Annotated in this window: 21 protein-coding genes (1 of these 21 only partly in view); 17 read left to right on the forward strand and 4 right to left on the reverse strand. The window is 70.9% G+C overall.

The window, feature by feature from the left end; translation table 11 throughout:
• From M2157_RS46800 to M2157_RS46860, 13 genes are all read left to right on the forward strand, one after another.
• On the forward strand, nucleotides 1–2,514 hold the 3' portion of the coding sequence (locus tag M2157_RS46800; protein WP_280868520.1) for a non-ribosomal peptide synthase/polyketide synthase. 21,891 nt of this gene lie to the left of the window's left edge; only the last 2,514 of its 24,405 coding nucleotides appear in the window; the start codon falls outside the window, past its left edge; it ends in the stop codon at nucleotides 2,512–2,514.
• A complete protein-coding gene (locus M2157_RS46805) occupies nucleotides 2,511–3,314 on the forward strand; it encodes an FkbM family methyltransferase (RefSeq protein WP_280868521.1) in 804 nt (267 codons plus the stop codon). The genes M2157_RS46800 and M2157_RS46805 overlap by 4 nt, the downstream gene beginning before the upstream one ends.
• Before the next feature lie 258 nt (nucleotides 3,315–3,572).
• Nucleotides 3,573–36,170 carry a non-ribosomal peptide synthase/polyketide synthase gene (locus M2157_RS46810; protein WP_280868522.1) on the forward strand — a complete coding sequence of 10,866 codons (32,598 nt, stop codon included), beginning with the start codon at nucleotides 3,573–3,575 and terminating at the stop codon, nucleotides 36,168–36,170.
• A 145-nt stretch (nucleotides 36,171–36,315) separates the two neighbouring features.
• The gene (locus M2157_RS46815) at nucleotides 36,316–37,269 is read left to right on the forward strand and encodes an ATP-binding cassette domain-containing protein (RefSeq protein ID WP_280868523.1); all 954 of its coding nucleotides are present in this window, start codon (nucleotides 36,316–36,318) and stop codon (nucleotides 37,267–37,269) included.
• The gene (locus M2157_RS46820) at nucleotides 37,266–38,819 is read left to right on the forward strand and encodes an ABC transporter permease subunit (RefSeq protein WP_280859400.1); all 1,554 of its coding nucleotides are present in this window, start codon (nucleotides 37,266–37,268) and stop codon (nucleotides 38,817–38,819) included. Before M2157_RS46815 ends, M2157_RS46820 begins: the two co-directional genes overlap by 4 nt.
• A complete protein-coding gene (locus tag M2157_RS46825; RefSeq protein ID WP_280859399.1) occupies nucleotides 38,816–39,592 on the forward strand; it encodes an ABC transporter permease subunit in 777 nt (258 codons plus the stop codon). Before M2157_RS46820 ends, M2157_RS46825 begins: the two co-directional genes overlap by 4 nt.
• A 209-nt stretch (nucleotides 39,593–39,801) precedes the next feature.
• Nucleotides 39,802–40,125 carry a hypothetical protein gene (locus tag M2157_RS46830; RefSeq protein ID WP_280859398.1) on the forward strand — a complete coding sequence of 108 codons (324 nt, stop codon included), beginning with the start codon at nucleotides 39,802–39,804 and terminating at the stop codon, nucleotides 40,123–40,125.
• Between the two features lie 17 nt (nucleotides 40,126–40,142).
• The gene (locus tag M2157_RS46835) at nucleotides 40,143–40,481 is read left to right on the forward strand and encodes a hypothetical protein (protein ID WP_280859397.1); all 339 of its coding nucleotides are present in this window, start codon (nucleotides 40,143–40,145) and stop codon (nucleotides 40,479–40,481) included.
• Nucleotides 40,482–40,493: 12 nt separating this feature from the next.
• A complete protein-coding gene (locus tag M2157_RS46840; protein WP_280868524.1) occupies nucleotides 40,494–41,507 on the forward strand; it encodes a pyridoxal-phosphate dependent enzyme in 1,014 nt (337 codons plus the stop codon).
• Nucleotides 41,508–41,529: 22 nt separating this feature from the next.
• Nucleotides 41,530–42,471 (forward strand): ornithine carbamoyltransferase, encoded by a 942-nt coding sequence (locus M2157_RS46845; protein ID WP_280859395.1) that lies wholly within the window; start codon nucleotides 41,530–41,532, stop codon nucleotides 42,469–42,471.
• A gap of 145 nt (nucleotides 42,472–42,616) precedes the next feature.
• Nucleotides 42,617–44,200: an MBL fold metallo-hydrolase gene (locus tag M2157_RS46850; RefSeq protein ID WP_280868525.1), complete on the forward strand. Its 1,584-nt coding sequence runs from the start codon at nucleotides 42,617–42,619 to the stop codon at nucleotides 44,198–44,200.
• A gap of 43 nt (nucleotides 44,201–44,243) precedes the next feature.
• The gene (gene hppD / locus M2157_RS46855; protein WP_280859393.1) at nucleotides 44,244–45,269 is read left to right on the forward strand and encodes a 4-hydroxyphenylpyruvate dioxygenase; all 1,026 of its coding nucleotides are present in this window, start codon (nucleotides 44,244–44,246) and stop codon (nucleotides 45,267–45,269) included.
• Nucleotides 45,266–47,680 (forward strand): aminotransferase class I/II-fold pyridoxal phosphate-dependent enzyme, encoded by a 2,415-nt coding sequence (locus M2157_RS46860; RefSeq protein ID WP_280868526.1) that lies wholly within the window; start codon nucleotides 45,266–45,268, stop codon nucleotides 47,678–47,680. The genes hppD and M2157_RS46860 overlap by 4 nt, the downstream gene beginning before the upstream one ends.
• A gap of 20 nt (nucleotides 47,681–47,700) precedes the next feature.
• On the opposite strand, the gene M2157_RS46865 is transcribed toward M2157_RS46860, so the two are convergent.
• Nucleotides 47,701–48,258 carry a GNAT family N-acetyltransferase gene (locus tag M2157_RS46865; RefSeq protein WP_280868527.1) on the reverse strand — a complete coding sequence of 186 codons (558 nt, stop codon included), beginning with the start codon at nucleotides 48,256–48,258 and terminating at the stop codon, nucleotides 47,701–47,703.
• Nucleotides 48,259–48,472: 214 nt separating this feature from the next.
• Between M2157_RS46865 and dpgA the strand changes: the two genes are divergently transcribed.
• From dpgA to dpgC, 3 genes are read left to right on the forward strand one after another with little or no spacing between them, the layout of a single operon-like run.
• Complete coding sequence (gene dpgA, locus M2157_RS46870; protein WP_280868528.1) at nucleotides 48,473–49,624, forward strand: 3,5-dihydroxyphenylacetyl-CoA synthase DpgA; 1,152 nt, start codon at nucleotides 48,473–48,475, stop codon at nucleotides 49,622–49,624.
• An 11-nt stretch (nucleotides 49,625–49,635) separates the two neighbouring features.
• Nucleotides 49,636–50,337 carry an enoyl-CoA-hydratase DpgB gene (gene dpgB, locus M2157_RS46875; RefSeq protein WP_280868529.1) on the forward strand — a complete coding sequence of 234 codons (702 nt, stop codon included), beginning with the start codon at nucleotides 49,636–49,638 and terminating at the stop codon, nucleotides 50,335–50,337.
• On the forward strand, nucleotides 50,334–51,680 hold the full coding sequence (gene dpgC, locus M2157_RS46880) for a (3,5-dihydroxyphenyl)acetyl-CoA 1,2-dioxygenase DpgC (RefSeq protein WP_280868530.1): 1,347 nt from the start codon (nucleotides 50,334–50,336) through the stop codon (nucleotides 51,678–51,680). The genes dpgB and dpgC overlap by 4 nt, the downstream gene beginning before the upstream one ends.
• 34 nt (nucleotides 51,681–51,714) lie before the next feature.
• Here the strand turns inward: dpgC and M2157_RS46885 are convergent, their stop codons facing one another.
• Nucleotides 51,715–52,887 carry a prephenate dehydrogenase gene (locus M2157_RS46885; protein WP_280868531.1) on the reverse strand — a complete coding sequence of 391 codons (1,173 nt, stop codon included), beginning with the start codon at nucleotides 52,885–52,887 and terminating at the stop codon, nucleotides 51,715–51,717.
• 866 nt (nucleotides 52,888–53,753) lie between these two features.
• Between M2157_RS46885 and M2157_RS46890 the strand changes: the two genes are divergently transcribed.
• Nucleotides 53,754–54,647, forward strand: a complete 894-nt coding sequence (locus M2157_RS46890; protein WP_280868532.1) for a helix-turn-helix domain-containing protein — start codon at nucleotides 53,754–53,756, stop codon at nucleotides 54,645–54,647.
• A gap of 67 nt (nucleotides 54,648–54,714) precedes the next feature.
• On the opposite strand, the gene M2157_RS46895 is transcribed toward M2157_RS46890, so the two are convergent.
• Complete coding sequence (locus M2157_RS46895; protein ID WP_280868533.1) at nucleotides 54,715–56,814, reverse strand: glycosyltransferase family 39 protein; 2,100 nt, start codon at nucleotides 56,812–56,814, stop codon at nucleotides 54,715–54,717.
• 206 nt (nucleotides 56,815–57,020) lie between these two features.
• Complete coding sequence (locus M2157_RS46900; RefSeq protein ID WP_280868534.1) at nucleotides 57,021–57,338, reverse strand: protealysin inhibitor emfourin; 318 nt, start codon at nucleotides 57,336–57,338, stop codon at nucleotides 57,021–57,023.
• Nucleotides 57,339–57,671: the final 333 nt, after the last annotated feature.

Consider the following 57,671-nt stretch of genomic DNA (forward strand, 5'->3'; position numbering starts at 1 on the left):
CGGGCGGCCCGATTGGCGCACTACCTGCGCGGGGCGGGTGTCCGTGCGGAGTCGGTGGTGGGGCTGTGCTTGCCGCGCGGGGTGGACATGGTGGTGGCGCTGTTGGCCGTATGGCAGGCCGGTGGCGTGTATCTGCCGCTCGATCCCGAATACCCGGCCGAGCGACTGGAGTTCATGCTCACCGACAGCGGTGCGTCGCTGCTGGTGGGCACCGAGGATCTGGTCGACGACCTGCCGGTGGGGCGGCTGCGCACGGTCGTCCTGGACGACCCGGCCGTACGGGCGGCGGTGGCCGGTGAGCCTGGCCGGGAGCCCGAAGTGACCGTGGTCCCCGACCAGTTGGCGTACGTGATTTACACATCGGGCTCGACCGGGCGTCCGAAGGGCGTCCAGGTCACCCACGGCGGTGCCGTCAGCCTGGCGGTGGCGCAGCGGGACGTACTGGGCCCGGATGCGGGCGCGCGGGTGCTGCAGTTCGCGCCGTTCGGGTTCGACGCTTCCGTCTGGGATGTGCTGATGGCGCTGACCGGAGGCGGCAGCCTCGTGCTCGCCGGAGCCCGGGAGCGGGCGGAGCCGGGCCGGCTGGCGGCGCTGCTGGGACGAGCTGGGGTGGAGGTGGCGACCGTCCCGCCGTCGCTGCTGGACGTGCTGCGGCCTGGGGACCTGGGCGGAGTGGGGACGCTGTTCACGGCCGGGGAACGGCTGGAGGGGCATGTCGCGCGGCGCTGGGCCGAGGGGCGGCGGCTGGTGAACGCCTACGGCCCGACCGAGACGACCGTGTGCGCGACGGCGGCCGTGTGTGCGGTGGCGGACGAGGATGCCCCGCCGATCGGCGGGCCGATCGCCAACACGCGGGTGTACGTGCTGGACGCGTCCCTGCGGCCGGTTCCGGTGGGTGCTTCGGGCGAGCTGTTCATCGCGGGTGCGCAGGTGGCGCGGGGCTATCTCGGGCGGCCGGTGCTGACGGGCGAGCGTTTCCTGCCCGATCCGTTCACGGAGGACGGCGGGCGCATGTACCGGTCCGGGGACCGGGCGTGCTGGCGGGCGGACGGTCGGCTGGAGTTCCTGGGCCGCGTCGATGACCAGGTGAAGGTGCGCGGTTTCCGTATCGAGCCGGGGGAGATCGAGACCGCACTCGTCGGCCACCCGGCGATCCGCACGGCCGTGGTCACCGCCCATGGAGACGGCCCGGATCGCGCTCTCGCGGCCTACCTCGTGCCGACCGACCACAGCGAGGGCGTCCCCGAAGCGGCCGAACTGCGCGAACTGCTGCTGCGCAGCCTCCCGGACTACATGGTGCCCGCCGCTTACATGGAGCTGTCCCGGCTGCCGCTGACCACCAACGGCAAGGTCGACAAGGCGGCGCTGCCGGTGCCGGAGGCGGACCGCTCCCGCAGCGGCTCGTACGTCGCCCCTTCCGGCGAGGCGGAGGAACTCCTCGCGGAGGTGTGGGCCGAGGTTCTGGGCCTGGACCAGGTCGGCACCCAGGACAACTTCTTCGAGCTGGGCGGCAACTCCCTGCTGGTCACGCAGATCGTCGGCCGCATCCGCGGCGCCGGGCACGACATCAGCGTCGGTGACCTCTTCGACCATCCGACCATCGCGTCCGCCGCGCCGCTGATCCAGCTGCACACCGAGGACCCCGAAATCCGCTCGGCGGTGACCGTCCGTGCCGGTACCGTCCGGCCCGCCGTGTTCGCCGTCCACACCTTCACCGGTGAGGTCGCCGCCTTCGCGGAGGTCGCCGGGTACCTGTCCGAGGGGCAGCAGCTCTACGGACTGCAGCAGCGTGGCCTGACCGGCGAGGACGCCCCGCCGTCCTCGGTCGAGGAAATGGCGACGACGTACATCGGGGAGATGCTGCGGCTGCAGACGGACGGCCCCTACCTGCTCACGGCCCAGTCCGGCAGTTCCTACGTCGCCCTGGAGATGGCACGGCAACTGCGGGCGATGGGCAAGGAGGTGGGCGGCGTTCTGCTCATGGCGCCGGCCCGTCAGCCCTTCGCCCGGCGCCTGCCCAACCAGCCCTTCGACCGCGTGGCCCGCAGGCTCCTGGCCGGCGTCGAGCACGCCCTTGCCGCCGCCCCGGGCACGACACTGCCGCGGAAGGACGAGAAGCGGCTGCTGAAGAAGTACGGCGCACCGGACGACGAGATCGGACAGGGCGTCCGCGAAGGCGACAAGCACGCCCTGCGGATCATGCGCGCCCTGATCATCAACCGGCACGCCTACGCGTACTACGGCGAGCTGATGCACCGCGGTATGCGGACCTACGACGGCCGTGTCGTGCTCCTGATGCCGCAGGACGATCCCAAGAAGGCGTACCAGTGGACCCTGGAGCAGTGGCGGCTCCCGCTGTCCAGCGAGCCGGAGGTCGTGGACGTGCCCGGCAAGCACTCGGACATCTTCCACGAGGGCGGCGCCCGGGCCGTCGGCGCCTACCTGAGTGCCGAGATCGACCGCTGGCAGCGCCGCGCGGGAACCACCCGGCGCGGGGGAGGGGCGACCGCATGACGGGCCGGTCCCGGGCTGTCACGGCCGGCGCCTACGAACTGCCCAACGGGCGCCGGATCACCTGCGTCAGCCCCGCCGAGGCCAAGGTCCTCTGGGCGGAAGCCACGGCGGACGGCCTCTATGCCAAGGCTGCGAGCGAGCTGCGCCCCGGCGACACCGTCCTGGACATCGGGGCGAACATCGGGATCGTCTCCCTGATGTTCGGCTGGGCCGTGCCCGATCTGCGCATCGTCGCCGTGGAGCCCGCCCCGGCCACGTTCGCGTGCCTGGAATCCAATCTGCGCGAGCATCTGCCGCGGGCCGTGTGCATGTGCAGTGCGGTGTCCGACCGTGCCGGACACCGCACTTTCACCTACTATCCGAAGTCCACCGGGAATTCCGGGCTGTTCGCCGACCAGCGGGCCGACGACGAGAACACGCGGATATTCCTCCGCAACTCCGGAATCCCGGAGGAGTACATCGGGGAAATGATCAGCGGCCTGCACCGCGGAATCGACATGACCGTCCCCACTCTGACCGTCTCCGATCTCGTCCGGCAGCACGCGCTGCACCGGATCGACCTGCTCAAGATCGACGTCGAGCGGGCCGAACACCTCGTTCTCGCCGGCGTAGAACCGGCCCACTGGCCGCTGATCGGCCATGTCGTCGCCGAAGTCCACGACGAACAAGGCCGGTTGGCGGCCATGCACCGCCTCCTCGAAGCCCGGGGATTCACCGTCGGGATCAGCCAGGACCCCAGGCTGGCCGGCACGGACCTGTACGAACTCGTCGCCAGGCGCACGCCCGACGGCACCCTTTGACGTGTTCGAATGACGCCACGCCGCAGTTGAACGCGTTGAACACGACACCGCTGGATGAATGATCCAGCGGTGTGCCATCGTGAAGCGGACTTTCTCCCAGGGCAGCGCAGCGCACCGTCATCGCACCGATTCAGCTTTCTCATTTGCAGGGGACAACTGATGCTTTCTGATGCCAAGCGGGAATTGCTGAAGCGACGCCTCAGGGGAGAGCAGGTATCGCGCCAGGCATGGGAACCGCGTCCCGAAGGGCCGCTCCCCTTGTCCTTCGCGCAGCAGCGGCTGTGGTTCCTGGACCAACTGGAGCCCGGCTCCACCGAGTACAACCTGTCGATGCGGGTGCGGTGGGACGGCGCCCTGGACGTCGCCGCGCTCCAGGCCGCCCTGGGCGGCGTCGTGGCCCGCCACGAGGTCCTGCGCACCCGCCTGGTGGCCGGCGCGGACGGTGTGGCGTGCCAGGTGATCGACCCGCCGGCGGAGTTCCCGTTGACGGTGGTGGACGTCTCCGGAGACGGCTCCGACGCGGCACTGCGCACCCTGGCCGCAGCGGACGCCGGAGTGCCCTTCGACCTCGCGTCCGGGCCGCTCATTCGCGGCACCCTGCTGCGAGCCGCCGAGGCGGAGCACGTTCTCGTGGTGGCCCTGCACCACGTGGTGTTCGACGAGTGGTCGGACCAGGTCTTCCACCGTGAGTTGATGGCGCTGTACGAGGCGTTCCGTGCGGGGGAGTCCGATCCGCTGCCGGCGCTGGAGGTGCAGTACGCGGACTTCGCGGTGTGGCAGCGGCAGTGGCTGGACGGTGACGTGCTGGAGCGGCAGCTGTCGTACTGGCGGGAGCGTCTGTCCGGCACCCCCGACACCGAACTGCCCATCGACCGTCCGCGCCCCCCGGTCCGCTCCTCGGCCGGCGCGTCCCTGAAGTTCGCCGTACCCGACGACATCGCGGAAGCCCTGCGGGGGTTGTCGCGTGAGTGTGGTGTGTCGATGTTCATGACGCTGCTGGCGGCGTATGCGGTGTTGTTGGGTCGGTATGCGGGGTCGGAGGACGTGGTGGTGGGCACGCCGGTGGCGAACCGGAACCGTGCCGAGACGGAGGATCTGATCGGGTTCTTCGTGAACACGTTGGTGATGCGGGCGGATCTGTCGGGGGATCCGTCGTTCCGTGAGGTGTTGGGGAGGGTGCGGGAGACGGCGCTGGGTGCGTATGCGCATCAGGATGTGCCGTTCGAGCAGGTGGTGGACGCGTTGGTGGCCGAGCGGGACCGGTCGCGCACGCCGCTGTTCCAGGCCCTGCTCAACTACGACTTCGCGGAGACCCCGGACGGTGGCGGCGACCTCACCGCCGCCGACGCGGTCGACGGCGGCGTCGTCGCCAAGTTCGACCTGCGACTGGTGCTCAGCGACAGCAGCCGTGGACTGGCCGCAGAGTTCGAGTACAGCACCGCGCTCTTCGACGCCGCGACGATCGAACGGATGTCGGGCCACCTCGTCACCCTGCTGAGCGCCGTGGCCCGGGACGCCGAGGAGCCGCTGTCCCGGCTGCCGGTCCTCACCCCCGACGAGCAGCGCCAGGTGGCGCGGGACTGGAACGATACCGACGCGCCCGTGCCGTCGGTGAGTGGGTTGCACGAGATGATCGCCGCGCGAGCGGTGGACGCCCCGGACACCGTGGCGGTCGTCGCGGGCGCCGATGCCCTCACCTACGGCGGCCTCATGGCCAGGGTCAACCGGCTCGCGCACTACCTGCGCGGGATAGGCGTGGGCACCGAGTCGGTGGTCGCCGTCTGCCTGCCTCGCGGCGCCGACACCGTCGTTGCCCTCCTTGCCGTGTGGCAGGCCGGCGGCGCCTATCTGCCGCTGGACCCCGAATACCCCGTCGAGCGCCTGGGGTTCATGCTCGCCGACAGCGGCGCCTCGGTGCTCGTGGGCACCGAGGACCTCGTCGACGAACTGCCCGTCGGGCGGCTGCGGACCATCGTGCTGGACGACCCGGCCGTACGGGTCGAAATGGCCGCCATGCCTGCCGAGTCACCCGGGTCCACCGTGCTCCCGGACCAGTTGGCGTACGTCATCTACACCTCCGGATCGACGGGGCGGCCGAAGGGTGTGCAGGTCACTCACGCGGGCGTCGTGAACTATGTCGCCTCGGTCGTGGAGCGTGCCGGGTGGACCGGCGGAGGCCGGTTCGGCCTGCTCCAGCCCGTGGTCACCGACCTCGGCAACACCGTCGTCTTCGGCTGCCTGGTGTCCGGCGGGACCCTGCACGTCCTGGACGCCGCCGCGGCGGTCGACGGACGCGCGGTCGCGGCCTACCTCGCCACCTGGGCCGTCGACTGGATCAAGGTCGTGCCCTCGCATCTCGCGGCGCTGGCCGCCGACGCCGGCCTGGACCGGGTACTGCCCGGCCGAGGAGTCATGCTCGGCGGGGAAGGCGCCTCACCGGACTGGCTGGCCACGCTCGTCGAGACCGCCGGGGACCGCGCCGTCGTCAACCACTACGGTCCGACCGAGTCCACCATCGGCGTGCTCACCGAGCCACTGACGGCCCAGGTCCTCGAGGCGGGAGTGGTGCCGCTGGGCAGGCCCCTGGCCAACACCCGGGTCCACGTCCTGGACACAGCCCTGCGGCCCGTGCCCGTGGGCGTACCGGGCGAGTTGTTCGTCTCCGGCGTACAGGTCGCACGCGGCTACCGCGGCCGTCCGGCCCTGACCGCCGAACGGTTCCTGCCCGACCCGTTCAGCCCGGACGGGTCGCGGATGTACCGTACCGGCGACCGCGTGCGCCGACTGCCCGACGGACGCGTGGAGTTCCTCGGCCGCACCGACCAGCAGCTCAAGGTACGCGGCTTCCGTATCGAAGCCGGCGAGGTCGAGGCTGTTCTCGCCGCCCACCCGCGCGTCCGGTCCGCGGTGGTCGCGGCCGACGGCGCAGGCAGCGAACGCCGCCTGGTGGCCTACCTCGTACCGGCGGACCGGGACGAGGGCACTCCGGCGGCGGCCGAGCTGCGCCCGTACGTCACCGCGCGGCTGCCCGAGTACATGATGCCGTCGGTCGTCGTCGAACTGACCGAGTTCCCCCTCACGGCGAACGGCAAGCTCGACCGCACCGCCCTCCCCGCGCCCGACAGCGTGCGCCGGGACGTGACCGGACTGGTGACACCGCGCACGGAGACCGAGCGGGTCCTCACCGAGGTGTGGGCGCAGGTCCTCGGCATGGAACGGGTGGGCGCCGAGGACAACTTCTTCGACCTGGGCGGACACTCGCTGCTCGCCACCCAGGTGATCTCCCGGATACGCGAGGTGTTCGGGGCCGAGATCCCCCTGTCCGCGCTGTTCGACCGGCCGACCGTCCGGGAACTCGCCTCCGCGGTGGACGGCTCGGCCACCGACACGCTCGTTCCGCCGGTCGCCGCCGTCGACCGGGGCCAGGCGCTGCCGCTGTCGTTCGCCCAGCAGCGCCTGTGGTTCCTCGACCAGTTGGAGCCGGGTTCCACCGAGTACAACCTGTCCACCTCCCTGCGCTGGCCCGGCGACCTGGACCTCCCGGCCCTGCACAAGGCCCTGACCGCGGTGGTGGCCCGGCACGAGGTGCTGCGCACCAGGCTGGTGGCCGGCCCGGACGGCGTCGCGCACCAGGTGATCGACGAGCCGGCGCCCTTCTCCTTGCCCCTGGTCGACGTGTCCGCCGAACCGGACCCGCGGGCAGCCGCCCGGGCGGTCCTCGAAGCGGACGCGCGTCTGCCGTTCGACCTGTCGGCAGGACCGCTGATCCGTGGCACCCTCGTCAAGGTTGCCGCCGACGACCATCTGCTGACGCTCTCGCTCCACCACGTCGTGTCCGACGACTGGTCCGGCCGCATTCTGCGGGACGAGATCTCCACCCTGTACAACGCGTTCCGCGCCGGCGAGCCCGACCCGTTGCCGCCATTGGAGGTGCAGTACGCCGACTTCGCCCTCTGGCAGCGCCAGTGGCTGGAAGGGGAGGTGCTGGAGGAACAACTCGCCTATTGGCGCGCCAAGTTGGCGGGGGCGCCCGCGCTGGAGCTGCCCACGGACCGCCCCCGCCCGCTCGTACGCTCCAGCGACGGCGGCGCCGTCGACTTCCGGATACCCGCGGAGACGGCGCGACGGCTGCGCCACCTGACCCGCGAAAGTGGCACCACCCTGTCGATGACCCTGCTCGCCGCCGTGAACGTCCTGCTCGGCCGGTACGCCGGAACGGACGACGTCGTCCTCGGCACCCCCGTGGCCAACCGCAACCGCGCCGAGACCGAGGACCTGATCGGGTTCTTCGTCAACACCCTGGTGATGCGGACGGACCTGTCCGGCGACCCGTCGTTCCGGGAGCTGTTGGGACGCGTACGCGAGACGACCCTGGGCGCGTACGCCCACCAGGACCTGCCCTTCGAGCAGGTGGTCGACGAGCTGTCCGTCGAGCGCGACCGCTCCCGCAGCCCCCTCTTCCAGGTCCTCTTCGACTACGACAACGGACAGTCCCGCGCAGCCGACACACCCGAGCAGACCGACCGACCGGACCGCCCCGACCAGCAGGCCGCCGCACTGCCGGTCCGGTTCGACCTCGTGGTCACCCTCGGGGAGACCGACGGCACCCTCGCGGGAGAACTCCAGTACAGCACCGCCCTGTTCGACCCCGAGACGATCGAGCGGATGGCGGGCCACCTGGCCGTCCTGCTGGACGCCGTCGCCACGGACGCGGACCAGCACATCGGCGACCTGCCGGTCCTGACCGCCGTCGAACGCGAGGACGCGCTGCACGCCTGGAACGACACGGTCCGGACGTTGCCCGAGGTGGGTGGGGTGCACGAGTTGATCGCTGCCCGGGCGGCCGAGTCTCCGGAGGCGACGGCCGTCGTGTGCGGTGAGGACTCGCTGACCTATGGGCAGTTGATGGCACGGGCCAACCAACTGGCCCACCACCTGCGCGCACTCGGCGTCGGCCCCGAGTCGATCGTCGGTCTGTGCCTGCCGCGTGGTGTCGACATGGTGGTCGCGGTGCTGGCGGTGTGGCAGGCCGGTGGCGCGTATCTGCCTCTCGACCCCGAGTACCCGGCCGACCGGCTGCGGTTCATGCTCACCGACAGCGGCGCCTCCGTCCTCGTCGGAGAGCGGTCCGTGGCCGGTGATCTGACGGTCGACACCGCCGTATGGCTCGACGACCCCGACGTCCGGCGCGCCCTGGACAGCCGACCCTCCACCGCCCCCCAAGTCACCGTGTGTGGGGATCAGTTGGCGTATGTGATTTATACGTCGGGTTCGACGGGGCGGCCGAAGGGTGTGTTGGTTGGGCATGGTGGTGTGGTGAATCTGGCGGTGGGGCAGGGCCGGGTTTTTGGTGTGGGTGTGGGGGATGGGGTGTTGCAGTTTGCGCCGTTTGGTTTTGATGCGGCGGTGTCGGAGCTGGCGGTGACGTTGGCTGCGGGTGGGGTGTTGGTGGTGGCGTCTGCCCGGGAGCGGGTGGAGCCGGGGTTGTTGGCGGGGGTGGTGCGGGAGCGGGGGGTGCGGGTGGCGACGGTGCCGCCGTCGTTGTTGTCGGTGTGGGAGCCGGCGGCTTTGGTGGGGTTGCGGACGTTGGTGGTGGCGGGGGAGCGGTTGGGTGGTGGGTTGGCTGGGGTGTGGGGTGAGCGGTTTCGGTTGGTGAATGCGTATGGGCCGACGGAGGCGACGGTGTGCGCGAGCATGGCCGTGGTGGGGGGTGGTGTGGGGGGTGTGCCGCCGATCGGGTGGCCGTTGGACAATGTGCGGTTGTATGTGCTGGATGAGCGGTTGTGTCCTGTGCCGGTGGGTGTGGTGGGGGAGTTGTTCATCGGTGGTGTGGGGGTGGCGCGGGGGTATGGGCGTCGTGGGGCGTTGACGGGTGAGCGGTTTGTGGCTGATCCGTTTGCTGGAGCTGGTGGGCGGATGTATCGGTCGGGGGACCGGGTGCGTCGGCTGGCGGATGGTGGGCTGGAGTTCGTGGGGCGTGCCGATCAGCAGGTGAAGGTGCGTGGTTTCCGTATCGAGCTGGGTGAGATCGAGTCGGTGCTGGGGGCCTGTCCGGGGGTGCGGGCGGTGGTGGTGTCGGTGTTCGGTGAGGATGCCGAGCGTCGGCTGGTGGCGTATGTGGTGGCGGAGGACCCGGCCGAGGGCATCCCGCCGGTCGCGGACCTGCGCGCCTACGCCACCGAGCACCTACCCGACCACATGGTGCCGGCGGTGTTCATGGAAGTGGCCGGTTTGCCGCTCACGGTGAACGGCAAGGTGGACCGGGCCGCGTTGCCGGAGCCCGACGGCGGGCGCGCGGTGTCGACAGAGAGGTACGTGGCGCCGCGCACGGAGGCCGAGCGGGTCCTGGCCGGGGTGTGGGCGCAGGTCCTCGGAGTGCAACGGATCGGCGTCGACGACAACTTCTTCGAGCTGGGCGGGGACTCGATCAGCAGCATCCGCGTCGTGGCCCGCGCCCGGGAGCTGGGCGTTCATGTCACCGTGGCCCAGCTTTTCGATCACCAGACGGTGGCGGGCCTCGCGTCGGTGGCGGCCGGACAGAGCGGTGCCGATGCGGAACAGGGCCTTGTGGTCGGTGAGTTCCCGCTGACGCCCATCCAGCGATGGTTCCTGGAGCGGAACCTGCCCGAGGCGTCACACTTCAATCAGTCGACGGTCCTGGAGGTCGCCGGCGAACCGGACCCGGAGGCGCTCCGGACGGCGCTGCGGGCCGTGGTCGAGCAGCATGACGTTCTGCGGTCCCGTTTCGTGCGCGAGGGGGGCCGGTGGGCCGGGCGTGTGGTGGCGGCAGAGCCCGCGGATCTGCTGACGGTGATCGATGCGGTCGGGTTGGAAGAGGCGTTCCTCGAGGCCCGGGCCACGCAGGTGCAGGCGAGTCTCGATCTGGGTGAAGGGCCGTTGTTGCGTGCGGTGCTCTTCGAGCGTGGTGGACAGGGCGGTCTGCTGCTCCTCGCTGTCCATCACCTGGTCGTGGACGCGGTTTCCTGGCCGGTGCTGCTGGAGGACCTGACGTCGGCGTACGAGCAGGCGGCCGGTGGGGACACGGTCGTCCTGCCGGTGAAGACGACGTCCTTCGTGCGGTGGGCCCAGCGGCTGGCAGAGCTCGCCGCCACCCCGGAGCTTGCGGAGGAGGCCGCGTACTGGGGGGAGACGGAAGCAGCTGCCACCGCCGTGCCGCGTGAGCTGGGCGGGCCGAACGCGGTCGACCTTGCGCGGCGGGTGAGCGTGGCCCTTGGAGAGGAGTGGACAGAGCGGTTGTTGCGTGAGGTGCCGCAGGCGTTTCGGACGCAGATCAACGATGTGCTGCTCAGTGCGCTGGGGGCGGTGCTCACCGAGTGGTGCGGGACGCCCTCGGTGGTCGTGGACGTGGAGGGCCACGGTCGTGAGGACGTGGGGTCCGACGTCGACGTGTCACGCACCGTCGGCTGGTTCACGAGTGTGCATCCGGTGGTCCTGTCGGGCCCCGGTGATGGTGACCTGGGCGATCTGCTGCGGCGCACCAAGGAGTATCTGCGGGCGGTGCCGCGCAAGGGCCTCGGCTACGGCCTGCTGCGGTACCTGACCGACTGGACCCCTGCGCCCGGCCCGGGGGCGGAGGTCAGCTTCAACTACCTCGGCCAGTCCGGCGGCCCCGGCTCCGACGGGGAGGCGGCCGGAGACACCCGGTGCTTCCGTCCCTCCGGCCGCTCGCTCGGTGCGGCACAGTCGTCCCGAGGGGAACGCCCCCACCTCATCGAGGTCAACTGCCAGGTCGCCGACGGCCGCCTGGACATGGTGTGGACGTACGGCGGCGAGGTGCACGAGGAGGCCACGGTACGGCGACTGGCACAGCGCTACATCGAGGTGCTGACCGACCTGATCGCGTACTGCTGCCGCCCCGAGGTCGGCGGCCACACCCCGTCGGACTTCCCTCTGGCCCACCTCGACCAGGCCGCCGTGGACGTCGTCACGCGGCACGTAACGACGGTGATCGACGACATCTACCCGTTGACGGCGTTGCAGCAGGGCATGCTCTTCCACTCCCACCTGTCCGACGACCCCGGCATGTACTGGGTGCAGAACGGACTCGTCCTCGACGGTGCCCTCGACCTCGACGCGCTGAAGCGGGCCTGGGAACTCGTCATCTCGCGGCACGAGGTGCTGCGCAGCACGGTCGTGTGGGACGGCGTCCCCGAGCCGCTGGCCGTGGTCTCGCGATCCGTTCCGCTTCCCCTGACCGTCCTGGACTTCTCCGGCCTGCGGGCTGATGCCCAGGAACGGGCCCTCGAGGAGCACCTCGCCGAGGACTGGCAGAAGGGCGCGGACTTCGCGGCCCCCACGCTGGTGCGGCTGACGCTGATCCGGCTGGCCGACGACCGGCACCAACTGGTCTGGAGCTACCACCACCTCCTCCTCGACGGGTGGAGTGTGCCCATCGTCCTGGGCGAGATGTTGGAGGCCTACAACGCCTTCCGCGCGGGCGAACGACCGCACCTGCCGGCCCGCGCTCCGTTCCGGGACTTCGTGGATTGGGTGGCTGCACAGGATCTCGACGAGGCCCGGGCGTACTGGAGCGAACGGCTGGCAGGTTTCACCGAGCCCACGTCACCCGGAGCGGAACGGAACACGGGCGAACAGGGCCAGGAGGACGTCCACCTGGAATTGCCTGCTTCGGTGGCGGGGGCCGGTCTGGCGGAGTTCGCCCGTCGCCACCGTCTCACCCTGAACACCGTGGTACAGGGCGCCTGGGCCCTGGTTCTGGCGCTGCACGCGGGCTCCGACGACGTGGTCTTCGGCGCGACGTCGTCCGGCCGTGGCGGTCAGATCGACGGCATGGACGACATGGTCGGACTGCTGCTCAACACCACGCCCGTACGGATCCGCGTCGACCGTGATCAACCGGTGGCCGACTGGCTGACCGGACTACAGGACGAGCAGGTCCGGGCCCGGCGATACGAGCACACACCGCTCGCGACGATCACCGCCTGGAGTGAGGTCCCGTCCGGACAGTCCCTGTTCGACACCCTCTTCGTCTTCGAGAACTACCCGGACGAGGCCCTGACGCAGGGCAGGGAGCTGTCCGCCGCGAACGGCCTGGCGACCGGACTCAACCACGTACGGCAGCAGGCGAGTTACCCGCTCAGCGTTACCGCCGGCTCCGGCCGACACCTCATGATCAAGCTTTCGTACGACCGGTCACGGTACGACGCCGGGACGGTGGAGAGGCTGGGAAGGCACCTCGTCACCGTGCTGGAGGCGGTGACGGAGGATTCCGGGCAGCGCCCGGTGGGTGAGCTGCCCGTGCTCTCCGCCGACGAGCGTGAGCAGTTGGTGCGCGGTTGGAACGGTGCCCCTGCCGCTCTGCCGTCGGTGGGCGGAGTGCACGAGCTGATCGCCGCGTGGTCCGTGGTGTGCCCGGACGCGGTGGCGGTCGTGTCCGGCGGTCAGGCGCTGACGTACGGCCGACTGGTGGGGAAGGCCAACCGGCTCGCCCATGAGTTGCGTGCTCGGGGTGTTGGTGCGGAGTCGGTGGTGGGGCTGTGCCTGCCTCGCGGTGTCGACATGGTCGTCGCGGTGTTGGGGGTGTGGCTGGCGGGCGGCACGTATCTGCCGTTGGATCCTGAGTATCCGGTGGAGCGGCTGGAGTTCATGATTGCCGACAGCGGGGCGCAGGTGGTTCTCCGTGAAGGTGATCTGGTGCTTTCGGAGGATCTGCCGTCGGCGGCTCCCGACAATGCCGTAACGCCGGGCCAGTTGGCGTATGTGATCTATACGTCGGGGTCGACGGGCCGCCCCAAGGGTGTGCAGGTGTCTCACGGCAGCGTGGTCGGCATGGTGACCGCGCTGGGCCCCGAGCTCGGTGTGGACCCCGGGGTCCGCGTGCTGCAGTTCGCCTCCTTCAGCTTCGACGCGGCGGTGCTGGACATCGCGGTGACGCTCGCTCACGGCGGCACGCTGGTGGTGGCGAGCGCGGGGGAGCGGGCGGAGCCCGAGGTGCTGACGTCCATGATCTGCGCGGAGGGTATTGGTGCGGCCAGTGTCGTGCCGTCGCTGCTGGGCGTGCTGGACCCGCGGCAGGTGCCCGGGATTGAGACGCTGTTGCTGGGGGCGGAGCGGCTGACGGAGCAGGTGGCGCGGGCGTGGGCTCCGGGTCGTCGTCTGGTGAACACCTACGGCCCCACCGAGGCGACGGTGATGGTCACCGCAGGTGCGGTCGACGGGTCGGAGGGTGTGCCGCCGATCGGCTCTCCGGTCGCCAACGCGCGTCTGTATGTGCTCGACGACCGGCTGGAGCCGGTTCCGGTGGGTGTGGTGGGCGAGGTGTTCATCGCCGGGCCGCAGGTGGCCCGCGGCTATGCCGGCCGCCCCGGCCTGACTGGTGAGCGTTTCCTGCCCGACCTGTTCGCAGCCGACGGCTCTCGTATGTACCGTTCGGGCGACCGGGCCCGCTGGCTTCCCGATGGCCGGCTGGACTTTGTGGGCCGGGCCGACCAGCAGGTCAAGGTCCGCGGGTTCCGGATCGAACCGGGCGAGATCGAAGCCGTACTGGCGGACCATCCGCGCGTGCGATCGGCCGTCGTGGTCCCGTTCGGCCCCGAAGAGGACCGTCGGCTGGTGGCCTACCTCGTTCCCGAGGACGTGGCGGAGGGCATTCCGTCGGTTGCGGAAATTCGCACGTACGCAGGCGCTCACCTGCCCGCCTTCATGATCCCGTCCGTCTTCACCGAGCTGGCAGCCCTGCCCCTGACCCCCAACGGCAAGCTCGACCGAACCGCCCTCCCCGCCCCTGACGGTGAGCGTGCGGCATCGGCGGGCGCGTATGTGGCTCCGCGTACGGACACGGAGCGGGTCCTGGCCGAGGTGTGGGCTCAGGTGCTGGGGCTGGAGCGGGTCGGTGTCGAGGACAACTTCTTCGACGTCGGCGGCGATTCCATCATCAGCATCCGTGTCGTGGCCCGTGCCCGCGAACTCGGGGTGCACGTCACCGTGGCCCAGCTCTTCGACCACCAGACAGTGGCCGCGCTGGCGGCCGTCGCAGCCGCCGAGAATCCCACCGATGCCGAACAGGGCCTGATCGTGGGCGACTTCCCGCTCACGCCGGTGCAAAGGGCGTTCCTGGACGGTGCGCAGTCAGAGCCCTGGCACTTCAACCAGTCGATGGTCCTCGACGTCTCCGAGGAGATCGATCCGGAGGCGCTCCGGACGGCGCTGCGGGCCGTGGTCGAGCAGCATGACGTTCTGCGGTCCCGTTTCGTGCGCGAGGGGGGCCGTTGGGTCGGGCGTGTGGTGGCGGCCGAGCCCGCGGATCTGCTGACGGTGATCGATGCGGTCGGGTGGGACGAGGCGTTCCTCGAGGCCCGGGCCACGCAGGTGCAGGCGAGTCTCGATCTGGGTGAAGGGCCGTTGCTGCGTGCGGCGCTCTTCGAGCGTGGTGAGCAGGGCGGTCTGCTGCTTCTCGTGGTTCATCACCTGGTCGTGGACGCGGTTTCCTGGCCGGTGCTGCTGGAGGACCTGACATCGGCGTACGAGCAGGCGGCCGGTGGGAACACGCTCGTCTTGGCGGCGAAGACGACGTCCTTCATGCGCTGGGCGGAGCGGCTGGCAGAGCTCGCCGCCACCCCGGAGCTGGCCGAGGAGGCCGCGTACTGGCGGCGCACCGAGGCAGCCGGTACCGCCCTGCCGCGTGACCACGACGGGCCGAACCGGAACGCCTCTGTGCGCAACGTGCGCGCGACGCTGAGCTCCGAACTGACGGAGCGGTTGTTGCGTGAGGTGCCGCAGGCGTTTCGGACGCAGATCAACGATGTGCTGCTCAGTGCGCTGGGGGCGGTGCTCACCGAGTGGTGCGGGACGCCCTCGGTGGTCGTGGATGTCGAGGGTCACGGCCGTGAGGACGTGGGCTCCGACGTCGACGTGTCACGCACCGTCGGCTGGTTCACGAGTGTGCATCCGGTGGTCCTGTCGGGCCCCGGTGACGGTGACCTGGGCGATCTGCTGCGGCGCACCAAGGAGTACCTGCGGGCGGTTCCGCGCAAGGGCCTCGGCTACGGCCTGCTGCGGTACCTGACCGACTGGACCCCTGCGCCCGGCCCGGGGGCGGAGGTCAGCTTCAACTACCTTGGCCAGTCCGGTCCGCGCACCGAACCGGCTGGATCGGATCACCCTCGCGACTTCCGTCCGTCGGGCCGGTCGCTCGGCGAGTCCCGGTCGACCGACGGCACCCGCACCCACCTCGTCGAGGTCAACGGGCAGATCGTCGACGGCCGCCTCGCGCTGGAGTGGACGTACAGCCGGAACGTGCACGAGGAGGAGACAGTACGGCGGCTGGCACAGCGCTACATCGAGGTGCTGACCGACCTGATCGCGTACTGCTGCCGTCCGGATGTCGGCGGCCACACGCCGTCGGACTTCCCGCTGGCCCGTCTCGACCAGGCCACCCTGGCCCGTATCGAGGAGCAGCTGTCGACTGCGCTCGAGGACGTTCACCCACTGACCGCCGTGCAGCAGGGCATGCTCTTCCACACCCACCTGGCCACCGAACCCGGCATGTACTGGGCGCAGAACGGGCTCCTCCTCGAGGGAGAGCTGGACCTCGGCGCGCTGAGGGAAGCCTGGGAGCTGGTGTTCTCGCGGCACGAGGTGCTGCGTACGAAGGTCGTGTGGGAGGGGCTGCCCGAGCCGCTGGCCGTGGTCTCGCCGTCCGTCCCGCTGCCGTTGAGCCTGGTGGATCTCTCGCATCTGGACGAGGAGGCCCAGAGGCACGCCGTCGCCGAGCATCTGGAGACCGACTGGGAGCGGGGAGCGGACTTCTCGGGGCCCACGCTGGTGCGGATCGCGGTGATCCGGTTGGCCGACGACCGGCACCAGATGGTGTGGAGCCACCACCACCTGCTGCTCGACGGGTGGAGTGTGCCCATCGTGTTGTCCGAGGTGCTGGACGCCTACCGCGCCCTGCGCGCGGGACACCGGCCGCGGCTTCCGGCGCGCGCGCCGTTCCGGGACTTCGTGGCGTGGGTGAACGGGCAGGACGGGGAGCAGGCCCGGGAGTACTGGCGCGAGCGGCTGGCCGGCGTCACCGAGGCGACCGCGCTCGGCGTGGAGCGCGCCACCGGCCTCCAAGGGCGTGACGAGTACCGGGTTCCGCTGTCGGCGCCGGTCGCCGAGTCCCGCCTGGCGGAATTCGCGCGCCGTCACCGGATGACGCTCAACACCGTGGTGCAGGGCGCGTGGTCGCTCGTCATGGCGCTGTACGCGGGCTCCGACGACGTGGTGTTCGGTGCGACGTCCTCCGGCAGGGGCGGCCAGGTCGACGGCATGGACGACATGGTCGGGCTGCTGATCAACACCACCCCGGTCCGCGTCCGCGTCGACCGGGGCATGCCGGTGGCCGAGTGGCTGGCCGGACTGCAGGACGAGCAGGTGCGTGCCCGGCAGTACGAGCACACGCCGCTGGTGACGATCAGCGAGGCGAGTCAACTGCCGCCTGGTGAGACGCTGTTCACCACGGTCTTCGCCTTCGAGAACTACCCCGACCAGGCCCTGGTCGAGGGTGGCGGGCAGGCGCGGTACGCCGAGGACGATGCGCTGCGGGCGGGCGCCAACTACGGACGCGACCAGTCCAACTACCCCCTGGGCGTGATCGCCTCCTCCGCGCGTGAACTGGTCGTGCGGCTGTCCTACGACCGTGCCCACTTCGACGAAGGGACCATCTCCCGCATGGCGGGCCACCTCGGCACCGTCCTCGAGGCGATCGCCACCGACGTGGACGGCACGGTCGGCGACCTGCCGGTGCTGACGGCGGCCGAGCGTGACCTGCTCGTGCATGAGTGGAACGACACCGCCGCGCCGCTGCCCGACGTCGCCGGTGCGCACGAACTGGTCGCCGGGCGGGCCGTGTCGACCCCGGACGCCGTCGCCGTCGTAGCGGGGGAGGCGTCCCTCACGTACGACGGCCTGGCGCGGCGTGCGGCCCGACTGGCGCACCGGCTGCGGGCGATGGGCGTGGGCGCCGAGTCCGTGGTCGCCCTGTGCCTGGAGCGCGGCGCCGATCTCGCGGTGGCCGTACTGGCGGTATGGCAGGCGGGGGCGGCCTACCTGCCGCTGGACCCGGACTACCCGGCCGAGCGGCTGCGGTTCATGCTCACGGACAGCGGAGCCTCGGTGCTGGTCGGGCACGAGACGGTGGCCGCCGGCCTCGCCGCGCAGGCGGCACCCGAGGCCGTGCTGTGGCTGGACGATGTGGACACCCGGGTCGAGCTCGCCACGCTCCCCGACACCGCACCGCAGGTGACCGTCCTGCCCGACCAGCTCGCCTACGTCATCTACACCTCCGGCTCCACCGGCCGTCCCAAGGGCGCCCACCTGTCCCACCGCGGGCTCGTCAGCCTGGCCACGGCGCAGCGGGCGGCCCTGGGGACCGGCCCCGACGACACCGTGCTCGCCTTCGCGCCGTTCAGCTTCGACGCCTCGGTGTGGGAACTGGTCATGGCGCTGGCGGCGGGCGCGACCCTGGTCGTGGCCCGCACACCGGAGCGCGTCGACCCCGAGCGGCTGTCGGCGCTGGTCGCCCGGACCGCGGTGAGCGTGGCGACCGTGCCGCCATCCCTCCTGGACGCTCTGCGCCCGGGCGACCTGGCGGGCATCCGCACCCTCGTGACGGCCGGTGAACGCCTGGACGGGCGGCTCGCCGCCGCCTGGCGGGAACACCACCGGCTGTTCAACGCGTACGGGCCGACCGAGACGACGGTGTGCGCGACCGTCGCCGACACCGACGGCACCGGACCGGACGGCACTCCGCCCATCGGCGGCCCGATCGCCAACACCCGGGTCCACGTGCTGGACGCGTCCCTGCGGCCGGTGCCGGTGGGCGTCGCCGGTGAGCTGTTCATCGGCGGCCCGCAGGTCGCGCGCGGCTACGGCGGACGGCCGGCGCTGAGCGCCGAGCGGTTCGTGGCCGACCCCTTCGCACGGGACGGCTCCCGGCTGTACCGGTCGGGCGACCGGGTCCGATGGCTCCAGGACGGGCGGCTGGAGTTCCTCGGCCGCGCGGACGACCAGCTGAAGGTCCGCGGCCACCGCATCGAACCGGCAGAGGCCGAGACCGCGCTCGCCGCCCACCCGGGGGTTCGTACAGCGGTCGTCTCGGCGTTCGGTGACGGCACCGAACGGCGCCTGGTCGCCCACCTCGTGCCGGCCGACCCCGCCGAGGGCATCCCGTCCGCCGCGGACCTGCGTGCCTTCGCGGGCGAGCGGCTCCCGGAGTACATGGTCCCGTCGCTGTTCGTGGAACTGGCCTCCCTGCCGCTGACGCCGAGCGGCAAGACCGACCGCGGCGCCCTGCCCGAGCCGGAGGGGATCCGGGCCGGGCGGGCAAGCGCGTTCGTCGCCCCCGCCACCGAGACCGAGGAACTGCTCGCCGGTATCTGGGCGCAGGTCCTCGGCGTGGACCGGGTCGGCGCGCAGGACGGCTTCTTCGCCCTGGGCGGCCACTCCCTGCTGGCCATCCAGGTCGCCTCCCGCGTCAGGGAGATCTTCTCCGTGGAGGTCCCGCTCTCCGCCCTGTTCGACCGACCGACCGTGCGCGGTCTGGCCGCGGTGATCGACGGCTCCGGTCTGTCCGCCGCGCCCGCGGTCCGGCCCGTCGACCGCGACGAGGACCTGCCCCTGTCCTTCGGGCAGCAGCGCCTGTGGTTCCTGGACCAACTGGAGCCCGGCTCGCCCGAGTACAACATGTCCGCCCGTGTGCACCTCACCGGCGACCTCGACCTCCACGCACTCGGCGCGGCCCTCGACGCGGTCGTCGCACGCCACGAGGTGCTGCGCACCCGTCTGGTCGCCGGCACCGACGGGGTGGCACACCAGGTCGTCGACCCGCCCGCCCCCGTGCCCCTTCCGGTGGTGGACGTCTCAGGCAGCATCGACCCGCGCGGCGAGGCCGACCGCACGGTGGGCAAGGACGGCCTCACGCCCTTCGACCTGGCCCACGGCCCGTTGGTCCGCGCCACCCTCGTCCGCCTCGCACCGGACGACCACGTGCTCGCCCTGGCCCTGCACCACGTCGTCTTCGACGAGTGGTCGGACCGGATCCTGCGCCGCGACCTGTCCGCCCTGTACGAGGCGTTCCGCAGGGGCGGGCCCGACCCGCTGCCCCCGCTGTCCGTGCAGTACGCCGACGTCGCGGTCTGGCAGCGCCAGTGGCTGACCGGTGACGTCCTCGACCGCCACCTCGACTACTGGACCGCCCAGTTGGACAGGGCCCCGGTGCTGGAACTGCCCACCGACCGGCCCCGTCCTCCCGTACGCTCGACGGAGGGCGCGGTCACCCGTTTCACCGTGGACCACCGCACCACGCGGGCCCTGCGGACGCTGTCCCGCGACCACGGCACCACCATGTTCATGACTCTCCTGGCCGCCTTCGACGTCCTGCTGGCCCGCTACGGCGACACCGACGACGTCGCCGTCGGCACCCCCGTCGCCAACCGGTCCCTCGCCGAGGCCGAGGACCTGATCGGCTTCTTCGTCAACACGCTCGTGCTGCGCACCGACCTGTCAGGTGACCCGTCCTTCGCCGAACTCCTCGGCCGGGTACGGCAGACGGCGCTGGACGCCTACGGGCACCAGGACCTGCCGTTCGACCGCCTCGTCGACGCCCTGGTCCCGGAGCGGGACCGCTCCCGCACCCCCCTCTACGACGTCATGTTCAGCTACGTGCCCGGCGAGCCCGGCGACAGCGCGCCGGCACTCCAGGAGCCGGACACCGCGCCGGCGGACCCGGAGCGCATCCCGGTCAAGGCCGACCTGGTCCTCACCCTGGCGGACGCCGACGGCACCCTCACCGGTGAACTGCAGTTCAGCACCGCGCTGTTCGACGCGACGACGGCCGAGCGGATGACCGGGCACCTCACGGCCCTCCTCGACGCCGTCGCCGCCGACGCGGACCAGCCCGTCGGCGAGCTCCGGCTGCTGCCGCCGGCCGAGCGCGACCTGCTCGTGCACGAGTGGAACGACACCGCCGTCGACCTGCCCGCCACCGGCGGCCTGCACGAACTCATAGCCGCCCAGGCGGCCGCGACCCCCGACGCGGTGGCCGTCGTGACCGGCGGGCGGTCCCTCACCTACCGCGCATTGATGCGGCGGGCGAACCGCCTCGCCCATCGGTTGCGGACCCTGGGAGTCGGCCACGAATCGGTCGTGGCGCTGTGCCTGGACCGCGACGCGGACATGGCCGTCGCCGCGCTGGCCGCCTGGCAGGCCGGCGCCGGATACCTGCCCCTGGACCCGGCCTACCCGCTCGAACGCCTCCAGTTCATGATGACCGACAGCGGAGCCTCGGTGCTGGTCGGGCACGAGGCCGTGGCCGCCGGCCTCGCCGCACAGGCGGCACCCGAGGCCGTGCTGTGGCTGGACGACCCGGACACCCTGGCCGACCTCGCCACGCTCCCCGACATGGCACCGCAGGTGACCGTCCTGCCCGACCAGCTCGCCTACGTCATCTACACCTCCGGCTCCACCGGCCGCCCCAAGGGCGTCCATGTGCCCCACCGGGGCGTGACGACCCTCGCCGAGGCGATGCGGCCACTGCTGCACGCCGGCCCCGGCGACCGGGTCCTCGCCTTCGCCTCCTTCAGCTTCGACGCCTCCGTGTGGGAGGTGGTGATGGCGCTGCCCGCCGGTGCGACCCTGGTCGTCGCCGAACGCCAGGACCGCACCCCGCCGGAACGGCTCGCCACTCTGATGCGGCGCACCGCGGTGACCCTGTCGTTCATGACCCCCTCACTGCTGGAGGTACTGCCACCCGACGAACTCCCCGACCTCGCGACGGTGTTGGTGGGCGGCGAACGGGTCGAGGCACGGCTCACCGCCGTCTGGCGCGAACGCCTGCGGCTGCTCAACGTCTACGGCCCCACCGAGACCACCATCGCCAGCACCGCCGGCGACGTCGTGGCCGACGGCACCCCGCCGATCGGGACCGCCCTGTTCAACGAACGCGTCCACATCCTCGACGCGTGCCTCAACCCCGCCCCGATCGGTGTGGCCGGCGAGCTCTACATCGCCGGTGCCGGAGTGACCCGTGGCTACGGCGGCCGCGGCGCGCTGACCGCGGAGCGCTTCGTCGCCGACCCGTTCGCCGCCGACGGCTCGCGCATGTACCGCTCCGGCGACCGGGCCCGCCGACTGCCCGACGGGCAACTGGAGTTCGTGGGCCGCGCCGACAACCAGGTCAAGGTGCGCGGCTTCCGCATCGAACCCGGCGAGATCGAAACCGTCCTCGCCGGCCACCCGGGCGTCAGGACGGCGGTCGTCACCGCGCACGGCAGCGGAACGGACCGCAAACTCGTCGCCTACCTGGTCCCCGCCGACATGGCCGAAGGCATGCCACCCGTGGGCGAGCTGCGCGCCCATGTCGCCGACCACCTGCCCAAGTTCATGGTCCCGGCGGTCTTCACCGAGATGGCCGGGATGCCGATGACCCGCAGCGGCAAGATCGACCGCGCGGCCCTCCCCGCACCGGACGCGGCCCGTGCCGACTCCGCTCACACCTACGTCGCGCCCCGCACCGACGTCGAACGCGTCATCGCCGAGGCGTGGGCGGAGGTGCTCGGTGTCGACCGCGTCGGCGTCGACGACAACTTCTTCGACCTCGGTGGCGACTCCATCAGCAGCATCCGCGTCGTCGCCCGCGTCCGCGAGCACGACGTCCACGTCACAGCGGCGCAGTTGTTCGACCACCAGACGGTGGCCGGCCTGGCATCCGTGGCGACCCGGGAGAGCGGCGCCGACGCCGACCAGGGGATCGTGGCCGGCGAGTACCCACTCACTCCGATCCAGCGGTGGTTCCTGGAACGAGAGTTGCCGAAGGCCCGGCACTTCAACCAGTCGGCCGTGTGGGAGGTCGCCGGCGAGGTGGACGCCGAAGTGCTGCGAAGCGCGGCACGCGCGGTGCTTGAACAGCACGACGTCCTGCGGTCGCGGTTCGAGCGCCGGGACGGAACCTGGATCGGCCGTGTCGTGGCCGAGGAACCGGCCGACGTGGTGTCGGTGATCGACACCGACGCCGAGTCCTTGGAGTCGCTGGCCACCCAGGTCCAGGCGAGCCTGGACCTGAACCGTGGCCCGCTGATCCGGGTGGCGCTGTTCGACTGCGGCGAGGCGGGCCGGCTGGTCCTGGTGGTGGCGCACCACCTGGTGGTCGACGCGGTGTCGTGGCCGGTGCTCCTGGAGGACCTGACCTCGGCGTACGAGCAGGCGGCGGAAGGCACGCCGACGGTCCTGCCGCCGAAGACGACGTCCTTCGTGCGGTGGGCCCAGCGCCTGGAGGAGTTGGCCGGAACACCGGAGATCGCGGCGGAGGCGGAGTACTGGCACGAGACCGAAGCACAGGCAATAGGCCTGCCCCGCGACACCACCGGACCCAACAGCGTGGCTGCCGCCCAGGACATCGTGACCACCCTGGGCACGGAACACACGGAGCGGTTGCTGCGTGAGGTGCCGCAGGCGTTTCGGACGCAGATCAACGATGTGCTGCTCAGTGCGCTGGGGGCGGTGCTCACCGAGTGGTGCGGGACGCCCTCGGTGGTCGTGGACGTCGAGGGTCACGGCCGTGAGGACGTGGGCGCCGATGTCGACGTGTCACGCACGGTCGGCTGGTTCACGAGTGTGTATCCGGTGGTCCTGTCGGGCCCCGGTGATGGTGACCTGGGCGATCTGCTGCGGCGCACCAAGGAGTACCTGCGGGCGGTTCCGCGCAAGGGCCTCGGCTACGGCCTGCTGCGGTACCTGACTGACTGGACGCCCGCGCCCGGCCCGGGGGCGGAGGTCAGCTTCAACTACCTCGGTCAGTCCGGCGGCCCCGGCTCCGACGGGGAGGCGGCCGCGGGCACACGGCGCTTCCGCCCCGGGCGCGGATCACTGGGCCGCCCCTGGTCGATCGAGGGCGACCGCACTCACCTCATCGATGTCAACTGCCGTGTCGCAGACGGCGTTCTGGAGATGACGTGGGCGTACGGCGGTGAGGTGCACCAGGAGGAGACGGTACGGCGGCTGGCGCAGCGCTACATCGAGGTCCTGACCGACCTGATCGCGTACTGCTGCCGTCCCGAGGTCGGCGGGCACACCCCGTCCGACTTCCCTTTGGCCACCCTCGATCAGATCGCCCTCGACCACATCGAGCGACACCTGCCGAGCGCGGTGGAGGACATCTATCCGCTGACCGCCCTGCAGCAGGGCATGCTCTTCCACACCCGGCTGTCCGACGACCCCGGCATGTACTGGGTGCAGAACGGACTGCTGCTGGAGGGCGACCTCGACCTCGACGCGCTGAAGCGGGCTTGCGGGCTGGTCTTCTCGCGGCACGAGGTGCTGCGCAGCACGGTCGTGTGGGACGGCGTCCCGGAGCCGCTGGCCGTGGTCTCGCGATCCGTTCCGCTTCCCCTGACCGTCCTGGACTTCTCCGACCTGCGGGCGGATGCCCAGGAACGGGCCCTCGAGGAGCACCTCGCCGAGGACTGGCAGAAGGGCGCGGACTTCGCGGCCCCCACGCTGGTGCGGCTGACGCTGATCCGGCTGGCCGACGACCGGCACCAACTGGTCTGGAGCTACCACCACCTCCTCCTCGACGGGTGGAGTATGCCCATCGTCCTGGGCGAGATGTTGGAGGCCTACAACGCCTTCCGCGCGGGTGCCGAACCGCGCCTCGCCGCACGGGCACCCTTCCGGAACTTCGCCGCGTGGGTGGCCGGACAGGACCTGGACGAGGCTCGGGAGTACTGGCGCGAGCGCCTGGCGGGCATCACCGAGACCACAACGCTGGGTGTCGAACGAGCCACCGGCGATCGCGGACGCGACGACCATGAGGTCTCCGTTCCGTCCGCGTCCGCGGCGAACGGTCTGGCGGAGTTCGCCCGTCGTCACCGGCTCACGGTCAACACCGTGGTGCAGGGCGCCTGGGCGCTGGTGCTGTCCGTGTACGCCGGCTCCGACGACGTGGTTTTCGGAGTGACCTCGTCCGGCAGGGGTGGCCAGATCGACGGCATGGACGACATGGTCGGACTGCTGATCAACACCACCCCGGTCCGCATCCATGTCGACCGGGAACGATCGGTGACCGACTGGTTGACCGGTCTGCAGGACGAGCAGGTGCGCGGCCGTGCCTACGAGCACTCGCCCCTGGTGACGATCAACGAGAGCAGCGAACTACCGCCCGGACAGGCCCTGTTCGACACCCTCTTCGTCTTCGAGAACTACCCGGACCACACCCTCGCGGAGGGCCGGGAGACATCAGCGGCGAGCGGCCTCCAAGCAGGCTTCAACTACGGTCGAGAGCAGGTCAACTACCCCCTCCACATCACCGCCGGTTACGGCCGAGACCTTCGGATCAAGCTGTCGTACGATCGCGCCCGCCTGGACGCGGTGACGGTGGAGCGGTTGGCCGGGCATCTGGTGACGGTGTTGGAGGCGGTGGCGGAGGATGCGGGGCGGCGTGTGGGTGAGCTGCCGGTGCTGTCGTCGGTTGAGCGGGATCAGCTTGTGCGTGTCTGGAACGACACGTCGGCGCCCTTGCCGTCGGTGGGCGGGGTGCATGAGCTGATCGCTGCCCGGGCGGTTGTGACTGCGGATGCGGTGGCGGTCGTTTCGGGTGATGTGGTGCTGTCGTATGGCGGGTTGATGGCGCGGGCGAATCGGCTGGCTCATTATCTGCGTGGTGTGGGTGTGGGTCCGGAGTCGGTGGTCGGGCTGTGTGTGGAGCGCGGTCTGGACTTGGTGGTGGGGGTGCTGGCGGTGTGGCAGGCCGGTGGCGCGTATCTGCCGTTGGATCCGGAGTTTCCGGCGGAGCGGCTGGAGTTCATGCTGGCCGACAGTGGTTGCTCGGTCCTGGTGGGGCACCGGTCGGTGGCTGAGGGTCTGCCGGTGGAGAGCGCGGTGTGGCTGGATGATCCGGTTACGGGTGAGGCTGTTGCCGCGTTGCCGTCGTCGGCTCCGGATGTTGCGGTGGATCCGGTCGGGTTGGCGTATGTGCTGTACACCTCGGGGTCCACGGGTCGGCCGAAGGGTGTGCTGGTCGGGCAGCGGAACCTGGTCGGTTTCTTGTCGGCGATGGGGCAGCGGCCGGGTCTGGACGCGGATGATGTCCTGCTGGCGGTGACGACGCTGGGCTTTGACATTGCGGGTCTGGAGTTGTGGTTGCCGTTGGTGTCCGGTGCCCGGGTGGTCGTGGCCCCGCGTGAGACGGTGGCGGATCCGGGGTTGCTGGCGGGTGAGCTGGTCCGGGTGGGTGCGTCGGTGGTGCAGGCGACTCCGTCGTTGTGGCAGATGCTGCTGGCCGATGGCTGGTCGGGTGTTGCGGGCCTGCGGGTGCTGGCCGGTGGTGAGGCGCTGCCGGTGCCGTTGGCTGAGGCGCTGGTGCGTGGCGGGGCCGAGGTGTGGAACATGTACGGCCCGACGGAGACGACGATCTGGTCGACCTGCGAGCGAGTCTCCGAGACCCCGCTGTCGATCGGTTCGCCGATCGCCAACACCCGGGTCTATGTCCTGGACGAGCGGTTGCAGCCGGTCCCGGTGGGTGTGGCAGGTGAACTGTTCATCGGTGGTACGGGTGTTGCCCGTGGTTATCTGGATCGGCCGGCGCTGACCGGTGAGCGGTTCATCGCGGACCCGTTCGCCCAGGACGGATCCCGCCTCTACCGCACCGGTGACCGGGTGCGGTGGCTGGCGGACGGGCGTGTGGAGTTTTTGGGCCGGGCGGACGACCAGCTCAAGGTGCGCGGTTTCCGTATCGAACCCGGCGAGGTCGAAGCCGTCCTTGCCGCACACCCCGGAGTCGGCACAGCGGTGGTCGTCGGGCGCGGAGAGGGCGCTGAGCGTCGTTTGGTGGCCTACGTGGTGCCGTCACGGCCGGGCGAGAGCGTTCCGTCGTCGGCCGAGTTGCGTGACCGGGTGCGCGGGGTCCTGCCGGAGTACATGGTTCCGTCCCTGTTCGTGGAATTGGCGGCCCTGCCGCTGACCCCCAACGGCAAGATCGACCGCTCCGCGCTCCCCGAGCCGGAAGGCTTGCGAACCGGTCGCGAGGGCACGTACGTCGTCCCGGCGACCGCAACTGAGGAACTGCTCGCCGGTATCTGGGCGCAGGTGCTGCGCGTGGACCGGGTCGGGGCGCTCGACGGATTCTTCGACCTGGGCGGTCACTCCCTGCTGGCCACACAGATCGTCTCCCGCATCCGTGAGGTGTTCGCGACGGAGATCCCGCTGGCCGCGCTCTTCGACCAGCCCACCGTGCGCGGTCTGGCCGCGCTGATAGACGGCGCGGGCCGGGGGAATGTCCTGCCGCCGATCACTCCGGCGGACCGCACGCAGCCGCTGCCGCTGTCCTTCGCGCAGCAACGGCTGTGGTTCCTGGACCAGTTGGAGCCCGGCTCGATCGAGTACAACCTCCCCACGCCCATGCGGTGGCGGCACGCTGTGAACGTCTCCGCGCTGGGCGCGGCCCTCGGGGCGCTCGTAGCCCGGCACGAGGTGCTGCGCACTCGGCTGGTGGCTGACGCCGACGGCGTTCCGCACCAGGTGATCGACCCGCCGTCCGAGTTCCCACTGGTGGTGGCGGACGTGTCCGGTGCCCCCGATCCCGTGTCGGTCGCCCGACACTTGACGGCGTCGGATGCCATCACCCCCTTCGACCTGGCCGGCGGTCCCCTGATCCGCGCCACCCTCGTCCGAGCGGCACCGGACGACCATGTACTGGCGCTGGTGACACACCACGTGGTCTCCGACGACCTGTCGGACCGGGTCCTCCAGCGCGAACTGCGCGCTCTGTACGAGGCGTTCCGTACGGGAACGCCGGACCCGTTGCCGCCGCTGCCGGTGCAGTACGCCGACTTCGCCGTATGGCAGCGGCAGTGGCTGGCTGGTGACGTGATGGAGAGCCAACGGGACTACTGGCGGGCTCAGTTGGCCGACGTCCCGGTCGTCGACCTGCCCACGGACCGGCCGCGTCCGCCGGTGAGGTCCACCGACGGTGCTGTGCGCAGGTTCGCCGTGCCGGCCCCCACGACCGAAGCGTTGCGCACGCTCTCGCAGGCGAACGGCACGACGATGTCCATGACGCTGCTGGCCGCGTTCAGCGCGCTGCTCGGTCGCCACGGCGGAGCGGAGGACGTGGCGGTCGGCACGCCGGTGGCGAACCGCAGCCGGGCCGAGACGGAGGGCCTGATCGGGTTCTTCGTGAACACGCTGGTGATGCGGACGGACCTGTCCGGCGATCCCACGTTCACCGAACTCCTTGCTCGGGTACGGCAGATGGCCCTGGGTGCCTATGCCCATCAGGATCTGCCGTTCGAGCAGGTGGTGGACGAGCTGGTCGCCGAGCGAGACCGCTCCCGCACCCCCCTCTTCCAGATCCTGTTCACCTACGCCGCGGCGGACCCGGGCGAGGCCGCTCCTACCGTCAGTACGAGCCGGGACCACGAAGCCGACGAACCGGTACCGGTGAAGTACGACCTGGTCCTGGCCCTGGCGGAGTCCGACGGCGGTCTTATGGCGGAGTTGCAGTACAGCACTGCGTTGTTCGATGCGGTGACGGTGGAGCGGTTGGCCGGGCATCTGGTGACGGTGTTGGAGGCGGTGGCGGAGGATGCGGGTCGGCGTGTGGGTGAGCTGCCGGTGCTGTCGTCGGTTGAGCGGGATCAGCTTGTGCGTGTCTGGAATGACACGTCCGTGCCGCTGCCGTCGGTGGGCGGGGTGCATGAGCTGATCGCTGCCCGGGCGGTTGTGACTGCGGATGCGGTGGCGGTGGTTTCGGGTGATGTGGTGGTGTCGTATGGCGGGTTGATGGCGCGGGCGAATCGGCTGGCTCATTATCTGCGTGGTGTGGGTGTGGGTCCGGAGTCGGTGGTCGGGCTGTGTGTGGAGCGCGGTCTGGACATGGTGGTGGCGGTGCTGGCGGTGTGGCAGGCCGGTGGCGCGTATCTGCCGTTGGATCCGGAGTTCCCGGTGGAGCGGCTGGAGTTCATGCTGGCTGACAGTGGCTGCTCGGTCCTGGTGGGGCACCGGTCCGTCGCCGGTCAGCTCTCGGCGCAGACGGCGGTGTGGTTGGACGATGCGGCCGTTGAGGCGGCTGTGGCGGTTCAGCCCTCCACCGCGCCGCGGGTGGCTGTCCCTGGCGACGGGTTGGCGTATGTGCTGTACACCTCGGGGTCCACGGGTCGGCCGAAGGGTGTGCTGGTCGGGCAGCGGAACCTGGTCGGTTTCTTGTCGGCGATGGGGCAGCGGCCGGGTCTGGACGCGGATGATGTGCTGCTGGCGGTGACGACGCTGGGCTTTGACATCGCGGGTCTGGAGTTGTGGTTGCCGCTGGTGTCCGGTGCCCGGGTGGTCGTGGCCCCGCGCGAGACAGTGACCGACCCTGGCCTACTGGCGGATGAGATCGCCCGGGTCGGTGCCTCGGTGGTGCAGGCGACTCCGTCGCTGTGGCAGATGCTCCTGGCCGATGGCTGGCCGGGCGTTGCGGGCCTGCGGGCGCTGGCCGGTGGTGAGGCGCTGCCGGTGCCGTTGGCTGAGGCGCTGGTGCGTGGCGGGGCCGAGGTGTGGAACATGTACGGCCCGACGGAGACGACGATCTGGTCCACCTGCGAGCGAGTCTCCGAGACCCCGCTGTCGATCGGTCCGCCGATCGCCAACACCCGGGTCTATGTCCTGGACGAGCGGTTGCAGCCGGCCCCGGTCGGTGTGGCGGGTGAACTGTTCATCGGTGGTACGGGTGTTGCCCGTGGTTATCTGGGTCGGCCGGCGCTGACCGCGGGGCGGTTCATCGCGGACCCGTTCGCCGAGGACGGATCCCGCCTGTATCGCACCGGTGACCGGGTGCGGTGGCTGGCGGACGGGCGTGTGGAGTTTTTGGGCCGGGCGGACGACCAGCTCAAGGTGCGCGGTTTCCGTATCGAACCCGGCGAGATCGAAGCCGTCCTGACCAGCCACTCGGCGATCCACACCGCTGTGGTCACGGCCCGCGGCACGGGCAGTGACCGGCGTCTGGTCGCCTATGTGGTCCCGGCCGATCTGTCCGCCGGCATTCCGTCGGTGGCCGAGTTGCGCGAGCATGTGCGCGAGCTGGTGCCGGAGTACATGGTCCCGTCCCTGTTCATGGAGCTGGCGGCCCTGCCGCTGACCCCCAACGGCAAGATCGACCGCTCCGCACTCCCCGAGCCGGAAGGCTTGCGAACCGGTCGCGAGGGCACGTACGTCGTCCCGGCGACCACGACCGAGGAACTGCTCGCCGGTATCTGGGCGCAGGTACTGGACATCGACCGCATCGGCGTCCGGGACAGCTTCTTCGAGCTCGGCGGTCACTCCCTGCTGGCCACCCAGGTCATCTCCCGCGTCCGTGAGGTGTTCGCGACGGAGATCCCGCTCGCCGCGCTCTTCGACCGGCCCACTGTCCGCGGTCTGGCCGCGCTGATCGACGGCGCGGGCCGGGGGGCTGTCCTGCCGCCGATCACTCGGGCCGACCGCACGCAGCCGCTGCCGCTGTCCTTCTCGCAGCAACGGCTGTGGTTCCTGGACCAGTTGGAGCCCGGCTCGGTCGAGTACAACATGTCGACCCGTCTGCACCTGCCCGGCGAGCTGGACCTACGGGCCCTCGGCGCGGCCCTGGACGCGATCATCGCCCGCCACGAGGTGCTGCGTACCCGGCTGGTCGCCGACGCCGACGGCGTACCGCATCAGATCATCGACCCGCCCGCCCCCCTCCCCCTCCCCGTCGTCGACCTGTCCGGATCGACGCATCCGGTGGGCGACGCGGACGGAGTGATCGCTGGACTGGGGCTGGCTCCGTTCGACCTTGCGACCGGCCCCCTCGTGCGGGCCGCCCTGCTCAGGGTCGCCGGTGATGACCACATGCTCGCCCTGGCGTTCCACCACGTCGTCTTCGACGAGTGGTCCGACCGTGCTTTCCAACGGGAACTGCTCGCGCTCTACGAGGCGTTCCGCGCGGGCCTGCCGGATCCGCTCGCGCCCTTGGCGATCCAGTACGCCGACTTCGCGGTGTGGCAGCGGCAGTGGCTGAGCGGTGAGGTCGTCGACGCCCAGCTCGGTTACTGGCGGGAGCGGCTGACCGGTGTTCCGGTCCTTGAGCTGCCCGCCGATAGGCCGCGTCCGCCGGTGCGTTCGACCGAGGGTGCGGTGCGCCGGTTCGCCGTCCCGGCACGGACGGCCGACGCCCTGCGCGCCTTGTCGCGTGAGCACGGCACGACGATGTTCATGACGCTGCTGGCGGCCTTCGATGTGCTGATGAGCCGTTACGGCGGCTCGGACGACATCGCGGTCGGCACCCCGGTGGCGAGCCGGAACCGGGCCGAGACTGAGGAACTCATCGGGTTCTTCGTGAACACGCTCGTGCTGCGGACGGACCTCTCCGGTGACCCGACCTTCACCGAACTGCTGGCACGGGTGCGGGAGACGGCCCTGGGCGCGTACGCCCATCAGGACCTGCCGTTCGAGCAGGTGGTGGACGAGCTGGTCGCCGAGCGAGACCGCTCCCGCACCCCCCTCTTCCAGGTCCTGTTCAGCTACGACTCCGAGGAACGCGGGGGCGGCTCCGCCTCCGGGGAACGCGGCGGCGAGCCAGGCCCCGATGCCCTCCCGGCGAGCCTTCCCGTCAAGTTCGACCTGATGGTGAGCCTGGGCGAGGACGACGGTGCCCTGAACGGGGAGATCCAGTTCAGCACCGCGCTCTTCGACGCCGCGACGATCGAGCGGATGACCGGGCACCTGACCGCACTCCTGGAGGCCGTCGCCGCCGATCCCGGCCGCCCCGTCGGCGCACTGCCGTTGCTGACCGAGCCGGAGAGCGACCACCTCCTGCAGACCTGGACCGACACCACCGCCGCCCTGCCGGCGGTGAACGGCATCCACGAGCTGATCGCCGAGCGGGCGACCGCCCGGCCGGACTCGGTGGCCGTGGTCTCGGGCGATCAGACGCTGACGTACGGGGAGTTGCTCGCGCGGGCGAACCGTCTCGCGCACCTCCTGCGCGAAGCGGGTGTGGGCACGGAGTCCGTGGTGGGACTGTGCCTGGAGCGCGGACCGGACATGGTGGCCGCCGTGCTGGCGGTGTGGCAGGCCGGTGCCGCCTACCTGCCGTTGGACCCCTCGTACCCGGCGGACCGGCTGGCGTACATGCTCGCCGACAGTGGCACGTCGGTGCTGGTCGGACACCGGGGGGTGGCCGTGGGTCTGGTCGGCGCCGACGGGCCGCGGACCGTCGTATGGCTGGACGACCCGGCCACGCGCACCGCCCTCGCGGCCCTGCCGGACACTGCGCCGCGGGTGCCCGTCCTGCCGTTGCAGCTCGCCTACGTCATCTACACCTCTGGTTCGACGGGCCGTCCCAAAGGCGTCCAGATCACCCATCGGGGTGTGCTGAACCGTGTGTCGTGGATGCAGGACCGCCATCGGCTGGCCGACTCCGAGCGCGTGCTGCAGAAGACGCCGTTGACCTTCGACGCCTCGGTGTGGGAACTGCTCTGGCCGCTGTCCACCGGAGCGGAGCTCGTCCTCGTGGAGCCGGGTCGGCACGGTGACCTGGACCACGTCGTGGAGCTGCTGGAGTCCCGGCGGATCACGGTGGTGCAGTTCGTGCCCTCGTTGTTCAAGCTGTTCGTGGCCCACCCGTGGCCGTCCGCCCTGGCGTCGCTGCGCGCGGTGTTCTGCGGGGGTGAGGCGTTGCCGGTGGACGACGTGGCGCGCTTCTACGCCCGCAATGCCACTGCCGTCGTGGCCAACCTCTACGGCCCCACCGAGAACACCATCGACGCCGCCAGTACCGAGTGCCCGCGTCCGCACGGCACGTCGGACTGGTCACCGGGCGGGCTGGTCCCCATCGGGCGGCCGCTCACCAATGTGCGGCTGATGGTGCTGGACGAGCGGTTGCAGCCGGTACCGGTGGGTGTCGCGGGCGAGCTGTACATCGCGGGCGAGTCGTTGGCCCGGGCGTACGGGGACCGGCCGGCGCTGACCGCGGAGCGGTTCGTGGCCGACCCGTACGCGGGGGACGGCTCCCGCGCCTATCGGTCCGGCGACCGGGTGCGGTGGCGTGCCGACGGGCGGCTGGAGTTCCTGGGCCGCATGGACCAGCAGGTGAAGGCGCGCGGCTTCCGGGTCGAGCCCGGCGAGATCGAGTCGGTCCTCACCGCACATCCCGGCGTGGGGTCGGCCGTGGTGACGACCTGGGGCGAGGCCGCGGACCGTGCCCTGGTGGCCTACCTGGTCCCGGCCGGGCCCGCCGACGGCATCCCTGCCGTTGCCGAGCTGCGGGAGCATCTGCGGCGCAGGGTCCCGGAGTTCATGGTCCCGACCGTCTTCACCGAGCTGGCCGTGCTGCCGCTGACCCCGAACGGGAAGCTGGACCGGGCCGCCCTCCCGGCCCCCGAGGCGTCCCGGCCGGACGCGGTCGCCTTCGTGGCTCCGTCCGGCACCGTCGAGGAGTTGCTGGCGGGGATCTGGGGCCGGGTCCTGGGCGTGGACCGGGTCGGCGCGCGGGACGACTTCTTCGAGCTGGGCGGGCATTCACTCCTGGCCACGCAGGTCGTCTCCCGGATCCGGGACGTCCTGGGCGCCGAGGTGCCGCTGGCCGCGCTCTTCGACCGGCCGACCGTCCGCTCTCTGGCCGCGCTGGTGGAGGGCTCGGCGCGGACCACGGTGCGGCCGGTGTCCCCGGTCGGCCGGGACCGGCCGCTGCCGCTGTCCTTCGCGCAGCAACGGCTGTGGTTCCTGGACCAGTTGGAGCCCGGCTCGACCGAGTACAACCTGCCGATGCGGGTGCGGATGGGCCGGGACCTCGACATCGCGGCGCTGCGGTCCGCGCTCGGGGCGCTCGTCGCACGGCACGAGGTCCTGCGGACCCGGCTGGTGACCGGCGAGGACGGGGTGGCGTACCAGGTGATCGACCCGCCGAGGGAGTTCCCGCTGCCGTTGGTCGACGTCTGCACCGAGAGTGACCCGCTCGGGGCCGCCGGGCGCCTGGTCGCGGCGGACGAGGCGACGCCGTTCGATCTGGCGAACGGGCCGCTGATCCGCGCGACCCTTCTCCGGGTCGCCGCCGACGACCACGTGCTGGCGCTGTCGCTGCACCACGTGGTCTCCGATGAGTGGTCGACGAGGATCTTCCAAAGTGAACTCACGCATCTCTACGACGCCTTCCGTGCGGGCCGGGCGCCCGACCTGCCTCCGTTGACCGTGCAGTACGCCGACTTCGCGGTGTGGCAGCGGCAGTGGCTGACCGGCGACGTCCTCGACGCGCAACTCGCCCACTGGCGCGGTCGGCTGCGCGGGGCGCCGGTGCTGGAGCTGCCCACGGACCGGCCCCGTCCGGCGGTGTGGTCCCCGGCCGGCGCCCGGGCCCGCTTCACCGTCCCGGAGCAGACGGTGGCCGCGCTGCGGACACTGTCCCGCGAGCACGGCGCGACGATGTTCATGACGCTCTTGGCCGCCTTCGACGTCCTGCTGGGCCGGTACGCAGGCACGGACGACGTGGTGGTCGGCACGCCGGTCGCCAACCGCAACCGGGCCGAGACCGAGGACCTGATCGGGTTCTTCGTCAACACGCTGGTGCTGCGCGCCGACCTGTCGGGTGATCCTGCCTTCACCGAGCTGCTGGCCCGCGTCCGCGCGACGGCCCTCGATGCCTACGCCCACCAGGACCTGCCGTTCGAGCAGTTGGTCGACGACCTGGCCGTCGAGCGTGACCGGTCGCGCAGCCCGCTGTTCCAGGTGCTGTTCAACTACTTCTCGCAGGGCGAGGGCGGCGAGGTGGTGGACGACGCCGAGGCGTTCCTCGGTGACAGTGGTGACGCGCTGACCACCCGCTTCGACCTGCGGCTGGTGCTGGTGGAGGACGGTGGCACGCTGGCCGGGGAATTCGAGTACAGCACCGCCCTGTTCGACGCGGGCACGGTCGAGCGGATGGCCCGGCACCTCGTCACCCTGCTCGCGGGTGTGGCCGTGGACGCCGGCCGGTCCGTGGGCGAACTGCCGTTGCTGACCGAGGACGAGGGCGAACCACTGGTGCGGGACGGGAACGCCGCCTTCGCGTCGCCGCCCGCGGGCGGTGTGCACGAGCTGATCGTCGGGGCGGGGGCGGCGACGCCCGACGCGGTCGCGCTCGTCTCGGGTGGACGGGCGCTGACGTACGCGGGACTGCTGGAGCGGGCCGGGCGGCTGGCGCACTACCTTCGGGACAGCGGGGTGGGCCCGGAGTCGGTGGTCGCGGTGTGTCTGCCCCGGGGGTCCGAGATGGTGGTGACGCTGCTGGCGGTGTGGCTGGCCGGTGGCGTGTACCTGCCGCTGGACCCGGAGTACCCGGCCGAACGGCTCGGGTTCGTCCTGGCCGACAGCGGAGCCTCGGTGCTGGTGGGCACCGAGGACCTGGTCGACGACCTGCCGGTGGGGCGGCTGCGGACGGTCGTCCTGGACGACCCGGCCGTGGTGGCGGCCCTCGCCGGGCGGCCCGGACGTGCACCCGAAGGGGCTGTGCACGGCGACCAGCTGGCGTACGTCATCTACACGTCGGGTTCGACCGGGCGTCCGAAGGGCGTGCAGCTCACCCACGGCGGTGCCGTGAGCCTGGTGGCGGCACAGCGGGACGTACTGGGCCCGGACGCCGGTACGCGCGTGCTGCAGTTCGCGCCGTTCGGGTTCGACGCCTCTGTCTGGGAGGTGCTGATGGCCCTGGCAGGCGGTGGCACGCTGATCATGGCCGGTGCGGTGGAACGGGCCGAGCCGGACCGGCTGGCCGCGCTGGTCGTCGGCGGCGGGGTGGAGGTGGCGACCGTGCCGCCGTCGGTACTGGACGTGCTGCGGCCGCGGGAGTGGGCCACGGTGGGCACACTGTTCACGGCCGGGGAACGGCTGGAGGGGCATCTCGCGCGGCGCTGGGCCGCAGGGCGGCGGCTGTTCAACGCCTACGGGCCCACCGAGACCACGGTGTGTGCCACGGTCGGCGCGTGCGACACGGCCGACCCGCAGGCACCGTCCATCGGCGGTGCGATTCTCCGCACCCGGGTGTACGTCCTGGACGCTTCGCTGCGGCCGGTGCCCCCCGGGGTGGCCGGCGAACTGTTCATCGCGGGCGCGCAGGTGGCCCGCGGGTACCTCGGGCGGCCGGCGCTGACGGGCGAGCGTTTCCTGCCCGACCCCTACACGGGCGACGGGCGGCGCATGTACCGGTCCGGGGACCGGGTGCGCCGGCTGGCGGACGGGCGGCTCGAGTTCCTGGGCCGCGTCGACGATCAGGTCAAGGTGCGCGGTTTCCGGATCGAACCGGGGGAGATCGAAGCCGTCCTCACCGCCCACCCGGCGATCCGCACGGCCGTGGTCACCGCCCACGGGGACGACGCCGAACGGAGGCTGATCGCCTACTCGGTCCCCGCCGACCGGGGCGAGGGCCTGCCTCCCACCGCCGAGCTGCGGGCCTTCGCGGGCGACCGGCTCCCGGCGTTCATGGTCCCCGCGGTCTTCGTCGAGCTCGCCGAACTGCCCCTGACCACCAACGGCAAGGTCGACCGGGCCGCCCTGCCCGACCCGGCCGGTGAGGCACGTATGGGCACGGCGCAGGCGTACGTGGCACCCCGCACCGGGGCCGAGGACGTGATCGCCGGTATCTGGGCGGAGCTGCTGGGGGTCGAACGGGTCGGCGTGCAGGACAACTTCTTCGACCTGGGCGGGCACTCCCTGCTGGCCACCCAGCTGGTGTCCCGCATCCGGGAGGCGTTCGACGTCGACCTGACCCTCGCCGAGGTCTTCGAGGAGCCCACGATCGAGGCGCTCGCCGCTGTGGTCGCCGCGGACGGCGGGACCGAGGACGGGGCAGAGTACGAGGAGTTCGAACTGTAGGCGTCCTCCTCAGGGAGGACACTCCGGACACCGCCCGTCCCTCACGTGGGGGACGGGCGGTGTCGTCCCTCCCTCACACGGGCGCCGTGAAAGCTGGCTCTGTGCCGTGACGACCGCCGACCCCGTTCTCTCTAGGGTTTTCACCATGGAGAAGACGATCGATGAGTCGGAAGCGACGATCGAGGTCAGTGACGTACGCAAGCGCTTCGGGAGCACCCAGGCGCTCGACGGGATGACGTTCACCGTCAGGCCCGGTCAGGTCACCGGCTTCGTCGGTCCGAACGGCGCCGGGAAGTCCACCACGATGCGGGTGATCCTCGGCCTCGACAGGCCGGACACGGGAACCGCCCTGGTCGGCGGACGCCCCTACCGGGACCTGCGCACACCGCTGAAGCACATCGGGGCGCTGCTGGACGCCGCCGCTGTGCAGCCCAGCCGCTCCGCCCGCCACCACCTGCTGTGGCTGGCCCACTCGCAGGGGCTCAACGCCGCCCGGGTCGACGCGGTGCTTCGCCAGGCCGGTCTGCAGGACGTCGCCCAGCGCAAGGCCGGTGGGTTCTCCCTCGGCATGCGGCAGCGGCTCGGCATTGCCGCGGCCCTCCTCGGCGACCCGCCGGTCGTCATGCTGGACGAGCCGTTCAACGGGCTCGACCCCGAGGGCTTCATGTGGATGCGGGGCTTCCTCGCCGCCCTCGCGGCTCAGGGCCGGGCGGTGCTCGTCTCCAGCCACCTGATGAGCGAACTCCAGGACACCGCGGACCACGTGGTGGTCGTCGGCCGGGGCAAGGTCCTCGCCGACATGAGCGTGCGTCAGCTGCTGGAGTCCATGTCCGAGGGGCGGGTCACGCTGCGCACGTCCGCCCGCGACGACGCCATGACGGTGCTGGCACGCGCCGGCGCCACCGTCAGCTCCACCGGCACGGACACCCTCAGCGTCACCGGCATGGCGGCCGAGAACGTCGTCTCCCTGCTCGGCGCCCACGGGGTGCCGTTCTCGGAGGTCTCCTCGCACCGCGCGTCACTGGAGGAGGCCTACATGGAACTCACCCGGGATGCCGTGCAGTACCACGGGATGATGCCCGAGGAGGCCGGTCGATGACCTCCACCCTCACCCCGCCCCGCGCGGCCGCCCGCTCGGACCGCGGCGGCTTCGTACGGCTGCTGCACGCGGAATGGACCAAGTTCCGCACCGTGCGCGGCTGGGTGGCGAGCAGCGCCGGCGCCGTCCTGGTCATCTGCCTGGTCGGGTTGCTGGCCACCGCCGCAGGCAACCAGTCGGGCCCGGACGGCAGTTCCGCGCTGCCGGTCGGTCCTGGCGGCCAGGCGGTCAACGACAGCTTCTACTTCGTGCACCAGCCGCTCCAGGGCGACGGCACCGTCACGGTGTCCGTGTCCTCGCTGACCGGCGTGGTCGCCACCGACCCGAAGAGCAGCCGGGCCGGTCTCGCCCCCTGGGCCAAGGCCGGGATCATCGTCAAGGACGGCCTGGACCAGGGCTCGGCGTACGCGGCGATGATGCTGACGGGCGCGCACGGCGTGCGCATGCAGTACGACTACACGCACGACATCGCGGGGACGGCCGGCCAGGCCACCCGGGAGCAGCCGGTCTGGCTGCGCCTGCAGCGCTCCGGCGACACCGTCACCGGCTATCAGTCGACGGACGGCGCCAAGTGGACCGAGGTCGGCAGCGCTCGGCTGTCCGGACTGTCGGCGACCGCACAGGTCGGGCTGTTCGTGACTTCTCCGTCGGTGGAGGAGAAGACCGGCACCGGCACCGGCTTCGCCCCCGCCGTGGCCACCGGAGCCTTCGACCGGGTGGACCTCGGCGGGCAGTGGAGCGCGGGCAACTGGCAGCAGCGCCAGGTCGGTGACGGCGCCGGCACCTCCGGGAGCTACAGCCAGACGACCAAGGGCCAGGCCGTCGCGTCGGGCAGCGGCTTCACCGTCACCGGCGCCGGAGACATCGCGCCGGTCGTGGGCGGGCCCGCCACCAGCGGCGTGCGGACCATCGAGAACTTCCTCGTCGGGGCCTTCGCCGGGCTGATCATCATGGTTGTCGTCGGCGCGGGCTACATCACCGTCGAGTACCGGCGGGGCCTGATCGGCGTCACCCTGGCGGCCAGCCCGCGCCGCGGCCGCGTCCTGGTGGCCAAGGCACTCGTGGTGGGCAGCGTCGGGTTCGTCGTGGGGCTGGTCTCCGCGGCCGTCATGGTGCCCTTCGGTGGACAGCGGTCGGAGTCGAACGGCTTCCCGGTGCTGACCGTGCCGAGCGGCACCGAGCTGCGGGTCGTCGTCGGCACGGGCCTGCTGCTCGCCGTCGCGAGTGTTCTCGCTCTCGCCGTCGGCACCATCCTGCGGCGCAGCGCCGTCGCCATCACCGTGGTCGTCGTCGGGATGGTGCTGCCCTACCTCCTCGCCACCGCCTCGATCCTGCCGGACGGCGCCTCCGAATGGCTGCTGCGGGTCACCCCCGCCGCCGGCTTCGCCATCCAGCAGAGCGTCGCGCGCTACGAGCAGGTCGTCACCGTCTACGCGCCCGGCTCCGGCTACTTCCCGCTGGCGCCCTGGTCCGGCTTCGCCGTGCTGTGCGCCTACGCGGCCGTGGCGTTCGCCGCCGCCGTGGTCCTGCTGCGCCGGAGGGACGTATGAGAAGGGCCGGACACGCCGAGTGGACCAAGCTGCGCACCGACGCCGGCAACGGCTGGCTGGTGCTGGGTGTGGTCGCCCTGACCGTGGCGGTCGGCGCCGCGGTGGCCATGACCTCCCGCTGCGATGCTGTGGGCTGCGGTGAGGACCCGGCCCGGCTGAGCCTGACCGGGGTGATGGTCGGGCAGGTCGTCGTCGCCATCGTGGCGGTGCTCATGGTGGGCAACGAGTACAGCAGCGGCATGATGAAGACGACCCTGGCGGCCATGCCACGCCGCCTCACCGTGCTGGGCGCCAAGGCCTCCGTCCTCACCGCGGTGATGCTGGCGGCGGGCACGGTCGCCGTCCTGGCGTCCCTGCTGACCGGGCGCATCGTCCAGCCGGACCGCGGGTTCACCGAGGCACATGGTTACAGCGCCCTGTCGCTGGCCGACGGGCCCACCCTGCGGGCCGCCGTGGGCTCGGTGCTCTACCTCGCCCTGATCGGTCTCCTCAGCCTGGGCATCGCGATGGTCGTACGGAACTCCGCGACCGCCATCGGCATCGTCCTGGCGCTGCTGTTCGTCTTCCCGATTCTCGCCCAGGTGGTCGCCGACCCGGACTGGCAGCGCCACCTGCAGCAGATCTCCCCGATGACCGCGGGCCTCGCCGTCCAGAGCACCATCGACCTGGGCAAGCTGCCCATCGGCCCCTGGAAGGGCCTGGGCGTGCTGGCCCTGTGGGCCGCCGGCGCCCTGGCCGCGGGCGCCTGGCTGCTGCGCGCCCGGGACGCGTGACGGGCAACCGGCCAAGGACGCCGAACCCCGAGCACCGCACCACCGGTTCGCGTGTTCAACCGACGCACAGGATGCGGTTGAACACGCGAACCGGCCGTCCCGCACCGGGATTTGTGGATGAGCAGGCACCGTTGCCGTACGCTGAGAGCGCCTAATCACGCGACAACACGTTTCGCGGCATTCCGACGAACCTCATTTCCGGTTCCCCGATGCTGCGCGTGCCCGTGTTCGCCGTCGGCTCGCTTTCGGAGGTTCCGGTGAGGAAGTACTGCAAGTCCTACCTGCTGGGTGAATTGCGTCGCTTTCCGGGCTGGGCGGCCGGAGCACAGCCGGAAGAGCGCGAGATGACTGACGACACCACGGTGTTCCTCTGCGACGAATTGACCGTTCTGATCAGCCCGGTCGGCGTCGACAAGGACAAGAGGCTGTTCACCGAGGACACTCCTGAGTGGCGCGAATTCTGCGAGACCACGCTGAAGTTCCGCATTCCGGAGGACCTCGCCTTCGCCTACGCCGAGTCCGAGCAGAACTGAGCCCACGAGAGGCTGCCATGGATGAGCTGACGCAACGCCTGAGCGACGCACAGCCGGTGGAGGTGGGCGGCCCCAAGCCCACCCTGGAGGAGCTGCACACCCGGCTCACCGACATCGGCACCGTGTTTGTGAAGTTCACCGACACCCGAGGTGGCACCGACCTCGGCATCCGCCTGGACCAGGAGGCGACCGACCTGGGCGCGGCCGACTTCGAGCAGGGCGCCGGCACCGTCCACGTCGAGGGCACCCTGATCCTCAACGACGACCCGGTGCGCTGCATCGCCGACATCGACCTGGCCACGCTCAAGGGAACCGGTCGCCTCGTCGTCGTGGAAATGTCCGAGGCCGTCGGCTGACAGGTTTGCGACATGAGGGCGGTGAGCTCTCCGCACCCGGCACTTCCCCCGGTCGGGACCACTCCGGTCGTGGATGTCGCCGTGACCGTGCACGGAGTCGAGCGCAGGCTCCGACTGAAACTCGAATCGCACAATCCCCAGGGCTCGTTGAAGGACCGCATCGCCGTCTTTCTCATCGAGGACGTGGCCGACCGCATCGACAAGGACATCGGCATCATCGAATCGACGTCGGGGAACCTCGGTGTCGCGATGGCAGCCGAATGCCAGGAGCGTGGAATTCCCTTCAACGCCGTCGTCGATCCCCGCACCAGTTCCTTCTTCGTGGACCGCATTCGTGAACTGGGCGCGCGGGTCACGGTCGTCGACGAACCGGATTCCTCAGGTGGTTATCTTCTCAATCGCATCCGGCACGTCCGGGAACAACTGCGCACCCGTCCCGGACTCGTGTGGACCAACCAGTACCGCAGCGAAGCCAACCCCCGCGCCCACTTCGCCACCACGGCGCCCGAACTCAGACAGCAGGTTCCCGGCCCCGCGACTCTCTTGGTGCCCGTCTCCACGGGTGGCACCCTCGCCGGGCTTGCCCGGTACGTCGCCGAGACCGACGTCCCCTGGACGCTCGTCGGGGTCGACGTGCACGGCTCCGCCGCCCTCGGTGGGGCACCGCCCGGCCGGCGCCTGCTGTCCGGGATCGGGGCCAGCTGCCCGTCGTACTTCCTGCCCGCGGACAGGGCGCAGGCCCAGTACGTCGATGTCGGCGACGCGATCGCGGCCTGCCTGTGGCTGTCCGAGCACGCCGGGATCGGCGTCGGCGGCAGTTCCGGAGCCACCGTCGCCGCCGCACTGCGGCTGTTCGGCGAGGACCCCGACACGCACGAGCTGGTCTGTCTGTGCCCCGACGGCGCGGACCGGTACCTGAGCACTGTCTACCACCCCGGCTGGCGGGCGGCCCACGGCATCACAGCGGCCCGGATCGGCGGCGTCACAGCCCCCGGCGGGGCGGACCCTGCCGAAGCGTGGGGGTGAGGCCCCTCAAGAACGGAGAATCATGGGCGCAAGGGAACGCGGACTGCTGACGCTGTCCGACCTGACCGGGCAGGACCTGGAACGCCTCGCGTCCCGGTCCCGGGAGCTGTTCCACGACGAGTCGGCGCACGACCGTCCGCTGCGCGACAAGGTTGTCGGGGTGCTGTTCACCAAGACGTCGACGCGCACCAGAACCGCATTCAGCGCCGGCACCGTCAAACTAGGAGGATTTCCGCTGCTGTACGGTCCCGGAGACCTCCAGACTGCCACCGGGGAAACGCTTCAGGACACCGGGCGCGTCTTCGGATCCATGCTCGACGGACTCGTCGCACGCACGGCCGGACCCCTGAGGGAATTGCGGGAGATATCCCGCGCCGGCGACCTTCCTGTCATCAACGCGATGGCCACGGAGGAGCATCCGACACAGGGAATCTGCGACCTGGCCACCATGCTCATGGAATTCGGAGCACTGGACGGCCTGACGGTGCTGTACGTGGGGGAGGGAAACAACACGGCGTCGGCACTCGCGCACGGGCTCTCCCGCCTGCCGCACTGCGACGTCACGTTTGCCACACCACCCGGCTACGGACTCGACCAGCAGATCCTCGACGACGCCGCCAAGCAGGCGGCCGCAGTCGGCGGAAGCGTCCGACAGGTCCATGACCTCGACGAACTCCCGCACCAGGTACACGTCGTCTACACCACCCGCTGGCAGACCACCGGCACTGTCAAGCCGGACCCCGACTGGCGCCGCGTCTTCCAGCCGTTCCACGTCGACGAGCGTCTCATGGACCGCTGGCCCGACGCGAAATTCATGCACGACCTGCCGGCACACCGCGGCGAGGAGGTCTCGGCAGCCGTCCTCGAAGGGCCCCGCTCGATCGCCTGGAAACAGGCCCGCATGAAACTCACCAGCGCCATGGCCGTCCTCGAGGAAGTCATCGCCGGGACGGCCCGCTCCTAGCCCCCTTTCCACCGGGCCCGAGTGCCGCAATTGAACAGAGCCAATCACGGTTGTCTTTCCGGGGAGTCTGCTGATTCTCTGCAGTGGTCGTTCCACCTCACGTATTCCTCGATGTCGTTCGGTTTCTCCTGGAGGCGGCAAGCACATGGCTGAAGAGCAGCTGTATCTGCGGTCCAAGGTCATCGTCGAGCCGCTCGTGGACAGGTTCTACGTCTGGCCGCACACCCTGGCTCCCATACAGGCCGCGATGAACCTGGCCTTCCTCCAGGTTCCGCTGCTGGAGTCATACCTGCAGTCCCCGAAGGTCCACGTCGCGGCCAGCCACAACCCCGAACTACGCGGCGGATACTTCATCAACATCCCCGAGGAGCGCGCCGGCGAGGTGCGCGACCTGCTCGCCACCATCAAGCGCGAGCGGGCGGAGATGCTCCGCTTCGCGGAGGCGATCGCCGAGGGGCAGGAACTGCTGCGGGCGAACGCCACCGGCTTCGATCTCACGCCGCTCTACCCCAAGCTGCCCCAGGAACTGGGCGGCCTGGTGGAACTGGCCTACGACACCGACAACCAGGCACAGATGCGGTTCCTGGAGCCGCTGGCCTACCGCAGCAGCATCTATCAGGAGTCGCGCCAGTCGGTGCAGTTGTCCTTCGAGACAGGCATCGAGCGCCCGTTCATCCTCAGCACCCCGCGGCTGCCGTCCCCGGACGTCCTGGAGCTGCCGATTCCGTTCCGGCACGCCGGCCTGGAGGAGTTGTTCAGGACCCGCGTGCACCCCACCACCCTGGGGCACCTGCGGGAGGCGCTGGAGCTGGACGAGGAGCAGACGAAGCAGCTGTCCGGGATGCTCAGCGAGCAGCCCGCCCTCTCCGCGGACCGCCACATCGACAGCGGTGGCCGGATCCGCTACTTCGGACACGCCTGTCTGGTCCTGCAGACCCCCGAAGCGGCGATCGTCACCGACCCGTTCATCAGCGCCGACAACACCGCCGGCGACCGCTACACCCTCGACGACCTGCCCGACTTCATCGACCTGGTGCTGATCACCCACGGCCACCAGGACCACATCGTCCTGGAGACGCTGCTCCAGCTGCGCGGCCGGGTCGGCGCGGTCGTCCTGCCGCGCTCCTCGCGCGGCAACCTGGCCGACCCGTCGATGGCGCTGATGCTGAAGTACCAGGGCTTCCCGGTCATCGAGGTCGACGACTTCGACGAGGTCGCCTTCCCGGGCGGCAAGGTCACGGCCACCCCCTTCCTCGGCGAGCACTGCGACCTCGACATCCGCGGCAAGTCCACATACTGGGCCGAGTTCGCCGGCAAGAAGGTCTTCGTCGGCGCGGACTCCTCGGGCATCGACCCGCTGCTGTACCGGTACGTGAAGGCGCACCTCGGCACCGCCGACATCGCCTTCCTCGGTATGGAGTGCGACGGCGCCCCGCTGACCTGGCTCTACCAGGCGCTGCTGACCAAGCCCGTGACCAAGAAGATGAGCAACTCCCGCAAGCTGTCGGGCTCCAACGCCGCGCAGGCCGCCGACATCATGGTCGAACTCGGGGCCAAGGAGGCGTACGTCTACGCCATGGGCGAGGAGTCCTGGCTGGGCCACGTCATGGCGACGACTTACAACGAGGACACGTACCAGATCAAGCAGATCGACGAGTTCATGACCTGGTGCAAGGACCGCGGCATCAAGGCAGGACACCTCTACGGCCAGCAGGAATGGCGCTGGTAGCCGATCGACAGCCCGGATCCCCAGTCCCTCAGGAGGTACGTCCATGACGGCGCACGACATCGCGCACGTCGAGCTGTACACCAAAGACGCACTGTCCTGCGTCGACTACTTCGTCGATGGCATGGACTTCACGCGCGTCGCGGATTGCGTGCAGGCCGACCGCAGCTCCATCCTGCTGCGCCAGGGTGAGACCGACCTCGTCGTCACATCGGGCCGGGGAACGTGGAAGTTCCTCGACCAGCACGGGGACGGCATCGCCGACATCGCCCTGGCCTGCGACGACGTGGACGCCACCTTCGCCGGGGCCGTCGCCGCCGGGTCGGAACCGCTCGGCCCGGCCTACGGCAGCCCGGTGGTGCGGGGCTTCGGCGATGTCACGCACACCCTGGTGGCCCATGATCCGGACGCCGCGGCGCGCGGCTGGCCCGCCGGGCGCCGCTGGGTCCCCGCGCCGCCGGCCCCGGCAGGACCCGCTGGACGGATCCGCCGGCTCGACCATGTCGCGGTGTGCGTCGAGGGCGGCAGTCTCACCGAGTACGCCGACTACTACGGTGCCGCGTTCGGTATGGAGCGCTACTCCTCGGAGTACGTCGCCGTCGGCGGGCAGGCGATGGACTCCGTGGTCGTCCGTAGCGGCACCGGACACGTCACGTTCACCCTCGTCGCGCCGGACCCCGGCAAGGACCCCGGACAGCTCGACGCCTTCCTGGAACGCAACAGCGGTCCCGGTGTCCAGCACCTGGCCTTCCTGGTCGGCGAGATCATCCCTGCGGTCGGCGAGTTCCGCGACCGCGGTGTGGAGTTCCTCAGCACCCCCGGCACGTACTACGACCTGTTGGGCGAGCGGTTCGCGGACATGCGGGAGGAGATCGCCGAGCTGCGCGCCGGGCAGATCCTGGCCGACCGCGACGAATGGGGTTACCTGCTGCAGCTGTTCAGCCGTTCTCCCTACGAACGCAACACGCTGTTCTATGAGTTGATCCAGCGTCAGGGTTCACGCGGGTTCGGCAGCGCAAACATCCGCGCGCTGTACGAGGCCGTGGAACGTGACCGGCTGGCCGCCGGGTGAACGCCGAGAGCGCCCCGGGCACCGTCCGGGGCCCGCACACGCTGGCCGAGTACGCCGAGCTGGCCCGAGCCGCGCTGAACCCCGAGACGTGGGACTTCATCGAGGGCGGTGCCGGACAGGAACGGACCCTGGCGGCCAACGGCGAGGCGTTCGACCGTGTACGGCTCCGGCCCCGCGTCCTGACCGGCGTGGGCCGGCCGGACCTCGGCGTGCGGATCCTGGGCCGCAACTGGGCGGCGCCGTTCGCCGTCGCGCCCATCGCCCATCACACGCTGGTCCACGAAGCGGGGGAGGCGGCCACGGCCCGGGCGACCGGACGGGCCGGCGTTCCCCTGGTCGTGAGCACCTTCGCCGGGCGCACCTTCGAGGAGATCGCCGAGGCCTCCTGCGCACCGCTGTGGCTCCAGGTGTACTGCTTCCGGGACCGTGCGGTGACCCGGGCGCTCGTGGAACGCGCCGAACGGGCGGGCTTCGAGGCGCTGGTGCTCACGGTGGACGCGCCCCGCCTCGGGCGGCGACTGCGCGACCTGCGCAACCGCTTCCGGCTCCCGCCCGGCGTCGGGCCCGCCAACCTCCCCGGCGAGAACGTCTCGTCCCCGGCCGACCACGCGCTGGCCGCCTTCGACGACAGCCTCGACTGGTCGGTCGTCGACTGGCTGCGCTCCGTCAGCTCCCTGCCCGTGCTGATCAAGGGCATCCTGACCGCCGACGACGCACGCCGGGCCCTGGCGGCGGGCGTCGACGGAATCGTCGTGTCGAACCACGGCGGCCGCCAACTGGACGGAGCGACCGCCACCCTGGAGGTCCTCCCCGAGATCGCCGCGGAGGTCGACCACGCCTGCCCGGTCCTCCTCGACGGCGGCGTCCGGCGGGGCCGGGACGTTCTGGCCGCGCTCGCGCTGGGTGCCGACGCGGTCCTGCTGGGGCGGCCCGTCCTGCACGGACTTGCGGTCCACGGGGAGTCGGGCGTGGGCCGCGTGCTGGACATCGTGGCCGAGGAGCTCACCGAGGCAATGACGCTCACCGGGACGGCCTCGGCCGCACAGGCGGGCCCTCACCTGGTGGGTGCCGCCGACCGGACCGAACCGCCGGTCCCGGTCACCCCGCGCCGCGCGGCGGGCGCCGGCCTGCTCAAGGCGGAACTGCACGGCAGCCTCCAGGACCCGGTGCTGGACACCATGAACTTCCTCAACGAGATCACGCACCGCTACCCCGACGCGATCTCCTTCGCGCCGGGCCGCCCCTACGACGGCTTCTTCCGCACCGAGGACATCTTCGGGTACCTGCGCCGCTACCTCGACCACCTGGAGGAGGGCGGCGCCTCACCCGAGCAGGTGCGGTCCGCGCTCTTCCAGTACGGCCCGACGAGCGGCCAGATCCGTGAGCTGATCGCCGACTCGCTGCGCAAGGACGAGGACATCACCGTGGGGCCGGAGTCCGTCGTGGTCACCGTCGGCTGCCAGGAGGCGATGTTCCTCGCGGTCCGCGCCCTCATCTCGGGCCCCCAGGACGCGCTGCTGGTCTCCAGCCCGTGCTACGTGGGCATCACCGGGGCCGCCAGGCTGCTGGACGTCGAGGTGACCGCGGTCGAGGAGGACGACGACGGGTTCGACCCGGCCCGCCTGCAAGCCGCTCTGCGTGCCGAACGGGCCCGCGGACGGCGTCCCCGTGCCTTCTACGTCATCCCCGACCACTCCAACCCTTCCGGCCGCACCATGCCGCTGAGCGCCCGCCACGAACTCCTCGAACTCGCGCGGCGCGAGGACCTGCTGATCCTGGAGGACACCCCGTACCGCATGGTCAGCCCGGGCCGGCAGTTGCCGACCCTCAAGGCCCTGGACCGGGACCGCAGGGTCGTGCACCTGGGCTCCTACTCCAAGACCCTGTTCCCCGGGGCGCGGGTCGGCTTCGCCGTGGCGGACCAGAGCGTCGTGGACGACGCGGGGCGCACCGGACTGCTCGCCGACGAACTCACCAAGATCAAGAGCATGGTGACCGTGAACACCTCCCCGGTGAGCCAGGCCGTCGCGGCGGGGATGCTGCTGTCCGCCGACGGACGCACCTCCGAACTCAACGCCCGGGCCGCCGCGTATTACGGAGACGCGATGCGCGTCACGCTCCAGGAGCTGGAGCGCAGTTTTCCACCGGGCGAGCGCGCCCGGCTCGGTGTGCGCTGGAACGAGCCGTCCGGCGGGTTCTTCCTCGCGGTCCAGGTGCCGTTCCGTGCGGACAATGCGGCGCTGACCCGCTCGGCGGAGGAATTCGGTGTCATCTGGACACCCATGTCGTACTTCTATCCGCAGGGCGGAGGGGATGACGAGATCCGGCTTTCCGTGAGCTATCTGACGCACCAGGAAATAGCCGACGGAATGGAGCGGCTGGCCCGCTTCGTGAAGACGCAGACGGCGTGACACGATTTCGCCGCACGTATTTACGCTTCGCTTTCCCACTGTCCGCCGAGCGCGTTCCAGCGTTCAGCGGACAGTGCGAACATCAGCATGTCGACGCGTTCCCGCGTGACCCGGGCGAACACGGCGCGCTGCCCCGAGCACACGAATCCGAGTCGCTCCAGCAGGCGCGCGGAACGCTCGTTGCGTACGTCGCACTCGGCCGCCGCCGTGTGCAACCCCCCGGCGAACAGGGCGCGCAGCACACCTGCGACCGCCTCGGTGGCGTACCCCTGTCCCTGCCGGTCACGGGCCAGGCTGAAGCCCAACTCCGCCTCCTGGCCCGACCGCCGGCGGTTCACGGCGACATCGCCCGCCACGCGGCCGTCGGCCTTCACCTCGATCGCGTACGGGAACCAGCCCGGCGCGTTCGGATCGCTCCGGGAGTAGGCGCGGAGCAGACGGTGCGCCGACTCCAGGGACAGCGGGAATTCCCAGTCCTGAAAACGGGCGACCTCCGGGTCGGATCGATAGGCGATGAAATCTTCTACATCGCTGTGAGTGAAACGCCGGAGCCGAAGGCGCGGGGTGTCCATCTGCATCCGGCAAGGATCCCATGGCGGCCTCCGATGCAAAAGTCCACACGGCGCGCTGCCAGTTGATGCCTTTACCCTCCCCGCGTCATAGTGGGCCGTTGCCACTGTTGCCCGATCGGTTTTCCGATGGGCTCTCCGGCCGACTCCGGGAAGGAAGAAAAGTGTTAGTACCGAAGTTTCTCGTGCGCAGCAAGACCCGTATGTGGGGGTGGACCTTCCGATGACCCGAGCCGCCAGTCTTCCGGGTGCAGCGCCCCTGGCACCGCCCGCCCTTGCGGGGAAGAACACGACCGGCACCGCCAGGATCGCGGGCGTCGGCACCGCGACCAGCGAACAGTCGTACTCGCAGGCCGAACTCCTCGACCTCTTCGCCATCACCGACCCCAAGGTCCGCTCCGTCTTCCTCAACAGCGCGATCGAGCGCCGCTTCCTGGCCGTGCCGCCCCGGGGCGCAGACGGCACACCGCAGGCCGAGGCGCAGGGCGAACTGCTCGCCAAGCACAAGCGGCTTGCCCTCGACATGGGCGCCAGGGCCGTCCGGGCGTGCCTGGCCGACTCCGGCCTGGACCTGGCGGACATCGACTACCTGTGCTGCGTCACCACGACCGGCTTTCTCACCCCGGGCCTGAGCGCCCACCTGATGCGCGCCATGGGTATCCGCTCCGGCACCAGCCGCGTCGACGTCGTCGGCATGGGCTGCAACGCCGGGCTCAACGCCCTGAACGCCACGGCCGGCTGGGCCGTGGCCAACCCCGGCAAGGTCGCCGTGATGGTGTGCACCGAAGCCTGCTCGGCCGCGTACGTCATCGACTCCACACTGCGCACCGCCGTCGTCAACAGCCTCTTCGGCGACGGGGCGGCCGCCATCGCCCTGGTCGCCGACCCGCCGGACGCCGCGTACGGCCCGCCGGTCGTGACGCCCGACCCCGGCAGCCCGCGCATCCTGGGATTCGCCAGCCACCTCATCAGCGAGGCGATCGACGCGATGCGCTACGACTGGGACGACGGGCAGGGCAAGTTCAGCTTCTACCTCGACCCGAATGTCCCCTACGTCGTCGGAGCCAACGCCGAACAGGTCGTCGACCGCCTGCTCGGGGCCGCCGGACTGCGCCGCAGCGACGTCCGCCACTGGCTGGTGCACTCGGGCGGCAAGAAGGTCATCGACGCCGTACGGATCAACCTGGGCCTGACCCGCCACGACGTACGGCACACCACCGGCGTGCTGCGGGACTACGGCAACCTGTCGAGCAGCTCCTTCCTGTTCTCCTACGAGCGGCTGCTGACGGAGCGTGCGGCCCGGCCCGGCGACCACGGTGTCCTCATGACCATGGGGCCCGGTTCGACCATCGAGACTGCCCTGGTGCAGTGGTGACGGAGGATCAGATGAGTGTGGGCGCGAGCGCACTTGACGCCGACGCGGACAGCCTGGACCACGTCCTGAGAATCGACGGGCGCCGACCCCTGTCGGCCGAGACGATCGCCGCCGTGGCGGCGGCCTGCGACCGGGCCGAGGACCTGGCCGGTCACGCCAAGGTGATCGTCAAGGTCTCCGGGCGGCCCGAGGGCGCGTGGGCGCAGGGACTGACCGTGGCGCTGGTCAACAAGTGGGAGCAGGCGCTGCGTCGCCTGGAGAGGCTGCCCGCCGCCACGGTCGCGGTGGCCGACGGTGCCTGCGGGGGAGCGGCCCTGGACGCGCTGCTGGCCACCGACTACCGGGTCCTGACGCGTTCGGCGTGCCTGGCGGTACCCGTGGACGACGGCGCAACCTGGCCGGGTATGGCCCTCTTCCGGCTGGCCCGGCACGGCGCGAGCACTGCCGCGATCCGCCGGGCGGTGCTGTTCGGCACCCCCATCGAGGCGGCTGACGCCCTGGCACTGCAACTCGTCGACGAGGTGGTGGACAGTCCCGAGGCCGCCGACACCGTCGCACGGCAGCGGGCCGGAGCCGTCGGCGGAAGTGAGCTCGCCATCCGGCGGCAGCTGCTGCTGGACGCCCCCACCACCAGCTTCGAGGAGGCGCTCGGCGTCCATCTCGCGGCCTGCGACCGGGTGTTGCGCCGCTCCGCCGTCGGAGCCGAGGCATGACCGGGACCGACACCGGCGTCCTCGCCGGCCACGACCTCGACGCCGTACGCGGTGACCTTGGGGCCGCGAGGACCGCGCTCACCGAGGCGGCCGCTCGCACCGAGGACTTGCTGGCGGTCCTGCCCGAGCCGTCGCTGCGTTCACCGCAACAGCGGGACGCCGCCGCGCGGCAGAAGACCGCCACCCGGATCCTGCGCACCGCTTTTCTCGACGTGCACGCCGACGCCGTGCACGACGAGCTCACCGAGGGCCGCACCCGCCACCTGAGGGTGGCCGAATTGGCCGCGAGCGCGGCGACGGCCTTCCCCGGGCTGGTGCCCACCGCCGCCCGCCTGGCGACCGAACGGGCCCGGCCCCAGGCGGAGAAGGAGGGAGACGAGGTCGACCAGGGCGTCTTCTTCCGCGCGCTCCTGCGTGCTCCCGGCGCCGGACCCCATGTGCTCGACGCCATGCTCCGTCCGACCCCGCGCGCCCTGAGTTTGCTGCCGGAGTACACCCGGACGGGCACGGCCGACCTCGGCTCGGTGCGGCTGGAACGCACCGGCGGCGCGGCGCACCTGACCATGTGCCGCGTCGACTGCCTGAACGCGGAGGACGACCGGCAGATCGACGACATGGAGACAGCCGTCGATCTCGCCCTGCTGGATCCGCGGGTCGAGGTCTGCGTGCTGCGGGGCGGGCAGATGACCCACCCCCGCTACCGGGGTCGGCGCGTCTTCAGCGCCGGCATCAACCTCAAGGCGCTGCACGGCGGGGGTATCTCCCTGGTGGACTTCCTGCTCCGGCGCGAACTCGGCTACATCCACAAGATCTTCCGCGGTGTCCTGGTGGAGGACCCGGCGAACCCCTGGTCGCGCACGGTGGACAAGCCGTGGGTCGCCGCCGTCGACACGTTCGCGATCGGTGGTGGCGCCCAGATCCTGCTGATGTTCGACCATGTGCTGGCTGCCGCGGACGCCTACTTCAGCCTGCCGGCCGCGGTGGAGGGCATCGTGCCCGGCGCCGCCAACTTCCGGCTGACCCGGGCCGTGGGCCCCCGCCTGGCCCGCCAGGTGATCCTGGACGGGCGCCGCATCCGGGCGGCCGCGCCCGAGGGGCGGCTGGTGTTCGACGAGGTTCACGAGAACGAGGACCTGGACGCGGCCGTGGAGCGCAGCGCCGAACGGCTGCGCGGTCCGGCGGTGACCGCCAACCGGCGGATGCTCAACCTCGCGGAGGAGTCCCCTGACGCTTTCCGCGGCTACATGGCGGAGTTCGCGCTGCATCAGGCACTGCGGCTCTACAGCCCGGACGTCATCGCCAAGGCGGGGCGCTTCACCACCCGTACGCCGGTGTTCAACTGACGCCGCGCGCCATTTGAACACCTTGCCGACGGGGTCACCCGGCCCCGTCGGTGCGGACCTCGACCGCAATCGGATCACGGGACTCTGCCGGACGCGTCGCACGGTGTGGCGCGTCCGGCAGAGCGACCATGAGGGTGGCCCAGCCGCCGGCCCGCAGCTTCCGGGAGAGGTCCGCCACCGACGTCTGCGGGACGGACAGCGACACGCTGCCGTACGGCAGTCCCTGGGCGTTCTCCAACCGGACGTCCTCGATACGGCCGCCGAGCTCCTCGACGGCGCCGAACAGCCGGGCCAAAGTGCCCGGTCGGTCGGACAAGGCCACGCTGAGCCGGACCTCGGCCGGCACCCCCGACGCCGGTCCCGCGACCCGGGCTCGCCCCCGGTGACCGTGCCGGAGCAGGGTCTCCAGCTCTCCTTCCGCCCGCTCGCGCACCTCGTCGTCGACGTGACCGAGGGCCCGCAGCGCCCCGACGGCCCTGCCGAGGTCGGCGGCATAGGCGTCGAGGACGTCGGCCAGCGCGTCCGCGTTGGCGGTGAAGATGTCCCGCCACAGCTCCGGGGCGCCGCCCCCCGGGCCGGCGACGTTCCTCAGTCCCTGTCCGGCCACCCGGATGTCGGCCTCCGTCGCGTCCACCAGCGTCGCGGCCATCAGCGTGGAGATCAGCTGCGGCGCGTGCGAAGTGAGGGCCAGGGTGCGGTCGTGCACGAGCGGGTCCATGATCACCGGCACTCCGGAGCACAGGGAGACGAGTTCCAGCGCCCGGTTCAGGACCGATTGGTCGGTGCGCGCCGACGGAGTGAGGATCCACGGCCGGTCCTCGAAGACGTCGGCCCGTGCGGCGAGTGGTCCGGAACGCTCGGTGCCCGCGAGCGGGTGGCCGCCGATGAAGCTGGACGGCTCAGCGCCCGCCAGCCGCAGGTCGTCGTACGGCCGTGTCTTGACGCTGGCCACGTCCGTATAGGCGTGGGCGACGCCTCGGCGCTGCAGTTGTTCGAGCACCGAACCGGTGTGTGTCGGGGGGACGGCGATCACGGCGAGGTCGACGCGTTCGGCCGGTGTGCCGACCGAACCTGCTCCCATGGCCTCCGCCGTCCTGACGGCCGTGGTGTTCACGTCCTCGAGATGGACCGTCAGGCCACGTCGGGTCAGTGCGAGCGCGACGGAGGTGCCGATGGCGCCGGTTCCGACGACCGTGACGGTCTTCACGCCCTCGGCTCCCGTTCACCGCTCGCACCCTCGAAAACCGACGGGGGGCCGAGCGGTGCATAAGAGTCCGATATCCGGATCCCGTTCACGCATGGATAGGTGCAGTCTCCGCCTCCGTCGGGCGGGGTGAATGCATAACCGTGCGAACTGCCGAAGTGCACCCCACGACCACTGATCATGCCGACCCCCAACAGATCCGAACCCATTGCCCGGAGATCCTGCGCCGGATCGTAGTCATCGCATCCCGTGTGAGCGACTCGCGGCCCAGCGGGGGGCCGTGCAGCGCCTCCTGAAAGGGAATATGAAATTCCGTTAAATTCTGGGTCAGAATTCGGCCAGTGGATTTCGGAAACGCCGATGGGGATCGGTTCGGGCGCCGGAGTCGACTGGGCGGCTTCCCTGGTGGTTTGCCCGCCGGTGGAGTGACGGGCGCGTCCCGTCAAGTCTCGGGCAACGTGAATTTCCGATGTTCTGCCGGTCGACAGGCGTGAAGTGGAACAGCGACGATGGCGTGAGTGAGCCTTGCGGTGTGCGAGGAGGGCAGTGGGGCGTGGAGGGGTCCCCTGCGATCCGCGCCGTGGTCCCGGACGAGCGGGTGTTGGTGCGCCTGGAGCCGGCGGGGCCTGACGGGAGAACGGGAGCAAGTCCGCTTGAGCGGACCGAAAGGTATGTGCAGGTAGAATACCAACGGGGTGAATATTTTGGTTCAGTCGGTTCGTGCGCTGGAATCAACGTCCGATGAAAGTGCCGACTTAATCGGTGCGACAAGACATTCCATAAACCCCAGGAAAAGCGCTTTCACGGTTCCGGTCGCCGTGCTTCTCCCTGGTGATTCCCTTCGCGCACTGGGACAGGACGAAGAACATGTGGCGCGGCTCGCGGAAATCGACGCCGCACTGCCTCCGATTCTCGTTCACCGGCTCACCATGCGGGTGATCGACGGAATGCACCGACTGCTGGCCGCCCGGGTCAAGGGTCAGAAGACGATCGAGGTCGAGTTCTTCGACGGAACTCCTGAGGACGCGTTCCTGTACGCGGTGGAAGCGAACATCTCGCACGGGCTGCCCCTTTCCCTGGCCGACCGCCGGGCCGCGGCCACCCGGATCATCGCCTCGCACCCCCAGTTGTCGGACCGGGCGATCGCCCGGGCGGCCGGGCTGGGAGCCAAGACGGTGGCGGCCATCCGTCGCCGCTCGTCCGGGGGCGAACCGCACCTGAGCGCGCGCATCGGCAGGGACGGCAAGGTACGTCCGCTCAACAGCGTCGCCGGCAGACAACGGGCCGCCAAACTCATCGCGGAACGACCGGAAGCCTCCCTGCGTGAAGTGGCCAGGCTCGCCGGTATCTCGCCCGCGACGGTCAGCGACGTCCGCAGACGGCTGGAAACCGGTCAGCCACCGGTGACGGAAGGCGTCAAATCCCCTTTGGCGCAGACGAGTTCGGCGCAGACGCCGCCCGCCGCCAAACGGGGGACGGACCGCCGCCTGCCCATTGTCCCGTCAGATCCCGCAAACGTGCTCGAAAAGTTGCTTCGTGATCCTTCGCTGCGCCACAAAGAGGAGGGTCGGCAATTGCTGCGGCTGCTGCGGCAGAACGCGATCGCCGCGAACGAGTGGGACGAACTGATGGCCGCCGTCCCGAGCCACTGCGGAGCGCTGGTGGTGGGCCTCGCGCGTCACTATGCCGAGATCTGGACGGATTTCGCGCAACTGTTGGACGAGCGCGTGCGGACCGAGGACCGGAAGCCGGACGACAAGTGACCCGACCTGAGGTCTCTCAGGCGTGCGGCCCGGACCGGCCGCACGCCTGACGCGGACATGTGTGCCATCAACCGCCGCACCGGTAGAGGGTGCCCTGCGTGTCCGCACTGTTCCCGCCGTACGCGGTGGCCGGTACGGCGGTACAGGCGGTCTTCACCCAGGAGCGCACCCCGGTGATGGCCGCGTTGCCCTTCCCCTGGGTCTGCGCGAACCCTTGCCAGCCGTCGGCGGCGAGGACGACGTAGCGCAACCGCCCCTCGGCGACCAGCTGCTTGACGTCGGTCACGGTGGGCGTGGGGGCTCCGCCGCTGAACCCGCCCATCGGCAGTACTTTCGCGCCGGTCGCCAGGATGTAGTTCCAGGACATGACGGCGGAGTCGGCGGCGAAGACGAACGTTGCGCCCTCGCGGTGCTGTTCGGCGTAACGGAGCAGACCGTGCTGGGAGGCCGTGAGCGTGTCGGACTCGTTCAGGGAGGCTTCGGCGGCGGCCGTGCCCTGCGGTGCGTTGCTGCCGTGCACCACGTTCGCCGCCCTGTGCACCGCGCTGCCGCCCGTGTTGAACGGGCCGGCCGTGGCGTCCATCGCGGTGCCGGCGTACTGCGGATCGAGCACCGACAGCGACCAGGCCGCGGGCGCCGCCAGCAGGGTGACCAGGGAGGCCACCAGGCCGCCGGTGGCCAGCCACCCGCGGTGCAGCCCCTTGCGGTGGGCGAGGGTCAGGGCCGTGATCGCGCCCGCGCCCACCGCCATGAGCAGCCAGGGCAGCCAGGGCAGGAAGTCGGGGTAGAGGAAGCAGAGGAAGACGCTCCACACCAGCTCCGCCGCGACCGCCGTGCGCAGTGCCCATGTCCTGCGGCCGTCCCGGTACGCGCGCCAGAACATCACGATGCCGGTGGCGGACAGCGCGGCCAAGGCGGGCGCGAGCATCGCCACATAGGCGGTGTGCGGCACCTCGATGGCGCTGAGCACACCGGCACTGACGGTCAACCACAGTCCCCACAGCACGAATCCGCCGCGGATCCTGTCGGTGCGCGGGGTGGTGCGCCGCCAGCGCAGACCCAGTGCCAGGCTCATCAGCGCGAGGGGGTACAGCCAGCCCACCTCGGGTGCGAAGCGGCTGCCGAGCAGCTTGCCCGGCGTGGGGCCGCCGCCGGAGGACCCGTCGTTGGACGGGCCGGCGCCGCTGCCGGCTCCGTCCGGCCGGTCCGGGGCCGGGGTACCGGCGTTCGGCGGGGCGCCCGCGGTGCCGACCGCGCCGGTCATCTGGTCGACCGAGCCCTCCACCAGGTCGTCGGAGAAACGGTTGAAGCCGTTGTAGCCGAACACCATGGTGACGGCGCTGTTGTCGGTCGTGCCGTCGACGTAGGGGCGATCGGAGGCCGGCGTGACGGTCAGGAGCAGCACCGAGGACAGCGAGACCGCAGCCGTGACCGCGCCGGCGGCCAGGACGTGACCGGTCCTGCGGCGCAAGGGTCCGGGGGCCAGTAGCAGGTAGGCGAGGGCGAGGGCCGGCAGGACCACCCAGGCCTGCAGCATCTTGGCCTGGAAGCCCAGCCCGATCCAGGCACCGGCCGCCAGCAGGGGGAGCAGTCTGGCTCCGAGCACGGCCCGCTGACAGGCGTCGGCGGCCAGGACCAGGCACATGGTCAGCGCGCCGTCCTCCATCGAGTGCCCGAACATGGACGCCAGCACGGGGGTCAGCGTCATGATGCCGGCGGCGAGGAGACCCGGTACGGGACCGGACCAGCGCCGCACCACCCGGTAGGTGACGAGCACCGTGACCACGCCCTCGACGACCTGGGGGAGCGTCAGGGACCATGCGTGGAAGCCGAAGACGCGGGCGGAGAGTGCCTGCGGCCACAGGAATCCGGCGAGCTTGTCGATGGTCAGGGTGGCGCCCGGGTCCAGCGCGCCGTAGAAGAACGCCTCCCAGCTCTCCGACATGCTGCGGGCGGCGACGGCGTAGAACGGAGCGTATCCGCTGGTCGTGATGTTCCAGGAGTAGAGCAGGGCCGCCAGGGCGGCGACGGCCAGGAGCGCCGGGCGCGCCCAGCGCGGCTGGTCCGCGGGGGACTTCCACACCTCCCAGCCACGCCGGACGTCGGCCTTCGGAGGGGATGTGGGTTCGGGTAAGGAAGCGGTGGGGGAGTCGAGAGCGGTAGTCATGCGGATCCATCACTTTCCCGTGATGTGGTGTACATGACAGTGAGGGTAGGAGTAGCTCCGCTGTTCAGACCAGGACGGTGCCGGCCGGACACGCGTCCAGGGCGCCGAGGCCGCGGCGCCATCGCGGTGCTGCCGACAGCTCACCCGGACATCCGCGTCGGCACGCCGCCGTCCGCGGCGGACGGCGGCGTGCCTCGATTCCTGCCTCACTCCCGCGCGACATGCTCCTTGAGCCACCGCAGCAACGCCGCGAACTCCGGGGACATGTCCGCATCCGACTGGACGAGAACGGACGAGTGGCCGCCTTCCTCGACCGTGATCGAGTAGCTCATGGCATCCGGTACGTGCTTGCGGGGCTCCGGGTTTCCCGCAGCCGCCGCAGTTGTTGGAACGGCCGCGGCCACCAGCCGGGACAACTCGGCCGCAGCACTTTCGGGTAGGGCGTGGGTGTCCACCACGTCCAGCGGGAGGCCGGCGAGGACCGGCGCCGCGAGCCCGCCGTGCGTCGCCAAAGTGACCCTCATGGCACCTCTCAGCCGTCCGCCGCTTACACGTTCCCGCAGTGGTACCCGGTGTCGGCCGCCGGGCATCCCGACGTCAACCGCCAGCCGTCGCACGGCCCTTGAGCGCGGCCACGTCCCGGCTCAGCTCCTGCACCTGGGCCGTCAGCGCCCTGACTGCCGCGGCCGCATCCCCGTTCTGGCCGGCTGTGCGATTGCGCGCCCTTGCGAGCCCTGCCGAGACCCCGGTGATCGAGATGCCGACCTCCTGCCACGCCTACCGGCCTGGTCTCTTCGCCTTGCCGGTCTGGCGTTCGTAGAGCAGCCGCATCGGCGCTCGCCTCCAGGCCGCTGCTC

This window comes from Streptomyces sp. SAI-127 (genome assembly GCF_029894425.1).
In the GTDB taxonomy this organism is placed as follows: Bacteria; Actinomycetota; Actinomycetes; order Streptomycetales; family Streptomycetaceae; genus Streptomyces.

Coding starts and splice junctions, on each gene's coding strand:
- M2157_RS46805 (WP_280868521.1), top strand. CDS start 2,511: ATGACGGGCCGGTCCCGGGCTGTCACGGCCGGCGCCTACGAACTGCCC.
- M2157_RS46815 (WP_280868523.1), top strand. CDS start 36,316: ATGGAGAAGACGATCGATGAGTCGGAAGCGACGATCGAGGTCAGTGAC.
- M2157_RS46820 (WP_280859400.1), top strand. CDS start 37,266: ATGACCTCCACCCTCACCCCGCCCCGCGCGGCCGCCCGCTCGGACCGC.
- M2157_RS46825 (WP_280859399.1), top strand. CDS start 38,816: ATGAGAAGGGCCGGACACGCCGAGTGGACCAAGCTGCGCACCGACGCC.
- M2157_RS46830 (WP_280859398.1), top strand. CDS start 39,802: ATGCTGCGCGTGCCCGTGTTCGCCGTCGGCTCGCTTTCGGAGGTTCCG.
- M2157_RS46835 (WP_280859397.1), top strand. CDS start 40,143: ATGGATGAGCTGACGCAACGCCTGAGCGACGCACAGCCGGTGGAGGTG.
- M2157_RS46840 (WP_280868524.1), top strand. CDS start 40,494: ATGAGGGCGGTGAGCTCTCCGCACCCGGCACTTCCCCCGGTCGGGACC.
- M2157_RS46845 (WP_280859395.1), top strand. CDS start 41,530: ATGGGCGCAAGGGAACGCGGACTGCTGACGCTGTCCGACCTGACCGGG.
- M2157_RS46850 (WP_280868525.1), top strand. CDS start 42,617: ATGGCTGAAGAGCAGCTGTATCTGCGGTCCAAGGTCATCGTCGAGCCG.
- hppD (WP_280859393.1), top strand. CDS start 44,244: ATGACGGCGCACGACATCGCGCACGTCGAGCTGTACACCAAAGACGCA.
- M2157_RS46865 (WP_280868527.1), bottom strand. CDS start 48,258: ATGCAGATGGACACCCCGCGCCTTCGGCTCCGGCGTTTCACTCACAGC.
- dpgA (WP_280868528.1), top strand. CDS start 48,473: ATGACCCGAGCCGCCAGTCTTCCGGGTGCAGCGCCCCTGGCACCGCCC.
- dpgB (WP_280868529.1), top strand. CDS start 49,636: ATGAGTGTGGGCGCGAGCGCACTTGACGCCGACGCGGACAGCCTGGAC.
- dpgC (WP_280868530.1), top strand. CDS start 50,334: ATGACCGGGACCGACACCGGCGTCCTCGCCGGCCACGACCTCGACGCC.
- M2157_RS46895 (WP_280868533.1), bottom strand. CDS start 56,814: ATGACTACCGCTCTCGACTCCCCCACCGCTTCCTTACCCGAACCCACA.
- M2157_RS46900 (WP_280868534.1), bottom strand. CDS start 57,338: ATGAGGGTCACTTTGGCGACGCACGGCGGGCTCGCGGCGCCGGTCCTC.